At 76.4% G+C, this 57,281-nt stretch carries 49 protein-coding genes (2 of these 49 only partly in view); 28 read left to right on the top strand and 21 right to left on the bottom strand.

Annotated elements, in window-relative coordinates:
- A protein-coding gene (locus LQU92_RS11270) for a DNA glycosylase AlkZ-like family protein (RefSeq protein WP_230780775.1) crosses the window boundary here: on the top strand, positions 1–1,291 show its 3' portion. 203 nt of this gene lie to the left of the window's left edge; only the last 1,291 of its 1,494 coding nucleotides appear in the window; its start codon lies beyond the left edge, outside the window; its stop codon occupies positions 1,289–1,291.
- Positions 1,292–1,295: 4 nt separating this feature from the next.
- On the top strand, positions 1,296–1,994 hold the full coding sequence (locus LQU92_RS11265) for a maleylpyruvate isomerase family mycothiol-dependent enzyme (RefSeq protein WP_230780773.1): 699 nt from the start codon (positions 1,296–1,298) through the stop codon (positions 1,992–1,994).
- A gap of 122 nt (positions 1,995–2,116) precedes the next feature.
- On the opposite strand, the gene LQU92_RS11255 is transcribed toward LQU92_RS11265, so the two are convergent.
- Positions 2,117–3,478, bottom strand: a complete 1,362-nt coding sequence (locus LQU92_RS11255) for a DUF222 domain-containing protein (RefSeq protein ID WP_308071626.1) — start codon at positions 3,476–3,478, stop codon at positions 2,117–2,119.
- A 1,252-nt stretch (positions 3,479–4,730) separates the two neighbouring features.
- On the opposite strand from LQU92_RS11255, the gene typA reads away from it, so the two are divergent.
- Positions 4,731–6,638, top strand: coding sequence for a translational GTPase TypA (typA, locus tag LQU92_RS11250; RefSeq protein WP_230780856.1), 1,908 nt, complete (start codon positions 4,731–4,733; stop codon positions 6,636–6,638).
- A gap of 22 nt (positions 6,639–6,660) precedes the next feature.
- Complete coding sequence (locus LQU92_RS11245) at positions 6,661–8,079, top strand: PIG-L family deacetylase (RefSeq protein WP_230780770.1); 1,419 nt, start codon at positions 6,661–6,663, stop codon at positions 8,077–8,079.
- Positions 8,080–8,267: 188 nt separating this feature from the next.
- On the opposite strand, the gene LQU92_RS11240 is transcribed toward LQU92_RS11245, so the two are convergent.
- On the bottom strand, positions 8,268–8,477 hold the full coding sequence (locus LQU92_RS11240) for a hypothetical protein (RefSeq protein ID WP_230780768.1): 210 nt from the start codon (positions 8,475–8,477) through the stop codon (positions 8,268–8,270).
- Between the two features lie 226 nt (positions 8,478–8,703).
- Between LQU92_RS11240 and fdxA the strand changes: the two genes are divergently transcribed.
- From fdxA to LQU92_RS11220, 4 genes are all read left to right on the top strand, one after another.
- Positions 8,704–9,033 (top strand): ferredoxin, encoded by a 330-nt coding sequence (gene fdxA / locus LQU92_RS11235; protein WP_058859262.1) that lies wholly within the window; start codon positions 8,704–8,706, stop codon positions 9,031–9,033.
- A complete protein-coding gene (dapC, locus tag LQU92_RS11230) occupies positions 9,030–10,175 on the top strand; it encodes a succinyldiaminopimelate transaminase (protein WP_308071625.1) in 1,146 nt (381 codons plus the stop codon). The genes fdxA and dapC overlap by 4 nt, the downstream gene beginning before the upstream one ends.
- A gap of 176 nt (positions 10,176–10,351) precedes the next feature.
- Positions 10,352–11,650, top strand: a complete 1,299-nt coding sequence (locus tag LQU92_RS11225) for a citrate synthase (protein ID WP_083529461.1) — start codon at positions 10,352–10,354, stop codon at positions 11,648–11,650.
- 207 nt (positions 11,651–11,857) lie between these two features.
- A complete protein-coding gene (locus tag LQU92_RS11220; protein WP_058859261.1) occupies positions 11,858–12,223 on the top strand; it encodes a hypothetical protein in 366 nt (121 codons plus the stop codon).
- A 157-nt stretch (positions 12,224–12,380) separates the two neighbouring features.
- Here the strand turns inward: LQU92_RS11220 and galE are convergent, their stop codons facing one another.
- The 3 genes from galE to dapD form a co-directional block, all read right to left on the bottom strand.
- Positions 12,381–13,397, bottom strand: a complete 1,017-nt coding sequence (gene galE, locus LQU92_RS11215) for a UDP-glucose 4-epimerase GalE (RefSeq protein ID WP_101851991.1) — start codon at positions 13,395–13,397, stop codon at positions 12,381–12,383.
- A 139-nt stretch (positions 13,398–13,536) separates the two neighbouring features.
- Positions 13,537–14,460: a hypothetical protein gene (locus LQU92_RS11210; protein ID WP_230780766.1), complete on the bottom strand. Its 924-nt coding sequence runs from the start codon at positions 14,458–14,460 to the stop codon at positions 13,537–13,539.
- A gap of 245 nt (positions 14,461–14,705) precedes the next feature.
- The gene (dapD, locus tag LQU92_RS11205) at positions 14,706–15,662 is read right to left on the bottom strand and encodes a 2,3,4,5-tetrahydropyridine-2,6-dicarboxylate N-succinyltransferase (RefSeq protein ID WP_101851993.1); all 957 of its coding nucleotides are present in this window, start codon (positions 15,660–15,662) and stop codon (positions 14,706–14,708) included.
- Between the two features lie 109 nt (positions 15,663–15,771).
- Between dapD and dapE the strand changes: the two genes are divergently transcribed.
- Positions 15,772–16,893, top strand: a complete 1,122-nt coding sequence (gene dapE, locus LQU92_RS11200) for a succinyl-diaminopimelate desuccinylase (RefSeq protein ID WP_230780764.1) — start codon at positions 15,772–15,774, stop codon at positions 16,891–16,893.
- Between the two features lie 212 nt (positions 16,894–17,105).
- Here dapE and LQU92_RS11195 read toward each other — a convergent pair whose 3' ends face one another.
- The 4 genes from LQU92_RS11195 to LQU92_RS11180 form a co-directional block, all read right to left on the bottom strand.
- Positions 17,106–17,984 carry an amino acid ABC transporter permease gene (locus tag LQU92_RS11195; protein WP_230780762.1) on the bottom strand — a complete coding sequence of 293 codons (879 nt, stop codon included), beginning with the start codon at positions 17,982–17,984 and terminating at the stop codon, positions 17,106–17,108.
- Positions 17,984–18,670, bottom strand: coding sequence for an amino acid ABC transporter permease (locus LQU92_RS11190; RefSeq protein WP_101851996.1), 687 nt, complete (start codon positions 18,668–18,670; stop codon positions 17,984–17,986). The genes LQU92_RS11195 and LQU92_RS11190 overlap by 1 nt, the downstream gene beginning before the upstream one ends.
- Before the next feature lie 172 nt (positions 18,671–18,842).
- The gene (locus tag LQU92_RS11185; RefSeq protein ID WP_230780761.1) at positions 18,843–19,697 is read right to left on the bottom strand and encodes a glutamate ABC transporter substrate-binding protein; all 855 of its coding nucleotides are present in this window, start codon (positions 19,695–19,697) and stop codon (positions 18,843–18,845) included.
- A 66-nt stretch (positions 19,698–19,763) separates the two neighbouring features.
- A complete protein-coding gene (locus tag LQU92_RS11180; protein ID WP_230780759.1) occupies positions 19,764–20,552 on the bottom strand; it encodes an amino acid ABC transporter ATP-binding protein in 789 nt (262 codons plus the stop codon).
- Positions 20,553–20,669: 117 nt separating this feature from the next.
- On the opposite strand from LQU92_RS11180, the gene LQU92_RS11175 reads away from it, so the two are divergent.
- From LQU92_RS11175 to LQU92_RS11165, 3 genes are all read left to right on the top strand, one after another.
- Positions 20,670–20,957, top strand: a complete 288-nt coding sequence (locus tag LQU92_RS11175; protein ID WP_101851998.1) for a DivIVA domain-containing protein — start codon at positions 20,670–20,672, stop codon at positions 20,955–20,957.
- Positions 20,954–22,276, top strand: coding sequence for a hypothetical protein (locus LQU92_RS11170; RefSeq protein ID WP_230780757.1), 1,323 nt, complete (start codon positions 20,954–20,956; stop codon positions 22,274–22,276). Before LQU92_RS11175 ends, LQU92_RS11170 begins: the two co-directional genes overlap by 4 nt.
- Positions 22,277–22,498: 222 nt before the next feature.
- Entirely contained in the window at positions 22,499–22,666 is a 168-nt protein-coding gene (locus LQU92_RS11165; RefSeq protein WP_083529460.1) for a DUF3117 domain-containing protein, read from the top strand.
- A 249-nt stretch (positions 22,667–22,915) separates the two neighbouring features.
- On the opposite strand, the gene LQU92_RS11160 is transcribed toward LQU92_RS11165, so the two are convergent.
- Positions 22,916–23,548 carry an O-methyltransferase gene (locus tag LQU92_RS11160; RefSeq protein ID WP_058859945.1) on the bottom strand — a complete coding sequence of 211 codons (633 nt, stop codon included), beginning with the start codon at positions 23,546–23,548 and terminating at the stop codon, positions 22,916–22,918.
- A gap of 269 nt (positions 23,549–23,817) precedes the next feature.
- On the opposite strand from LQU92_RS11160, the gene LQU92_RS11155 reads away from it, so the two are divergent.
- Together LQU92_RS11155 and LQU92_RS11150 are read left to right on the top strand one after the other, a co-directional pair.
- The gene (locus tag LQU92_RS11155; RefSeq protein WP_230780755.1) at positions 23,818–24,501 is read left to right on the top strand and encodes a hypothetical protein; all 684 of its coding nucleotides are present in this window, start codon (positions 23,818–23,820) and stop codon (positions 24,499–24,501) included.
- A gap of 34 nt (positions 24,502–24,535) precedes the next feature.
- Positions 24,536–24,886 carry a Sec-independent protein translocase TatB gene (locus tag LQU92_RS11150; RefSeq protein ID WP_230780754.1) on the top strand — a complete coding sequence of 117 codons (351 nt, stop codon included), beginning with the start codon at positions 24,536–24,538 and terminating at the stop codon, positions 24,884–24,886.
- Between the two features lie 42 nt (positions 24,887–24,928).
- Here the strand turns inward: LQU92_RS11150 and LQU92_RS11145 are convergent, their stop codons facing one another.
- Genes LQU92_RS11145 through LQU92_RS11135 form a run of 3 tightly spaced genes read right to left on the bottom strand, consistent with a single transcriptional unit; the run spans position 24,929 to position 27,993 of the window.
- On the bottom strand, positions 24,929–26,068 hold the full coding sequence (locus tag LQU92_RS11145; RefSeq protein WP_230780854.1) for an Mrp/NBP35 family ATP-binding protein: 1,140 nt from the start codon (positions 26,066–26,068) through the stop codon (positions 24,929–24,931).
- Between the two features lie 46 nt (positions 26,069–26,114).
- Positions 26,115–26,702, bottom strand: a complete 588-nt coding sequence (locus LQU92_RS11140; RefSeq protein ID WP_230780752.1) for a DUF1003 domain-containing protein — start codon at positions 26,700–26,702, stop codon at positions 26,115–26,117.
- Positions 26,695–27,993 (bottom strand): magnesium transporter MgtE N-terminal domain-containing protein, encoded by a 1,299-nt coding sequence (locus LQU92_RS11135; protein ID WP_230780750.1) that lies wholly within the window; start codon positions 27,991–27,993, stop codon positions 26,695–26,697. Before LQU92_RS11135 ends, LQU92_RS11140 begins: the two co-directional genes overlap by 8 nt.
- A 109-nt stretch (positions 27,994–28,102) precedes the next feature.
- Between LQU92_RS11135 and LQU92_RS11130 the strand changes: the two genes are divergently transcribed.
- Positions 28,103–29,125 carry a general stress protein gene (locus LQU92_RS11130; protein ID WP_230780748.1) on the top strand — a complete coding sequence of 341 codons (1,023 nt, stop codon included), beginning with the start codon at positions 28,103–28,105 and terminating at the stop codon, positions 29,123–29,125.
- 136 nt (positions 29,126–29,261) lie between these two features.
- Here the strand turns inward: LQU92_RS11130 and LQU92_RS11125 are convergent, their stop codons facing one another.
- Positions 29,262–30,836: an aminopeptidase P family protein gene (locus tag LQU92_RS11125; RefSeq protein ID WP_230780747.1), complete on the bottom strand. Its 1,575-nt coding sequence runs from the start codon at positions 30,834–30,836 to the stop codon at positions 29,262–29,264.
- Between the two features lie 99 nt (positions 30,837–30,935).
- Between LQU92_RS11125 and LQU92_RS11120 the strand changes: the two genes are divergently transcribed.
- The 3 genes from LQU92_RS11120 to LQU92_RS11110 all read left to right on the top strand — a co-directional run bounded on the left by LQU92_RS11120 (position 30,936) and on the right by LQU92_RS11110 (position 33,969).
- Positions 30,936–31,787, top strand: a complete 852-nt coding sequence (locus LQU92_RS11120; protein ID WP_230780745.1) for a PHP domain-containing protein — start codon at positions 30,936–30,938, stop codon at positions 31,785–31,787.
- 329 nt (positions 31,788–32,116) lie between these two features.
- Complete coding sequence (locus LQU92_RS11115) at positions 32,117–33,814, top strand: sodium:solute symporter family protein (RefSeq protein WP_230780743.1); 1,698 nt, start codon at positions 32,117–32,119, stop codon at positions 33,812–33,814.
- Between the two features lie 23 nt (positions 33,815–33,837).
- Positions 33,838–33,969: a putative transporter small subunit gene (locus LQU92_RS11110; protein ID WP_219588420.1), complete on the top strand. Its 132-nt coding sequence runs from the start codon at positions 33,838–33,840 to the stop codon at positions 33,967–33,969.
- 185 nt (positions 33,970–34,154) lie between these two features.
- On the opposite strand, the gene LQU92_RS11105 is transcribed toward LQU92_RS11110, so the two are convergent.
- The 5 genes from LQU92_RS11105 to LQU92_RS11085 all read right to left on the bottom strand — a co-directional run bounded on the left by LQU92_RS11105 (position 34,155) and on the right by LQU92_RS11085 (position 39,396).
- On the bottom strand, positions 34,155–35,012 hold the full coding sequence (locus LQU92_RS11105) for a site-specific DNA-methyltransferase (RefSeq protein ID WP_058859245.1): 858 nt from the start codon (positions 35,010–35,012) through the stop codon (positions 34,155–34,157).
- Positions 35,009–36,757: a DEAD/DEAH box helicase gene (locus LQU92_RS11100; RefSeq protein ID WP_374229694.1), complete on the bottom strand. Its 1,749-nt coding sequence runs from the start codon at positions 36,755–36,757 to the stop codon at positions 35,009–35,011. The genes LQU92_RS11105 and LQU92_RS11100 overlap by 4 nt, the downstream gene beginning before the upstream one ends.
- 350 nt (positions 36,758–37,107) lie before the next feature.
- Entirely contained in the window at positions 37,108–37,344 is a 237-nt protein-coding gene (locus LQU92_RS11095) for a DUF3107 domain-containing protein (protein ID WP_058859244.1), read from the bottom strand.
- A gap of 55 nt (positions 37,345–37,399) precedes the next feature.
- Entirely contained in the window at positions 37,400–38,020 is a 621-nt protein-coding gene (locus LQU92_RS11090; protein WP_101852006.1) for a TetR/AcrR family transcriptional regulator, read from the bottom strand.
- A 41-nt stretch (positions 38,021–38,061) separates the two neighbouring features.
- On the bottom strand, positions 38,062–39,396 hold the full coding sequence (locus LQU92_RS11085) for a glutamyl-tRNA reductase (RefSeq protein ID WP_230780741.1): 1,335 nt from the start codon (positions 39,394–39,396) through the stop codon (positions 38,062–38,064).
- A gap of 128 nt (positions 39,397–39,524) precedes the next feature.
- Here LQU92_RS11085 and hemE point away from each other — a divergent pair, with 128 nt between their 5' ends.
- Genes hemE through hemL form a run of 8 tightly spaced genes read left to right on the top strand, consistent with a single transcriptional unit; the run spans position 39,525 to position 48,431 of the window.
- Positions 39,525–40,706, top strand: coding sequence for a uroporphyrinogen decarboxylase (gene hemE, locus LQU92_RS11080; protein WP_230780739.1), 1,182 nt, complete (start codon positions 39,525–39,527; stop codon positions 40,704–40,706).
- Positions 40,703–42,214 carry a protoporphyrinogen oxidase gene (gene hemG / locus LQU92_RS11075; protein WP_230780737.1) on the top strand — a complete coding sequence of 504 codons (1,512 nt, stop codon included), beginning with the start codon at positions 40,703–40,705 and terminating at the stop codon, positions 42,212–42,214. The genes hemE and hemG overlap by 4 nt, the downstream gene beginning before the upstream one ends.
- Positions 42,215–42,217: 3 nt before the next feature.
- The gene (gene hemQ / locus LQU92_RS11070; RefSeq protein ID WP_374229693.1) at positions 42,218–42,958 is read left to right on the top strand and encodes a hydrogen peroxide-dependent heme synthase; all 741 of its coding nucleotides are present in this window, start codon (positions 42,218–42,220) and stop codon (positions 42,956–42,958) included.
- Positions 42,955–44,163, top strand: a complete 1,209-nt coding sequence (locus LQU92_RS11065; RefSeq protein WP_230780735.1) for a ferrochelatase — start codon at positions 42,955–42,957, stop codon at positions 44,161–44,163. Before hemQ ends, LQU92_RS11065 begins: the two co-directional genes overlap by 4 nt.
- Positions 44,160–45,101, top strand: a complete 942-nt coding sequence (hemC, locus tag LQU92_RS11060; RefSeq protein ID WP_230780733.1) for a hydroxymethylbilane synthase — start codon at positions 44,160–44,162, stop codon at positions 45,099–45,101. The genes LQU92_RS11065 and hemC overlap by 4 nt, the downstream gene beginning before the upstream one ends.
- 59 nt (positions 45,102–45,160) lie before the next feature.
- Positions 45,161–46,057, top strand: coding sequence for a uroporphyrinogen-III synthase (locus tag LQU92_RS11055; protein ID WP_230780731.1), 897 nt, complete (start codon positions 45,161–45,163; stop codon positions 46,055–46,057).
- Positions 46,054–47,064, top strand: a complete 1,011-nt coding sequence (hemB, locus tag LQU92_RS11050) for a porphobilinogen synthase (RefSeq protein WP_230780729.1) — start codon at positions 46,054–46,056, stop codon at positions 47,062–47,064. Before LQU92_RS11055 ends, hemB begins: the two co-directional genes overlap by 4 nt.
- Before the next feature lie 50 nt (positions 47,065–47,114).
- The gene (hemL, locus tag LQU92_RS11045; RefSeq protein ID WP_230780726.1) at positions 47,115–48,431 is read left to right on the top strand and encodes a glutamate-1-semialdehyde 2,1-aminomutase; all 1,317 of its coding nucleotides are present in this window, start codon (positions 47,115–47,117) and stop codon (positions 48,429–48,431) included.
- A 52-nt stretch (positions 48,432–48,483) separates the two neighbouring features.
- Here the strand turns inward: hemL and LQU92_RS11040 are convergent, their stop codons facing one another.
- Positions 48,484–49,323: a 3'-5' exonuclease gene (locus tag LQU92_RS11040; protein ID WP_230780725.1), complete on the bottom strand. Its 840-nt coding sequence runs from the start codon at positions 49,321–49,323 to the stop codon at positions 48,484–48,486.
- Between the two features lie 125 nt (positions 49,324–49,448).
- Between LQU92_RS11040 and LQU92_RS11035 the strand changes: the two genes are divergently transcribed.
- Both LQU92_RS11035 and LQU92_RS11030 read left to right on the top strand, forming a co-directional pair.
- The gene (locus tag LQU92_RS11035; RefSeq protein WP_230780723.1) at positions 49,449–53,042 is read left to right on the top strand and encodes an ATP-dependent DNA helicase; all 3,594 of its coding nucleotides are present in this window, start codon (positions 49,449–49,451) and stop codon (positions 53,040–53,042) included.
- On the top strand, positions 53,039–56,644 hold the full coding sequence (locus LQU92_RS11030; protein ID WP_230780722.1) for an ATP-dependent DNA helicase: 3,606 nt from the start codon (positions 53,039–53,041) through the stop codon (positions 56,642–56,644). Before LQU92_RS11035 ends, LQU92_RS11030 begins: the two co-directional genes overlap by 4 nt.
- Here LQU92_RS11030 and LQU92_RS11025 read toward each other — a convergent pair.
- Positions 56,620–57,281 carry the final stretch of a phosphotransferase gene (locus LQU92_RS11025; protein ID WP_230780721.1) on the bottom strand. 892 nt of this gene lie beyond the right edge of the window, so only the last 662 of its 1,554 coding nucleotides appear in the window; its start codon lies off the right edge, out of view; its stop codon occupies positions 56,620–56,622. The two genes, LQU92_RS11030 and LQU92_RS11025, sit on opposite strands and share 25 nt — an antisense overlap.

The raw sequence follows: 57,281 nt of genomic DNA, 5'->3' as shown, positions 1-57,281 counted from the left end.
CCGGTCCGACGGCTCCGCCGGGGTGCGGGAGGCCTTCGACGACGCCCGGATCGTCCGCACCTGGCCGATGCGCGGGACGCTGCACCTCGTCCCGGGCGAGGAGCTGCGCGCGTGGCTGGCCGTGCTCGGGCCGCGGACCGAGGCCTCCACGGCGGCGCGGCGCCGGGAGCTGGGCATCGCCGAGCGCCTGGAGCCGGCGCGCGAGGCCGCGCTCGGCGCCCTGCAGCACGGGCCGCAACCGCGGGAGCGGCTGCACGCCGCGTGGGAGGAGGCGGGGCTGCTGGGCGTCCCGGGCCTCACCTACCACCTCATGCTCGCGCTGCACCTGGACGCGACGCTGTGCTTCGGCCCGCTCACGGGCGACGGACGGGACCAGCTCGTCGTGCCCGTGGAGCAGTGGCTCCCGCCCGGAGGGAACACCCCGGTGCCGGAGGAGACTGCAGGCGCACCGGGGCCGGCCGGGACGATCCCCGCCCCGGACCAGGGCGCTGTCGGGACGGCCTCAGCGCGGGAGCCGGGCGCAACGGGGGCGCAATCGGCGGAGGAGCCGGGGGCCGGCGGGACGAGCTCCGCCGCAGGGCCGGACGCCGTCGGGACGGGGCCGGCGCGGGAACCGGGGGCCGGCGGGACGAGCTCCGCCGCAGGGCCGGACGCTGCGGGCCGATCCACGACGGGAGCGGTTCCCGCGGGGACGCCGGCCGCCGCGGAGGTGCCGCCCGTCGTCGTGCGCTGGGTCCGCCGGTACCTGCGCAGCCACGGTCCCGTCGCCGTGGAGGAGGCGGCCCGGTGGGCGGCCCTGCCCCGGGCCACCGTGCGCGCCGCGGCGGCCGTGATCGACGACGTCGTCGCCGTCCGGGACCGCCGGGGGCGGCTGCTGTGGTGCGCCCCCGAGGTCCTCGCGGCGCTGCCCGGAAGCACGCGCCGCGCCTCGCGGGTGCTCCTGCTGCCGCCCTTCGACGAGTTCGTCCTCGGCTACGGGGACCGTGCCCACGTGCTGGCCCCGGCCCACGCGCGCCGGATCGTGCCCGGGGGCAACGGCGTGTTCCGCCCGACGGTCGTGGCCGGCGGGCGGATCGCGGGGACGTGGTCGCGGCGGCGCCGGGCGACGGGCGACGAGCTGCTCCTCGAGCCGTTCGGGACCCTCTCCGAGACCCGCCGACGTGCTGCGCAGCGGGCGTTCGACCGCCTGCCCGTGCCACCGCCCCTGCGGCACGACGGGCATTCGGACGGAGCCGGTATCGATCAGGGGTCCACGGTCCGTGGCTCGTCCCACGGCCCGCCGCTAGGGTGAACGCATGATCAATCCCGCACGACTGCACTCGGACCTGCAACGCCTCGACCGCGAGACGGAGACCTACCTCGCCACCGTGGAGTCGCTCTCCGAGGACGAGCTGACCTCTCCCTCTATGTGCGAGGGCTGGACCCGTGCCGACGTCGTCGCCCACCTCGCGTCCAACGGCCGCCGGCTCGTGAACCTGATCGACTGGGTCACGACGGGGGAGCAGAAGAGCGTCTACCCCTCGCCCGAGGCACGGGCGCAGGAGATCGCCGAGCTCGCCGCTCTGCCCCGCGCGGAGCTCGTCCGCGAGGCCCGGGAGTCCGCGGCGTACTTCGCCGAGCAGGCCCAGCGCCTCAGCGGCGAGATCATGGTCGAGGAGGTGGACCTGCACGGCAAGCCCGTCCCGGCGACCTCGCTCGTCGCCCTGCGCATCGCCGAGGTCGTCGTCCACCACCACGACCTCGACACCGCCTGGACGATCGAGGAGGCCGACCCGGACTCCCTGCTCAACGCCCTCGAGGCCGCGGTGCGGACGATGCGCGCCAAGGGCGCCCCGGGCATGACCCTGGTGACCGAGGAGCGCGACGAGTGGGTCGTCGGAGACGGCGCCCTGCGCGTCGAGTCCGACCGTGAGGGGCTGCTCGAGTGGCTGGCCCGCGGCGAGACGGAGAACGTGGAGGCCGACGGGCCGCTGCCCGCGCTGCCCTCCTGGTGACCGTCCGGGCCCGGCGGTGACCCGGGGGCTCCTGCCACGGGCGTGGTGAGGGGTGCGCCGTCGGGCCGGCGACGGACCCGGCACCGACCGGCTGTGCCGTGTCCTCCGGACGGCCCCGGTGCTCAGAACGGCGGGGGATCGTCCGCGCCGGTACGGTGAGGTGCACCCGCCGACGCCCCGGGGAGAGCGGGACCGGTGCCGTGCCCTGCTCGTCCTCCGCCGGGACGGCCTCCCGGCGGTCCGCCGGGATCCAGGACGCGGCTCGCCTCCGGTCCGGCCGTCTCCGGGACGGTGCGGCGCACGATCCCCGACGGCGACCGCCACTCCAGCACCCCCGGGTCCCTCGCACCGCCCGGGCCGGGGACGTGGCGCACCGACCACTGCCCGAGGGTGCCGCCTTGGTGCTTGACCAGGTGGTGGTGCCGGCACAGGTGCGCCAGGTTCGCCGCGCCGGTGGTCCCGCCGTCCTCCCACGCGACGGTGTGGTCCACGTCCGCGCCGCCGGCCGGCCGGCGGCAGCCGGGGAAGCGGCAGGTGTCGTCCCGCACCCGCAGATGACGGCGCAGGTCGGCCGGCACGGCGTACACGCTCCGGTCGTGCTCCAGGACGACCCCGCTGACCGGGTGCGTCAGCAGCCGGTGCCAGGAGCCGGCGCCGGCGGCCAGCCGGCGCGCCACCTCCGCGCCGATAGGCCCGTAGCCCTCCAGCTCCGCAGCGGCCCCGCTCGCCGGTGAGCTCGTCCACCCTGCGGCGGCGTCCGGAGCGAGGAGGATCCCGACCGGCACCGTCACGCACACCCGGCCACGGATCCCTCGGGGCACCGCGGAGCGCTCCGGCAGCTCGCCGTCGAGGAGCAGATCGGCCAGCACGTCCGCGCGCACCTCACCGGCAGACCTGTGCTCCCGCTCCTCCGGCCCGGTGCCCGGCCTCGCCTGCAGGCCGTCCGGGACCCGCTGCCGCTCCGCGGCCAGCACCGTCCCGGCCAGTCGTTCGACACGGTCCTCGACGGCACGGGCCACGGGGGCGTCGAGCAGGGCGTGCACCCAGGCCAGACCGTCCTCGGCCGGTTCGACCCACACGGTCCGGTGCTTGCGCGCCGCCCTGCGGCGGCGCTCCTCGACGTCCGTGAGCAGCCTCGCCCGGCGCCGGTGCGCGAAGGCGCGCAGCTGGGCGACCGTCACGTGCGGGGCCCGCTCGAGCATCTCCTGCACCAGCACGACGGCACGGTCCACGGGCAGGGCGTCCGGTGGTGCCTCGTCCACGAGCTCCTGCCACTGCTGGACCGCGACCCGGGCGTGCGGCCACGTGATCGTCCCCGCCTCCAGGGCCGTGAGCACGTCGGGCAGGTCCTCGACCAGCACGAGGGCCTCCGCCACGACGGTCGCGGCGGTGCCGGCCGGCAGTCGCAGGGCGACGCCGACCTCGGCGGCGGTCTCCAGGACGAGCCGGTGCCGGGTCAGGCCCGCCAGCAGCTCGTCGCGCACGCGGCGAGCGGCCCGAGCCGCACCCGGCGCGGCGCAGCGGTGCCGGTGCGGCGCGCTCGCGGACGGCAGTCCGTGCCTCCCGCGCTGCCGGGGTCCCGCGGAGGTCGTGCCCGCCGCTGCCGGAAGGTCCCCGGCCGGGGAGGAGAGGCGCGTCGCCGCCCTCGGGGACGACTCCTCGCCGTTGCCGGGGAGCCCGCAGCCGTCCACGCGGCGTGCACCACCGGCCCCGGAGGCCTCGCCGCACGCGGCCAGTGCCTCGCGCGCCTCCGCCACCCTCGCCTCCCGCACGGCGCCGAAGAGCCGGGCGACGCACCGCAGGCGCACGGCCACGGCCCGGGACTCCGCCGCCTGCGCGGCCAGCATCCCCGTCACGGCGGCCCGCGCGTGCGCCCCGGGCCCGGCGTCCACGTCCCCTGCGCCGGCGAGCCCGCCGCCCGCGGACCCGGCGGCATCAGGCCCGGCGTGGGCGGCCCCGGCCGGACACGGCGCGGCGCCGGGGGCCCCGGCGTTCGGACCCGTGCTCCCGACAGGCCCGGCGCCCGCGGACCCCGGGGCGGCCGGTTCGCCGGCACCGGGTCCGGGACGTCCCGCGGCAGCCGTGCGCCCCGAGGCGGTCGCCCTCGGGGAGGGAGCGGCCGGTGCGGGCAGCGGCGCCGTCGTCGTCGACATGGGCTCATCCTCCCGCGGGCCTCCGACACCACAAGGGGGGAAGGGGCGCGCGGACGGCCGGGTCGAGGAGTGCGGCACCTCGCCGCCGACCCGTGCACGACCCGCCCGTGCACCACACCACCGGCGCACCGCCCGGCGGCACGGGCGGTCCGCGGCCCAGGACTGCTCCGCAGCAGCGGTGGGCCGGATCCCGGTCCCGTCGCGGCGGTGGGCCCGGCCGCGGCCCCGCAGCGGCGGCGGGCCAGGTACCGGTCCCGTCGCGACGGCGGCCCCGCAGCGGCGGCGGACCGGTTCTCCGCCCCGATGTCGGCGCCCGGCGCCCCGGGGCCGCGGTGACCCGAGCCCCGGCTGCGGACCGAGCCCCGGCTGCGGACCGCGCGCACGGCCCGCCCCGGCCCGCAGCCCGTCCGTCGGGTGCATCACAGCGGGACGGCGGCCCGGCGGGGTAGAATGGTCGGCGGCCCGTTCCCAGGGCGCCCCGCCCGGACGCGACCGGGCCGCCGCGGCGCCGCACGGGCGCATCCACGGGAGGTCGTTCCTCCTGACGCCTCCCCACCCGAAGAGAGAACCCACGCGCATGCCGATGACCACCTCCACCGCCCGCCGGGCCGACCTCCGCAACGTCGCCATCGTGGCCCACGTCGACCACGGCAAGACGACCATCGTGGACGCGATGCTCCAGCAGACGAACGCGTTCTCCGCGCACGGGGAGGTCGAGGAGCGCGTCATGGACTCCGGCGACCTCGAACGCGAGAAGGGCATCACCATCCTCGCCAAGAACACCACGGTGTTCTACGACGGCCCCTCGGCCCACGGCGAGACCATCACCATCAACGTCATCGACACCCCGGGCCACGCCGACTTCGGCGGCGAGGTCGAGCGCGGGCTGTCCATGGTCGACGGCGTCGTGCTGCTCGTCGACGCCTCCGAGGGACCGCTGCCGCAGACCCGCTTCGTGCTGCGCAAGGCCCTCGAGGCCAAGCTGCCCGTGATCCTCGTGGTCAACAAGGTCGACCGCCCCGACGCCCGCATCGAGGAGGTCGTGGGCGAGTCCATGGACCTGCTCCTCGGCCTGGCCTCCGACATCGCCGAGGACGAGCCGGACCTGGACCTCGACGCCGTCCTCGACGTCCCCGTCGTCTACGCCTCCGGCCGCGCCGGCCGGGCCTCCCTCGAGCAGCCCGAGAACGGCGCCCTCCCGGAGGGCGAGGACCTCGAGCCGCTGTTCCGCACGATCATCGAGCGCATCCCCGCGCCCTCCTACGACCCCGAGGGCGTGCTGCAGGCGCACGTGACCAACCTGGACGCCTCCCCGTTCCTGGGCCGCCTCGCCCTGCTGCGGATCTTCAACGGCACCCTGAAGAAGGGCCAGACCGTCGCCTGGGCCCGCGCCGACGGGCAGCTGAAGAACGTGCGCATCTCCGAGCTGCTGGCCACCAAGGGCCTCGAGCGCGTGCCCGCCGAGTCCGCCGGCCCCGGCGAGATCGTCGCCGTCGCCGGGATCGAGGACATCACCATCGGCGAGACCCTCACCGACCCGGAGGACCCGCGGCCGCTGCCGCGCATCACCGTGGACGACCCGGCGATCTCCATGACCATCGGCATCAACACCTCCCCGCTCGCGGGCCGGGTCAAGGGCGCCAAGGTCACGGCCCGCCAGGTCAAGGACCGCCTCGACAAGGAGCTGATCGGCAACGTCTCGATCAAGGTGCTCCCCACGGAGCGCCCCGACGCGTGGGAGGTCCAGGGCCGCGGCGAGCTCGCCCTGGCGATCCTCGTGGAGCAGATGCGCCGCGAGGGCTTCGAGCTCACCGCGGGCAAGCCCCAGGTCGTGACCCGGACGGTCGACGGCAAGGTGCACGAGCCCTACGAGCACATGACCATCGACGTCCCCGAGGAGTACCTCGGCGCCGTCACCCAGCTCATGGCCGCCCGCAAGGGCCGCATGGAGGGGATGTCCAACCACGGCACCGGCTGGGTGCGCATGGAGTTCCGCGTCCCGTCCCGCGGGCTGATCGGCTTCCGCACCCGGTTCCTCACCGAGACCCGCGGCGCCGGCATCGCCTCCTCCTACGCCGACGGCTACGAGCCGTGGGCCGGGGAGATCGAGTACCGCACCAACGGCTCGCTGGTCGCCGACCGCGCCGGTGCGGTGACACCGTTCGCGATGATCAACCTGCAGGAGCGGGGCACCTTCTTCGTGGAGCCCACCTCCGAGGTGTACGAGGGCATGATCGTCGGCGAGAACTCCCGCGCCGACGACATGGACGTCAACATCACCAAGGAGAAGAAGCTCACCAACATGCGCTCCTCCACGGCGGACTCCTTCGAGAACCTCACCCCGCCGAAGAAGCTCACCCTCGAGGAGTCCCTCGAGTTCGCCCGCGAGGACGAGTGCGTGGAGGTGACCCCGGAGGCGATCCGCATCCGCAAGGTCATCCTCGACGCCAACGACCGCCTCAAGGCGAACCGGGCCCGGGCCCGCGCCTGAGCCCCGGGCGCCTGGAGCGGCCGTGACGCAGCCCGTCCCGCAGTACCCCGAGCAGGGCGCCCTCGTGCGCGAGGACGCCCTGCCGGGGCTGCTGCCCTCCGGGGTGCGCCCCGAGGACGCCCGGCTCCTGTTCGTCCACGCGCACCCCGACGACGAGTCGATCGCCACCGGCGCCACCATGGGCCACTACGCCCGGCTCGGCGCGCAGGTCGTGCTGCTGACCATGACCCGCGGCGAGCGCGGCGAGGTCGTCCCCGAGCCGCTGCGCCACCTCGAGGCCGAGCGCGCCGGCGACGGCGGCACCGCCCTCGGGCTCTACCGGGTGGGGGAGCTCGACGACGCCGCGGCCGCCCTGGGCGTGACCGACCGCTTCTTCGCCGGGGAGCCCCCGGCCCGCGACGGGTCGGCGGAGCTGCCCGCGACCGGCGGCTACACCGACTCGGGCATGACCTGGGGCGCCGACGGCCGCGCCGGCCCGGCGGAGGACTCCTCGCCGCACAGCCTCACCGCCGCCGACCCGGGGACGGCGGCCGCCCACGTGGCGGCGGCCGTGCGCGCCCTGCGCCCCCACGTCCTCGTGACCTACGACGACGACGGCGGCTACGGCCATCCCGACCACGTGCGCACGCACGAGGTCGCCGTGCGTGCCGTCGCGCTCGCCGCCCGGCCCGGCGCGGGAGGGGACGCCTGGTCCGTCCCGCTCGTGTGGGCGGCCGAGGGCGAGCCCCGGCCCGGCGATCCCCGGCCCCAGGCCGCCGTGCACGGCTCCGCGGAGCGCAAGCGGGCCGCGATGGCCGCCCACGCCACGCAGCTCGTGCTCGACGCCGACGGCACCCGCTTCGCCCTCTCCAACGGCGTGTGGCAGCCCTTCAGCGCCCTCGAGACCTACCGGCTGCTCGGCGGGGACCGCCGGCGGGCCGAGCGGCCCGCCGGCGACGCCGCGGCGGGGGCCCCGACCGGCGCGGGTGCCGGGAACCCCGAGCCGAGGACCCCGCGCGCCGGCTCCGCCGCGGTCCCGCGGCGGGACGCGGACCCGCCCTCGACCGTGGCCTCGGCCGTGGCCACCTCCGTCCTCGCGGGGCTGCTCGGCGGGTCGGTGGCCACCGTCCTGCACGGGTCCATCTGGTACTCGGGCACCGGCTGGTGGCTGCCCTGGGGCCTCGCCTTCGGCGCGGCCCTGCTGCTGTGCCTGTCCGTCTGGGCCGGGACCGCGACGCGCCGCGTGTGGGCCGCCGCCGTGCCGGGGCTCGTCGCCTACGTCCTGGCGTGGCTGCTCGCCCGGGGCCGGGACGGGTCCGCGCTGGTCGTCACCGTCCCGGACGCGCCGATCGGCGTGGTGGGCGTGGCCTGGTTCGTCGTGGTCCTCGCCACGACGCTGCTCTCCGTGCTCGTCACGGCCCGCTGGGTGCGCACCCGCCGGCGGGAGCTGCGCACCGCCTGACCGGGCGCTTTCCGCGGAGACCGCCGCACGGGGCCGGCCCGCCCGGTCGATCCGGTCCTGCCGCGCGCCGGCGGAGCCGTTCCCGCGGGCCCGGGTTCCCCGCTGCCCGCCGCGGGGACGCCGCGCCGGTGGGACCTCGTCCGAACCCGGCCCGCGGGAGCTGCTCCCTCCGGCCCGGGGCCGTCCGGTCAGTCCACGGGCCGCCCGCGGGGTGCCCGGCGCGGCGGGGGCGGCGGAACGGCCCGCGCCGCCCGCAGGTCCTGCGCGGCGATCACGACGTCCCCGCGGCGCGTGCGCACGGTGACCCCTTCCTCGTCCGCCCGGACCAGCTCGCCGAGGGCGTCGGTCAGCCCGAGCCCGGAGACGTCGTCGTCGGGCAGGGCGCGGCGCACGCTCACCCGGGTGCCCGCCGTCAGGCCGGTGAGCAGGCGCAGGGCCGCGCGCCCCGCCGCGGACGGCGGGCCGGGGGGCGCCGCAGGACCGTCCGCCGGCGCGGACGCCTCTCCGGCAGCGACGCGGGACGACGATGTTGACGCTGATGACGGCCGCTCCATGCCCGACATCGTAGTGCGGGGCCGGTCGTTAGACTGGGCGGAGCACCCCAGCAGAAAGGTACGAACCCCCGTGACCTACGTCATCGCCCAGCCCTGTGTCGACGTGAAGGACAAGGCCTGCGTCGAGGAGTGCCCCGTGGACTGCATCTACGAGGGCGAGCGCTCGCTCTACATCCACCCCGACGAGTGCGTGGACTGCGGGGCCTGCGAGCCGGTCTGCCCCGTCGAGGCCATCTACTACGAGGACGACACCCCGGAGGAGTGGGCCGAGTACTACAAGGCCAACGTCGAGTTCTTCGACGACCTCGGCTCCCCGGGCGGGGCCGCCAAGCTCGGCAACACCCACAAGGACCACCCGATCATCGCCGGCCTGCCCCCGCAGAACCAGGGCGCCCAGTGACGTCGGGGGCCCGGCCCTTCGGGCTGGACCTGCCCGACTACCCCTGGGACACGATGGCCCCGTACCGGGAGTTCGCCGCGCGGCACCCCGGCGGGGTCGTGGACCTGTCGATCGGCACGCCCGTCGACCCCACCCCCGAGGTCGTGCAGCGCGCCCTGGCCGCCGCGGCCGACGCACCCGGGTACCCCACCACGCACGGGACCGCCGCCCTGCGCGAGGCGATCGCCGCGTGGTACGCCCGTCGGCGCGGCGTGCCCGGGCTCGACCCGGCCGCCGTGATGCCCACCGTGGGCTCCAAGGAGCTCGTCGCGTGGCTGCCCCTGCTGCTGGGCCTGCGCCCCGGCGACGTGCTCGTGCGCCCCACGGTCGCCTACCCGACCTACGACATCGGCGCCCGCCTGACCGGGGCCGAGGCGGTCGCCGCCGACGACCTCGACGAGCTCGCCGCCGACGTCCGGGCGCGGGTGCGGCTGGTGTGGATCAACTCGCCGGGCAACCCCACCGGCATCGTGCGGGACCTCGACTCCGTGCGCCGGATCGTGGACCAGGCCCGCGCCCAGGGCGCCGTCGTGGCCTCCGACGAGTGCTACGCCGAGCTGGGCTGGGGCGCCTGGGACGTCCAGCAGGGAGGGACGCCCGTCCCCTCCGTGCTCGACCCCCGGGTCACCGGGGGCGACGACGCCCTGCTGCTGTCGGCGTACTCGATGTCCAAGCAGTCCAACGTGGCCGGCTACCGTGCGGCGTTCCTGGCCGGCGACGCCACCCTGATGCGCAACCTCGTCAACTCCCGCAAGCACGCCGGGATGATCGTGCCCGCCCCCGTGCAGGAGGCGATGCGCGCCGGCCTGGGCGACGACGAGCACGTGCTCGCGCAGAAGGCGCGCTACCGCTCCCGCCGGGAGCGGCTCGTGCCGGCCGCCGAGGCGTTCGGGCTGCGCGTCGTCCACTCCGAGGCCGGGCTGTACCTGTGGTGCACCGCCGGCGAGGACACCTGGGAGACCGTCCGGCGCTTCGCCGAGCGGGGCGTCGTCGTCGGCCCCGGCGTGTTCTACGGCACGGCGGGGGAGGGCTTCGTGCGGCTCGCCCTGACCGCCTCCGACGAGCGGATCGACGCCGCCGTCGAGCGCCTGACCGCCGCCTGAGACCCGCCCGCGGGGCCCCTCGCGCCGCGCCGGGATTGGTCCGTGCGCGGCGCGAGGAGGTAGGTTGTAGACCGACTGACGCCGTGTCCCGTGACACGTTCCCGTCGCGCCCGAGGAGGTGCCCGGCGGGCCCGCTCCGGGTCAGGGCCCCTGAATCCCATCCGTGGAGGACCACCATGACTGAGTCTGCACAGGCGACCAAGACGGCCCAGCTCGCGTACGAGGACGGCAGAGCGCTCGAGCTGCCCGTCCTGGACGCCACCGAGGGCAACAAGGGCTACGCCATCTCGAACCTGCTCAAGGAGACCGGCAACGTCTCCTACGACCCGGGCTTCGTGAACACCGCCAACGCGCGCTCCGCGATCACCTACATCGACGGCGCCAACGGGATCCTGCGCTACCGCGGCTATCCCATCGAGGAGCTCGCCAAGCACTCCAGCTTCATCGAGACGGCCTACCTGCTGATCTACGGCGAGCTGCCCACCCCCGAGCAGCTGAGCGACTTCGACACCCGCGTCCGCCGCCACACCATGGTCCACGAGGACCTGAAGAGTTTCTTCAACGGCTTCCCGCGCAACGCCCACCCGATGCCGGTGCTCTCCTCGGCCGTGTCGGCCCTGTCCACTTTCTACGCGGACTCCCTCGACCCGTTCGACCAGGAGCAGGTCGAGATCTCCACGATCCGCCTGCTCGCCAAGGTGCCCACCCTGGCGGCCTACGCCTTCAAGAAGTCCAAGGGCGAGCCGCTGCTCTACCCGCAGAACGACCTCGACTACACGCAGAACTTCCTGCGCATGTGCTTCGGGGTCCCCGCGGAGGACTACGAGATCGACCCGGCCATGGCGAAGGCCCTCGACGTGCTGCTGATGCTGCACGCCGACCACGAGCAGAACTGCTCGACCTCGACCGTGCGCCTCGTCGGCTCCTCCCACGCGAACATGTTCGCCTCCGTCTCCGCGGGCATCAACGCCCTCTACGGCCCCCTGCACGGCGGCGCCAACGAGGCCGTGCTCGCCATGCTCAACCGGATCCAGCAGGAGGGCATCGAGCCCGAGGCGTTCATGGAGAAGGTCAAGAACAAGGAGACCGGCGTCCGCCTCATGGGCTTCGGCCACCGGGTGTACAAGAACTACGACCCGCGCGCCCGGATCGTGAAGGACTACGCCCACGAGATCCTCCAGAAGCTCGGCGGCAACGACGAGCAGCTCGAGATCGCCATGCGCCTCGAGGAGAAGGCCCTGGCCGACGACTACTTCGTCGAGCGCAAGCTGTACCCGAACGTCGACTTCTACACCGGCCTGATCTACAAGGCCATGGGCTTCCCGGAGAAGATGTTCACCGTCCTGTTCGCGATCGGCCGCCTGCCCGGCTGGATCGCCCAGTGGCGCGAGATGATCGAGGACCCCGAGACCAAGATCGGCCGTCCCCGGCAGCTCTACGTCGGCGAGGCCGAGCGCCACTACCCCCGGGGCTGAGTGCCGGCGGCCCTGAGGGCTGCGCGCAGGATCCCCCGGGGCTGCGCGCCAGGGCTTCCGGGGCGGAGCGCCGCTGATCCCGGGGCGGAGCGCCGCTGATCCCGGGGCGGAGCGCCCCACCGGACCGGAGCCGCACCGGACGGCCGGGTCCGCCCCCGCGGGGGAGGGCCCGGCCGTCGGCGTGCCCGGGGCGCTAGGGTGGGCCGCATGGACGAGCAGCGGCACACCCCCGACCGGATCGACGAGCTGGGCCCCGGTGAGGTCTTCGTCTTCGGCTCCAACGCCCGCGGCGCCCACCTGGCCGGCGCCGCCCGCACGGCCGTGGAGCGCTTCGGCGCCGTGCCCGGGCAGGGCCACGGCCTGCAGGGGCGCTCCTACGCGATCGACACCATGAGCGGTCCCGCCGTCCTCGAGCGGGAGGCCGCGGAGTTCCTCCGCTTCGCCCGCGAGCACCCCGAGCTGACGTTCCTGCTGACCCGCGTGGGCACCGGCATCGCCGGGCACGACGAGGCGGACGTCGCCCGCCTGTTCGCCGGCGCCCCGCCCAACGTGGTGCGCCCGCGCGGCTGGTGAGCAGGGGCGCACGGTCGCGGAGCCCGCGGCGGGCGAGGCGTCCCGGGCGCGGCACCCGCCGTGGAGAGCTCCCCGGCCGGGCCGGACCCCCGGCGGGACGCCCGTGCCGCCGCGCGCCCGCGGAGCGCGGTGGCCCCGTGCCGCCGCGCGCGGGGGCTCAGCCGTCGTAGCCCTGCGGGTTGCTGCGCTGCCAGTTCCAGTGGTCCCGGCACATCGTGTCGAGGTCGCGCTCGGCCGACCACCCCAGGTCGGCCAGCGCCGCCGACGGGTCCGCGTAGGAGACCGCCGCGTCGCCGGGACGCCGGTCCACGACCTCGTAGGGCACGGTGCGCCCGCTGGCGCGCTCGAAGGCGGCGTGCACCTCGAGCACCGAGTGCCCGCGGCCGGTGCCCAGGTTCCAGGTGTGCACCCCGGGGCGGCCGGTGATCCGGTCCAGGGCCCGCAGGTGGCCCTCGGCGAGGTCCACCACGTGGATGTAGTCGCGCACCCCGGTCCCGTCCGGCGTGGGGTAGTCGTCGCCGAAGACCCGCAGCGTCGGGCGCCGGCCGACCGCGACCTGCGCGATGAACGGCAGCAGGTTGTTCGGGACGCCGGTGGGGTCCTCCCCGATCCGCCCGGAGGGGTGGGCGCCCACGGGGTTGAAGTAGCGCAGCAGGGCCACGCTCCACGCGGGGTCCGAGGCGGCGAGGTCCACGAGCATGTCCTCGATGTGCTCCTTGGTGCGCCCGTAGGGGTTCTGCGCGTCCATGGGCTGCTTCTCCGTCAGCGGCATCTCCTCCGGGGCGCCGTAGACCGTCGCCGAGGAGGAGAAGACGATCGAGCGGCACCCGTGGGCGGCCATCGCGTCGAGCAGGTTCAGCGTGCCCGCCACGTTGGTCCGGTAGTACCACAGCGGCTTCTCCGCCGACTCGCCCACGGCCTTCAGCCCCGCGAAGTGGATCACGGCCTCCGGCCGGTGGGCGGCGAAGAGCGCGTCGAGCCCGGCGGCGTCCAGCAGGTCCGTCCGCTCGAACGCGGCGACCCGGCGCCCCGCGAGCTCCTCGACCCGGTCCAGGGAGGTGCGCGACGAGTTGCTGAGGTTGTCCGCGACCACCACGTCGTGGCCGGCCTCGAGCAGGGCCAGGACGGTGTGCGAGCCGATGTAGCCGGTTCCTCCGGTGACGAGAATCTTCATGGGCCCAGCGTATCGACCGCTCCCGGCGGGCGGGCCCAGCGGCGCGCACCGGCCGCGCCCGGGTCGGCTCCGTGACGTCGGCGGCGGGCGGCGCCCGCGCCGGACCCGTGGCAGCGCCGGTGGTGCCGGGCCGACCGGTTCACGGGGCCGCCAGCACCACGACGACGTCGTCCGCCGGCGGCGCCCCCTCCGGGTGCACCTCGGCCGTGGCCTGCCACCCGGGGGCCGGCGCGAAGCGCGTCGTGCGCTGGTCGGCGCGCACCCACGTGCGGCCGTCGAAGGAGACCTCCTCGACGCCGAGGTCCTGGGCGTGGGCGAGCGCCCAGTGCGCCACGGCCCACCCCGTGCGCCCCCCGGGGGAGGGGACGACCACGCGATTGTCCTGCGCGCGCGGGGCGGGGGCGGCGGCGCCGAAGGCCGCGGCCAGCTGATCCGCCGCCCGCCGCGGATCCGCCGTGCCCTCGGCGGGGGCGAGCACGCAGTTCAGCGACGCCGGGGAGGCCCCGGTCAGCGCGTCCGCCCACGCCCGCGCCAGCGGCTCGTGCCGGGCGTAGGCGTCCGGGTGCGCCGAGCGCTGGACCGCCTGGGCGGCCTCCGTGACCGACATCCCCGTCGTGTTCACCTCGGCCAGCCGGTCGTAGAAGACCCGGGTCGCGTAGCGCGGGTCCATGATCTGCTCGACCGTGCCCCAGCCCTGCGAGGGCCGCTGCTGGAACAGGCCCACCGAGTCGCGGTCGCCGTAGTCGATGTTGACCAGCCGCGACTCCTGCATGGCGGTGGCCAGGGCGATCACCGCGCTCTCCCGCTCCAGCCCGCGCGCCACGGCCTCGGCCGTGACCAGCGCGGCGTTGGCCCCCTGCTCCGCCGAGAGCACGTGGCGGCGCGTCCCGCCGTCGTCCTCCGCCGCCGTCACCACGCACCGCGGCTCCCCGGCGGAGGGTCGCCCGGCGCGCAGCTCCACGACGACGAGCGCGGCCGCGGCGAGCAGCGCGCAGCACAGCAGCACGGCGAACAGGCCCAGCCCGGCCGTCCGGGTGCGGCGGGCGACGGCGGTGGAGGGCACGGCAGCTCCTGGGCGGGGGACCGGGACGGGTGGGTCAGGGGCGGATCGGGGACGGGGACCCCGGGACGGGCGGGGCGGACGGATCACGGACGGGCGGCCCGGGGGCGCTGGAGGGACGGGGTGGAGGCGAACGGGTCGGGGGCGGGTTCAGGGACGGAGGACCCGGGACGGGCGGCCCGGGGACGCGCGCGGCGGGCGGCGGGACCGGGCGCGCCGCCCCGTCCCGCCGCCCGCCGGGGCAGGGGTCAGTTCGCGTGCAGGGCCGCGTTGAGCTCCACGGTCCGCCCGGCGCGCGGCAGGACCTCCACCGCGCCGGTGAGGGAGTTGCGGCGGAACAGCAGGTTCGGGACCCCGGAGAGCTCGGAGGCCTTGACGGTCGAGCGGGCGCCGTCGTCGTGGACCTGCACGAGGGTTCCCGCGGTGACGTAGAGGCCGGCCTCGACGACGCAGTCGTCGCCCAGCGAGATCCCCACCCCGGAGTTCGCGCCGAGCAGCACGCGCTCGCCGACCGTGATCCGCTCCTTGCCGCCGCCGGAGAGCGTGCCCATGATGGACGCCCCGCCGCCGATGTCCGTGGCGTCGCCCACGACCACCCCGGCGCTGATCCGGCCCTCGACCATCGACTGGCCCAGCGTCCCCGCGTTGAAGTTCACGAAGCCCTCGTGCATCACCGTGGTGCCCTCCGCCAGGTGGGCGCCGAGCCGGATCCGGTTGGCGTCGCCGATGCGCACCCCCGAGGGCACGACGTAGTCGACCATGCGCGGGAACTTGTCCACGCTGTGCACGGTGACGTGCCCGGCGGAGGCCTTCATCCGCAGCAGGGCCACGGTCAGCTCCTCGGCCAGGACCGGGCCGCGGTCGGTCCAGGCGACGTTGGCGAGCAGGCCGAAGACGCCGTCGAGGTTCACGGTGTTGGGGCGCACGAGACGGTGGGAGAGCAGGTGCAGGCGCAGGTAGGCGTCGGCGGCGTCGGCGGGCGCGGCGGCCAGGTCGACGACGGTCTCCACGATCTCGGCGCGCACGTTGCGGTCGGGGTCGGCGGTGGCCGCCCGGCGCAGGTCGGCGTCGAGGGAGGTGTCCACCGCGTCCGACAGGGACGGGGCGGGGTACCAGACGTCGAGGACGGTGCCCTCCTTGGGGCCGGAGGCCACCACGGTGGCCAGGCCGAGACCGGAGGCGGGACGGGAGTCGGAAGCAGTCATGCCCCCATCCTAGGATGCCCGCCGGCCCCGTCCGGACGCCCGCGGGAGCGGTGCAGGGCGGACGGAGGAGCCCGGCCGCGCGGGCGCGGGCGCCGGTAGGCTGGGCGCCATGACCGCCCCCGACGCAGCCCCCGCCGCCGTGCCCGTGCTCGACCTCACCGCCGACCCGGCCGAGCTCACCGCCGCCCTCGTGGACATCCCCTCCGTCTCCGGCGACGAGGCCCGCATCGCCGACGCCGTCGAGGCCGCCCTGCGCCGGCTGCCGCACCTGCGCGTGCACCGGGACGGCGACGCCGTGGTCGCCCGCACCGAGCTCGGCCGCCCGGAGCGCGTCGTGCTCGCCGGGCACCTCGACACCGTCCCGCTGCCCACCGTGCCCGGGGCCCGCGGGACCGTGCCCTCCGCCCGGGCCGTGGTGGACGGCCGGGACGTCCTGTACGGGCGCGGCACCGTGGACATGAAGGGCGGCGTCGCCGTCCAGCTCGCCCTCGCCGCTGCCCTGACCGAGCCCGTCCGGGACGTCACCTACGTGTTCTACGACCACGAGGAGGTCGAGGCCGCCGCCAGCGGCCTGGGCCGGCTCGAGCGCGCCGTCCCGGAGCTGCTCGCCGCCGACTTCGCCGTGCTCCTCGAGCCCACCGACGGCACCGTCGAGGGCGGCTGCAACGGCACGCTGCGCGTGCGGATCACGACGACGGGCCGCGCCGCGCACTCGGGCCGGTCCTGGATCGGCGAGAACGCCGTCCACAAGCAGGCCGACGTCCTGACCCGCCTCGCCGCCTACACCCCGCGCACCGTCGAGGTGGAGGGCCTGGCCTACCGGGAGGGCCTCAACGCCATCCGGATCGCCGGCGGGGTGGCCGGCAACGTCATCCCGGACACGGCCTCCGTGGAGATCAACTACCGCTTCGCCCCGGACAGGACCCCCGAGCAGGCCCTCGAGCACGTGCGCGAGGTCCTGCCGGGCCACGAGCTCGAGGTGCTCGACCTCTCCCCGGCGGCACGCCCCGGCCTGGACCGGCCGGCCGCCGCTGCCTTCGTCGCGGCCGTCGGCCAGGAGCCGCGGCCGAAGTACGGGTGGACCGACGTCGCCCGGTTCTCCGCCATGGGCGTGCCCGCCGTGAACTTCGGCCCCGGGGACGCGCTGCTCGCCCACACCGACGACGAGCACGTCCCCGCCGACGCCGTGCGCGCGTGCCACCGGGCGCTCGCCGACTGGCTCGCCGGCTGAGGCGCCGGCCCGCGCCGACGGCGAGCGGGCTCCCGCCGACGCCGTGCGCGCGTGCGCCCGCGCGCTCGCCGGTGGCCGGTGGCCGATCCGCCGCCCGCTCCGCCGGTCCGCCCCGACGGCGAGCGGGCTCCCGCCGACGCCGTGGGCGCGTGCCGCCGGGCGCACCGGTCCGGTCCCCGGGAGCAGGCAACGCCCCGGCCGGGTCCGCGGGATCAGTCCTGGGCGGCCGCGGCCGCCACGGGGCCCTCGGCGGGCTTCGTCCGGCCCGCGGTGCGGTAGCTGAGGAAGCGGGAGAGCCGGTCCGCGAGCAGGGTCAGCAGGTAGTTGATGAGCACGAAGACGAGCGCCACCACGAACAGCGTCTGCAGGATGTTGCCGTCGCCCGAGCCCAGCCGGCGCCCGCTGGCCAGCAGCTCCGGGTAGGTGATGATGTAGCCGAGCGCGGTGTCCTTGAGGATCACCACGAACTGGCTGACCAGGGAGGGCAGCATCGCCGTCAGGGCCTGCGGCAGCTCGATCAGCCGCAGCGACCGGGCCGGGGTGAGCCCGATCGCGAGCCCGGCCTCGCGCTGGCCGCGGGGCAGCTGGTGGACCCCGGAGCGGATGAGCTCGGCGATGACCGAGCCGTTGTAGAACATCAGGCCCAGCACCACCGCCCAGAAGGGCACGTTCGCGGGCTCGACCAGGTCCGCCCGGCCCAGGCCCAGGTAGAAGAAGATCATCATCACCAGCACGGGCACCGCCCGGAAGAACTCGACGACGACCGTCGAGACCAGGCGCACGAGCGCCAGCTGCGAGAGCCGGCCCAGCCCGAAGACCAGACCGAACGCGATCGACAGGACCACGGCCAGCAGCGCCGCCCGCAGGGTCTGCCACAGCCCGGGCAGCAGGAAGTTCTCCCACGTCCGGGCCGTGACCAGGGGCGCCCACTTCTCGGCCGTGAGCTGGCCCTGGTCGGCCAGCCGCCCGAGGACCACCCACGCGAGGGCGGCCACGAGCAGCACGCCCACGAGGTTGAGGACCAGGGTGGTCCGCCGGGCCCGCGGCCCCTGGACGTCGAAGAGGACGTTGCGTGCCGTCGAGGAGGCCATCAGCGCTTCACCGCCAGTTTCCGGGAGGCCCAGGTGGTGAGCAGGCCCACCGGGACGACGAGCAGGACGAAGCCGAGCGCCACGGTGAGGAAGACCGCGATGATGACGTCCGGGCGGAACTCGATCATGGTCTTCATGAGCGCGGAGATCTCCGTGACGGAGGCGGCGGCCGCGACCGTGGTGTTCTTGGTGAGCGCGATCAGGGTGTTGCCCAGCGGTGTGATCGCCCCGCGCAGCGCCTGCGGGAAGACGATCAGCCGGGCGGCGGGCAGGAAGCTGAGCCCGATCGCCCGGGCCGCCTCCGCCTGGCCCACCGGCACGGTGTTGACCCCGGAGCGGATGGCCTCGCACACGAAGGCGGCGTGGTAGAGGCTCAGCCCGACCACGGCGTAGAGGAAGAAGTTGCGGGCGAAGTCCTCGGAGAGGTTGATGCCCAGCTGGCTCCACACGCCCAGGACCAGGAACACCAGGATGATCGTCAGCGGCGTGTTGCGGAACAGGTTGACGTAGCCGGTGCCGACCAGCCGCAGCGAGGCGATGGGGGAGATGCGCATCAGCGCGACCAGGGAGCCCAGCAGCATCGACCCGATCGCGGCGAAGAAGGTGAGCCGGATGTTGACCCAGAAGGCGCCGAGTACGTCGTACTGGTCGAACAGGCTCGCGAAGTCGTTCAGGTACTCGCTCACGGGCGCTCCCGGAGCTCGTGCGGGTCCTGGGTCACGGCGGGCTGCCCTTCGTCGGTCGGCGGGACGGGTCGGTGCCGCGGGACGTCGCTCCCGCGGGCCGGGCGGTGGCACCGCGGGCCGGCGGCCGGCCGGGAGGGCCGGCCGCCGGGGGCGCGGTGCGCACCGTCCGGGATCAGGCGCAGGGCTCCGGGGTGGGCGGGTTGAGCTCCCGGTTGTACTCGTAGTCGGCGCCCTCGGTGTTCTCGGTGACCGCCTCCTCCCAGGCGCCCTCCCCGATCATCTTGGTGATGGCGTCGTTGACCGCCTGGCACCGGTCGGAGCCCTTGGGCAGGCCCACGCCGTAGCGCTCCTCGGAGAAGGTGTTGCCCACGACCTTGAACTTGCCCTGGTTGGCGTCGGTGGAGGCCAGGCCCGCGAGGATGATGTCGTCCGTGGTCACGGCGTCCACCTGCCCGGACTCCAGCGCCGTCAGGCAGTCCGCGTAGCCGGGCTGCTCGACGAGGTTCGCGCCCGGGTGGTCGTCCTTGACCTTCTGGGCGGAGGTCGAGCCCGTGACCGAGCACAGGTTCTTGCCCTCGAGGTCCTCCGGTCCCTGGATCGAGGAGTCGTCCTCGCGCACCAGCAGGTCCTGGCCGGCCACGAAGTAGGGGCCCGCGAAGTCCACGGTCTCCTTGCGGGCGTCGGTGATCGAGTACGTCGCGAAGATCATGTCCACCTGGTCGTTGGCGAGCATGTTCTCGCGGTTGGCGGAGGGCGACTCCACCCACTCGATCTGGTCCTCCGAGTAGCCGAGCTCCCCGGCGACGTACTCCGCGACGTCGACGTCGAAGCCGGTGTACTCGTCGCCGTCCCGGTAGCCCAGGCCGGGCTGGTCGTACTTGATGCCGATCCGGACGCTCTCCCCGGAGCCGCCGGCGGTGCTCTCCCCGCCGCCCTCCCCGCCGCTGTCGCCGCCGCCGCAGGCGGTGAGGGTCAGGGCCGCGGCCGCGGCCATCGCGGCCAGTCCGAGGGGCTTGCTGCTGCGCATAGTGTGCTCCTTGCGGTTGGCGCCGGTTGCCCGGCGGTCGGTCGGGTCGTGCGGGTCGGTCGGTGGTCAGTGGCCCAGGATCTTGCCCAGGAAGTCCTTCGCCCGCTCGGAGCGGGGGTTCGAGAAGAACTCCTCCGGGGCGGCCTGCTCGACGATCTGGCCGTCCGCCATGAACACCACGCGGTCGGCGGCCTTGCGGGCGAAGCCCATCTCGTGGGTGACGACGATCATGGTCATGCCCTGCTTGGCGAGGGAGACCATGGTGTCGAGGACCTCGTTGATCATCTCGGGGTCGAGCGCGGAGGTCGGCTCGTCGAAGAGCATGACCTTCGGCTCCATGGCCAGCGCCCGGGCGATGGCCACCCGCTGCTGCTGCCCGCCGGAGAGCTGCGCCGGGAGCTTCTGCGCCTGGTCGGCGACCCCCACGCGCGTGAGCAGTCGCATGGCCTGCTCCCGGGCCTGCGCGGCGGAGCGCCCGCGCACCTTGACGGGCCCGAGGGTCACGTTCTGCAGCACCGACTTGTGCGCGAAGAGGTTGAAGGACTGGAAGACCATCCCGACGTCGGCGCGCAGCCGGGCCAGGGCGCGGCCCTCCGCGGGCAGGGGGACGCCGTCCACCAGGATCTCGCCGCTGTCGATGGGCTCGAGGCGGTTGATCGCCCGGCACAGGGTCGACTTGCCCGACCCGGAGGGGCCGATCACCACGACCACCTCCCCGCGGGCGACCTCCAGGTCGATGTCCCGGAGCACGTGCAGGTCGCCGAAGTGCTTGTTCACGCGCGAGAGGCGGACGAGGGGCGCACCGGTGCCGCCGGACGGTCGATCGGTGGCGGCGGGCGGTGTGACGTGCGGCATGTGCACGAACATAATCGAAAATTTGCCGGTGTGATGCCCCCCACGTTGCGGACGCGTTAAATGTTTACTCATCCGTAGTGGAGGAGGGCCGCCGGTCCCGGCGCATAGCCTGGGGCCATGAGCGGACTCCTCCTCGCCCTGACCGGCGTCGTGCTGGTGCTCACCGTCGCCGCCGTGGTGCTGCTCGGCCGCGACCGCCCGCCCGCCTGGACCTCGCCCCGGGGCGTCCGGCCGGAGCCCGCGCCCACGGCGCCCCTCCTGCTGCCCGAGCACCCCGCTCCCGAGGACCTGCGGCGCCTCGCCTTCTCCGTCCGCCGCCGCGGCTACGACCCGGCGGAGGTCCACGCCGTGCTCGAGCACCTCGCCCGGCTGCTGCCGCCGGCGGAACCGGGCGCCGGCCGGTGAGCGGCGGTCCGGGCGCGCCGCAGGATCCCGGGGCCGCCCACGGGGCAGGGGCCGCGGTCTCCCGCGGCGAGGCGCGGCGCCCGGATCCGCCGTGGCGGACGGGCGCGTCCCCGGTCGCGCGGGCGGTCCGGGCGCTCGCCGCCCGCGGGCGGGCGCTGCCGTGGTGGGCGCACGCCCTGCTGGTGTGGGCCGCCTCCCGCGCGTGGGGCTGGGCGGTGTACACCACCGTCGGGCGCCGCCAGGGACCCGGGCCGTGGGGCGACGGCGCCCTGGGCTACCTCGCCTTCGCGGGGACCTGGGACTCGGACTGGTACGAGCGGATCGCCGGGGAGGGCTATCCCGCGGCCGTGCCGCGGGACGCGAGCGGGCGGGCGGAGGAGAACGCCTGGGCCTTCTACCCCGTCTTCCCGCTGCTCGTGCGCGCCGTCATGGCCCTCACCGGTGGCGGCTGGGACGCCACCGCGGCCACCGTCTCGCTGCTCGCGGGCTTCGGCGCGGCCGTGCTGGTGCTCCGGCTCTTCCGGTGCCTCGCGGCGCCCGGCACCGCCCTGTGGGGGCTGGCCTTCGTGGCCTTCGCCCCTGTCGCCCCCGTGCTCCAGGTGCCCTACGCCGAGTCACTGCACCTGCTGCTGCTCGCGGCGGCCCTCCTGCTCGTCCTCCGGGGCCGCCACCTCGCGGCCGCCCCCGTCGTGCTGCTGATGTGCCTGACCCGGCCCGCGGGCGTGCCGTTCGCGGCCGCGCTCGGGCTGACCTGGCTCGTGCGCACCGTCCGGCGCGCGCGGGCCGGGCGGCTGCGCAGGATGCGCGACGCGGTGGACGGGCTGTTCGGCCTGACCGTGCTCGCGTGCGCGGCGGCGCTGGCGTGGCCGGCGATCGCCTGGTGGGCCACCGGGGAGCCGACCGCCTACACCGACACGGAGACCGCCTGGCGCGGCGAGGACCTGCACCCGGTGCGCCCGTGGTTCGAGACCGGTGCGGAGCTCTTCGGCCCGCTGCTCGGCGCCCTGGCGCCCGTCCTGCTCGTCGCGGCCGGGGCCGTCGTGCTGCGGGCGCGCGTCGTCGTCGCCCGTCTCGACCTCCTCCTGCGGGTCTGGATCGCGTGCTACGCGGTCTACCTGCTGCTCTTCCTGCACCCGCAGACCAGCACGTTCCGGCTGCTGCTGCCGCTGTTCCCGCTCGCCCTGCCGCTCGCCGCGCTCTCGTCCTCCCGGGCCTACCGGGTGGCGTGCGTGCTGGCGGGGGCCGTCCTGCAGCTCGTGTGGGTCGGCTGGCTGTGGCACTGGCGGCAGCTGCCCGGCGGCGGCGACTACCCGCCCTGAGCGGACGGCCCGGACAGGAGCGGTTCCCCGGGCGGCGCGCACGAGCGGCTGCCCGGGCGGCGCGCACGAGCGGCTGCCCGGGCGGCGCCTACGCCGGCCCGCCCTCCGCCGTGCCGGGGCCGGTGCGCCGCGGCGCGGCGGGGCGGGAGCCGCCGTGCCGGGGCGCCCGGCGCGGAACGGATAGGATGGGAGCCACACCACTCGAGAAAGAGGAGTTCCCACATGGCGGCCATGAAGCCGAGAACCGGTGACGGACCGATGGAGGTCACCAAGGAGGGGCGCAGCCTCATCATGCGCGTTCCGCTCGAGGGCGGCGGACGGCTCGTGGTCGAGCTGAAGCCGGACGAGGCCGCCGAGCTCCGGGAGTGCCTGGCCGGCGTCACCGCCTGAGCCCGCACCCGGCGCCGACCGGGTGCCGCGAGGGGCCCCGCACCGCGAGCACGGTGCGGGGCCCCTCGCCGTGCCGGCGGAGGCGTGCGCACGGCGCCGCGGGCCCCGGAGCGGGGCCGAGGCGGGGTCCGCGGCCGGTGGCGCGCCGGGAGCGCCCGCGGCCGCCGGGGTCCGGGGCCGGCAGGGCCCCGGCCCCGGGCTCGGTCCGCGGGAGGGCGGCAGCCGGGGTGCGCCGGGACGGCCGGCGCGTCAGCGCCGCACGGCCAGCAGCAGCCCGGAGCCGGTCGGCAGCAGCGCGGAGCTGAAGCGCTCGTCCTCGCGGAACAGCCGGTGCACGGCGCGCATCGTGCGCGTGTTCTCCTCGCGGTTGGCGGGCTGGGCGACCTTGTCCTGGTGCAGGGCGTCGTTGACGACGAGCAGCCCGCCCGGGCGCAGCAGCCGCACGGCCTCCTCGGCGTAGTGCAGGGTGCCCTCGGGGTCGGCGTCGAGCACGACCATGTCGTAGGCCCCGGCGGTCAGCCGCGGCAGGACCAGCGACGCCCGCCCGGGGATGGTGCGCGTGCGGTTGGTCGGGACCCCCGCCTCCCGGAACGTCTCGCGGGCCGCGCGCAGGGCCCGGATGTCCGCGTCGATGGTCGTCAGCACGGCGGTGGGCGGCAGTCCGCGCAGCAGGGCCAGCCCGGAGACCCCGGCCCCCGTGCCGACCTCCACGACGGTCGACGGACGGGCCGTGGCGGCCAGCACCGTGAGCGCCGCGGCCGTTCCCGGGGTGACCGGCGGGATCCGCAGGGCGAGGGAGCGCTCGCGGGCGCGGTAGGCGAGCTCGTCCTCGGCGGCGAACGCCTCGGCGTACGACCAGCTCGTCGTCTTGTCCGCGCCCATGGTCCGCCCTTCGTCGCCGTCGTTGCTGCTCGTGCCGCCCTGCACCTCCGGGTGCCGCCGCGGCGGAGGGGACGCGCGTCATCCTACCGCTCGCGCCCTGCGCCCGCCCGGACCGGCGGCGCCCGGCCCGGGCGGGACGCCGGACGCGACCGTGCGAGCGGGCACCCGCACGGGACCCCCGGCGGCCGTCCAGTGCGCACCCAGCTTGGCCGCCGATCATGGGAAGGCCGCCCGCACCGCCCGCGAGACCGCCCGGAAGGAGACCCGCCGTGCCCCGACCGCACCGGTCCCGCCGCCGCGGTCTCGCCGTCCCCCTGGCGGCCGCCGCCGCGAGCATGGTGCTCGTGCTGCTCCTCGGCTCCGGGTGGGTCGTCGGGCGCAGCGCGGCCCTCCGGGAGCCGGCGGCCGAGCGCACCCCCGTGGCGGCCTGGACGGGCACCGGCGGGGTCCTGCACGCGGACGAGTCCTCCGCCGAGCGGCTGCGCGCCGAGGGCTGGACGCTGCCCACGCTCGCCTCGGACGGCTACCGGGTGCGGTCCATGACGCAGGGCAGCCTCGCCGGCCGCCCCGCGGTCACCATCGAGCTGCAGCGCGGTGCGTCCGACGTCGTGGTGGTCGAGCAGCGCGGAGACGTCGACGCCGCCAACCCCGTCGACGGTCTCACCGGCCTGCCGGTGAGCGCCGGGGACCTGCAGCCCTCCGCCGTGGCCGGCGTGGCCCTGTGGGCCGACCCGGGACCGCCCTGGCGGGTCGTGCTGGCGGGGGACGACGTGGTCTACACCGTCAGCGCGGACACCGGCCCGGCGAGCATGTCCCACGTCGTCGCCCTCGTGGTCGCGGACGAGCGCGGCCGCGTCGCGGGCCCCGTCCGGGACGAGCCGGGGGTGCTGCGCACGATCGGCACGGGGCTGCGCGAGATCTTCGGCGGGCCCGGCCCCGAGCCGGCCGGCTGACCGGGCGCCCCGCCCCGACTGGTAATCTTCCCCTGTGCTCGGCATCAACGGCGGCGAAGCGATCATCCTGGTGCTCCTGGCCCTGTTCCTCATCGGGCCGGAGCGGCTGCCGGAGTACGCGGAGAAGCTGCGTCAGCTGGTCCGCAGCGCCAAGCGCTACGCCACGGGCGCCACCGAGGAGCTGCGGGAGACGCTCGGCCCCGAGCTCGCCGACGTCGACTGGCGCAAGCTCGACCCCCGCCAGTACGACCCCCGCACCATCGTGCGCCAGGCGCTGCTCGAGGACGACGACGAACCCCCCGCCCGGTCCGCGCCCCCGCCCCGGGCCCCGGTCGTCCGGCTGGCCCCCGGCGAGCGCGCCCCCTTCGACACCGAGGCAACCTGAGCCCCGCCCGTCCCGGCCGCGGCGCAGGGACCCGTCGCCCGGTCAGCGCGGGCTGAGACCCAGCGGGCGTCCCGCGAGGCCGCGGGGCGCGCCCAGCCGGTCGGCGACCGCGCGCAGGGCCCGGCCCGCAGGGGAGTCCGGCGCCGACCACACCACGGGCCGCCCCGTGTCCCCGCCCTCGCGCAGGGCCAGGTCCAGCGGCACGCTGCCGAGCAGGGGCACGTCGTGGCCCAGGCGCGCGGTGAGCGAGTCCGCGATCCGCTGCCCGCCGCCGGATCCGAAGAGCTCGAGCACCCCGCCGTCGGGCAGGGGCATCCCCGCCATGTTCTCGACCACCCCGGCGACGGTCTGCTCCGTCTGCAGGGCCAGCGCGCCGGAGCGCTCGGCGATCTCCACGGCGGCCTGCTGCGGGGTGGAGACCACCAGGACCTCCGCGGAGGGCAGCAGCTGGGCCACCGAGATGGCGACGTCGCCCGTGCCCGGCGGCAGGTCCAGGAACAGGTGGTCCAGGTCCCCGAAGTGGACGTCGGTGAGGAACTGCTCCACGGCGCGGTGCAGCATGGGCCCGCGCCAGGCCACCGGCTGCTGCGGGTCCACGAACATCCCGATCGAGATGACCTTGAGCACACCGGCCCGCGGGCCCGTGCGCGCCTCCGCCGGGACCTCGACGACCGGCGGCAGGATCATGTCCTCCACCTGCGTGGGGCCGCGGCCCACCCCCAGCAGGCCGGGGACGGAGAAGCCGTGCACGTCGGCGTCGACGATCCCGACCGACCGGCCCTGCGCGGCGAGCGCCGCGGCCAGGTTGACGGTCACGGTCGACTTGCCGACGCCGCCCTTGCCGCTGGTCACCGCGTGCACCCGCGTCAGCGAGCCGGGCTCCGCGAACGGCACCGTGCGGGTGTGCCCGACGCGCTGCTTGAGGGCCGCGCGCTGCTCCGGGGTCATGACGCCGAGCTCGACGTCCACGGAGCGCACGCCCGCCACCGCGCCGATGGCCTCCCGGACGTCGTGCTCGATGGTGCCGCGCAGCGGGCAGCCGCTGATCGTCAGCAGCACGTGCACGCGGGCGCGGCCGGCGGCGTCGAGCTCCGCCGCGCGGATCATCCCGAGCTCCGTGACGGGCCGGCGCAGCTCCGGGTCGAGCACCCGGTCCAGCGCCGCGCGCAGCTCCGGGTGCAGGTCGCCGGGGGAGAGCGGGTCGTCGGGGCGGGGGGCGGGGGCGTGCTCAGACACGTGGGATCTCCCGGGTCTCGGGGGCGGAGGAGCGGCGCCGGGCCGGGCGGCGGCCGGAGCGGTCCTCGGGGACGGGTGCCTCGTCCTGGGCGTCGAGGATCTCCTCGAGCACGGAGCGCAGCTCCGAGCGGACGAAGTCGCGGGTCGCGACCTCCCGCAGCGCGATCCGCAGGGCGGCGATCTCGCGGGTCAGGTACTCGGTGTCCGCGAGGTTCTGCTGGGCGCGCCGGCGGTCCTCCTCCTGGGTCACCCGGTCGCGGTCGTCCTGCCGGTTCTGGGCCAGCAGCAGCAGGGGGGCGGCGTAGGAGGCCTGGAGGGAGAGCATGAGGGTCAGCAGGGTGAAGTTCAGCGCCCGCGGGTCGAACTGCGCGGACTCGGGGGCCAGCGTGTTCCAGCCCAGCCACACGGCCACGAACACCGTCATCCACAGCAGGAACTGCGGGGTGCCCATGAACCGGGCGAAGCCCTCCGTCATCCGCCCGAAGGAGTCCGGGTTGGGCCGGAACCGGTCCAGCAGCCCCGGGCGGTGCTCGCGGGGCTGGTCGAGGGCGTTGCCGTGGCGGCGCCGGGGCTCACTCATACCGCTTGCCCACCTTCCGGATCGGGGTCCCGTCGTCGGCGGTGCGCCAGTCCTCGGGCAGCAGCGCGTCGAGGACGTCGTCGATGGTGATCGCCCCGACCACGCGGTCGTGGTCGTTGACGACGGGGATGATGGTCAGGTCGTAGGTCGCCAGCTCGCGGGCGACGTCCTGGAGCGTCGCGAGGTCGGCCACGGGCTCCAGCGAGCGGTCGATCAGGTTGCCGATGGGCTCGTAGGGCGGGAAGCGCAGCAGCTTCTGCGTGTGCACCATCCCCAGGTACTTGCCGGTGGGGGTCTCCAGGGGCGGGCGGGCGACCATGACGGCGGCGGCGACGGCGGGGCTGAGCTCCTCCTGACGGATGTGCGCGAGCGCCTCGGCGACGGTCGCCTCGGGCGGCAGGATGATCGGCACCGGGGTCATCAGCGAACCGGCGGTGCCCTCCTCGTACTCGAGCAGCCGGCGCACGTCCTCGGCGTCCTCCGGCTGCATGCGCTCGAGCAGCTCCTCCGCCTCGGTGTCGGGCAGCTCGTTGAGCAGGTCCGCGGCGTCGTCGGGCTCCATCTCCTCGAGCACCGCCGCCGCCCGCTCCGGGGCCATGCTCGTGAGGATGAAGACCTGGTCCTCCTCGGGCAGCTCCTGGAGCACGTCCGCGAGCCGGTCGTCCTGCAGCTCGTGGGCGATCTCGAGCTTGCGCTTGTCGGACATGTCGTGGATCTCGTCGGCGAGGTCCGCCGCCTGCTCCTCCTCGTGGGAGACGATCCACTGCGTGGCCGGCTGGTGGCCCGCGGCCGAGGGGTCCCCGGTGTCCTCCCAGTCGACGATGAGCGTCTCGTTGCGGCGGCGCATCAGGCCCCCGCTCGCGGCGGAGCGGCGCACGAACAGCTGCGTCACCAGCCAGTCGCCGGTGTTGCGCCGGCGCTCCATGGCCATGTCCTCGATCGTGGCGGTCCCCGAGCCGTCGCGCAGCACCACCGTGCGGTCGAAGAGCTCGGCGACGACCAGGGTCTCGGCCCCGCGCTGCTCGAAGCGGCGCAGGTTCACGAGGCCCGTGCAGATGATCTGGTCGGCGTCGATGCTCGTCACCCGGGTCATCGGGACGAACACCCGCTTCTTCCCGAGGACCTCCACCACGAGGCCCACGACCAGCGGCCGGCGGCCCGAGGTGCCGTGGCGGCCGTGGCGCATGAGCACGACGACGTCGCGCAGCCGGCCCAGCCGGTCGCCCAGGGGGTCGAACACGTCGAGGCCGATCAGGCGCGCGATGAAGATCCTGCTCACGGAGCTGCTCACCGTACAAGACTACTCAACGGCCCGCCGGCACCCGGCCGGGGTGCCCCGGGGCGGCACGGCAGCGCGCCGGTCCCGGCGGGCGCCCAGGGCCGTGGGGGACAATGGGCCCATGAGCTCCCCTCGGTCTGCACCCACCGCCGGTCCCGCCTCCCGCGGCCTGCCCCGCGGGGAGGTGATCGGCCGCTACGGCACCTACGCCGACGCCCAGAAGGCCGTCGACCACCTCGCCGACGAGCAGTTCGAGGTGGCCAAGGTCGCGATCGTCGGCAACGACCTGAAGTCGGTGGAGCAGGTCACCGGCCGGCTCAGCTATCCGCGGGTCGCCGGGCAGGGCGCGCTCAACGGCATGGTCTTCGGCGCCTTCCTCGGCATGATCCTCTCGCTGCTGGGCGGGGAGCAGTGGCTGCCGACCCTGGCCGTGTCGGTGCTCATGGGCGGGGCCTTCTGGATGCTCCTGGCGACCGTGACCTACGCGATGCAGCGCGGCCGGCGGGACTTCACCTCGACGAACCAGATCGTCGCGACCTCCTACGACGTCGTCGCCGCGCCCGAGGTCGCCCACCGTGCCCGCCAGGTGCTCCAGGGCCTGCGGGGGCTGAGCGGCCTGCCCGTGCCGGGCGCCCCCGCCGGGGCGCAGGACCGGCCCCGGCCGGGGCAGCCGGGCGCGCCGTGGCAGCAGGGGACGCAGGCCGTCCCGCCCCCGGGGCCTCGGGCCCAGGGCTCCCCGCACCCGGCGCCCCGGTACGGGGAGGCCGGGGCGCCGGGCGCCCCGGGCGGCGGGACGGGCGAGGCCTGGCCCCGACCGGCCTACGGCGCCGGTCCGGCCGGCGGGACGCCGCCGAACGGGCAGGCGCCGGGCGGGGCGAGCCCCGGCGGGACGTCGTCGGGAGGGGCCGCGCCGGTCGCACCGCCGGAGCGCTCGGCACTGTTCGAGGACCTGCCCGACGGCCGCCCCCAGTACGGGATCCGGCTGCCGCAGCGGGGCGTGCCCCGGACACAGGACGGCGCCGGTGGACAGGGCACGGTGGGGTCCCGCGGCGCCGGCGCCCAGGACGCGCCCGCCGCCGAGAAGCCCTCCGGGGAGGACGGGCCGCCGGCCGGCGGCAGCACCGCGGCGGGCCCGCCCCGCTGACCCGGCCCACCGGGCCCGGGCGGGCGCCCGTCCCGCGGGCCGGCGGCCCGGGCCTCCCGCTCCGTTCGGCCCGGCCCTCCGGCCGGGCACCGATCCGCCGGTCCGGCCCCTCGGCCGGCCCGGGCCGACCGGCCGGTCAGCTGGGGTCGGCGCCCTCGCGGGCGTGCCACAGCCCCGTCATCCAGGCCTCGACCTCGTCCGGGGTGCGCGGCAGCGCCGAGGAGAGGTTGACGTTGCCGTCCCGGGTGATCAGCACGTCGTCCTCGATGCGCACGCCGATGCCCCGGTACTCCTCGGGCACGGCGAGGTCCTCGGCCTTGAAGTACAGGCCCGGCTCGATGGTGAAGACCATCCCGGCCTCGATGACCCCGTCCAGGTACAGCTCCCGCTTGGCCTGCGCGCAGTCGTGCACGTCCAGGCCCAGGTGGTGGCTGGTGCCGTGCGGCATCCACCGCCGGTGGTGCTGGCCCTCGGGCGAGAGGGAGACCTTCGCCGGCACCGGCAGCAGACCCCACGACTCCAGCCGCCGGGCGAGGACCTCCATCGCGGCGGCGTGCACGTCGCGGAACCGGTTGCCGGGGACCGCGACCTCGAACGCCGCGTCCGCCGCGTCGAGCACCGCCTGGTAGATCCGGCGCTGGACCTCCGTGTAGCGCCCGTTGACGGGCAGGGTCCGGGTGATGTCGGCGGTGTACAGGGAGTCGGCCTCCACCCCGGCGTCGACGAGGATCAGCTCGCCCGGGAGCACGGCGCCCGTGTTGCGGATCCAGTGCAGGACCGTGGCGTTGTTGCCGCACGCGGCGATCGTGTCGTAGCCCAGGTCGTTGCCCTCGGTGCGGGCCCGGGCGAAGAACGCGCCCTCCACCATGCGCTCGCCGCGGTGCCGGTGGCCGGCGGCCGCGGGCAGCACGTGCACGATGTCCGTGAAGCCGGCGACCGTCGCGTCCACGGCCTCCTGCAGCTGGGCGACCTCGTGCTCGTCCTTGACCAGGCGCAGCTCGGAGAGCGCCTCGGCGAGCTCGCCGTCGAGGGCGTCGGCCGACTCCAGGTCCACCCCGGTGTTGATCCGCGAGGTGTCCACCAGGGCGTCGACGTTCAGGTCGACCTCCCGCACGAGCCGCACGCGCACCCCGCCGAGCTCGGTGGGGCCCGCGTTCTTCGTGACCGCGACCTCGAGCGCGGAGAGGTCCTGCGCGCGCAGCCCGTGGGAGGCCCGCAGCTCCTCGAGGGTCGGGCGCGGCCCCACCCAGAACTCCCCGTGCCGGGCGTCGGCGTAGAACTCCTTCGAGTCCCGCCCGGCCAGCGGCCGGAAGTACAGGGTCGCCTCGTGGTGGCCGCCGTCGTCGCCCGCGCCCTCCTCGACCGGCTCGAGGACCAGCACGGCGTCGGGCTCGTGGTCCACGCCGAGGCCGGTCAGGTGCGCGAAGGCGGAGTGGGGGCGGAACCGGTAGTCGGTGTCGTTGGAGCGGACCTTCAGCGGCCCCGCGGGCAGCACGAGCCGCTCGCCGGGGAAGCGCTCCGAGATCCGCCGGCGCCGGGCGGCGGCGAAGTCCGCGACGGGCAGGCGCTCGGTGCGGGCCGGGGCGGCCTCGGCCCACTGCGAGGCCATGAACTGCTGGAAGGCGGGGGAGTCGGGGCGCTGCGAACGGTTCTCGACGCGCTCCCCGAGCGGCTGCGGGGTCCCGGCGGGGCCGGTGCTGTGCTCTGTCATGGTTCCTTTCCCTGTCGGCTCCGTCTCATGGTGCCACGGCGGCCGGGGGCCGGGCCCGCCCCGGCCCCCGGGGCCACCCGGGACCGGTATCGTGGAGGGGTGAAGATCGACCTCCACACCCACTCGGCGGAGTCCGACGGCACCGAGGCCCCGGCGGACGTGGCCCGCGCCGCCGCCGCGGCCGGCCTCGACGTGTTCGCCCTCACCGACCACGACACCACCGCCGGCTGGACGGAGGCCGGGGACGCCGCCGTCGCCCTGGGGCTGAGCTTCGTGCCGGGCATGGAGATCTCCTGCACCACCGACGACGGCATCTCCGTGCACCTGCTCAGCTACCTGCACGACCCCGCGGAGCCCTCCCTGCTGGCCGAGCTCGAGTCCTGCCGCTCCTCGCGGCTGACCCGCGCCGAGCGGATGGTCGAGCTGCTCGCCGAGGACTACCCGATCGACTGGGACACCGTGCGCGAGCACGTGCACGAGGGCGCGACGGTCGGGCGCCCCCACATCGCCGACGCCCTGGTCAGCGTCGGCGTCGTCGAGTCCCGCTCCGCGGCCTTCGCCTCCGTGCTCCACAGCCGCTCCCGCTACTACGTCCCGCACCGCGCCCCCGACCCCGTACGGGCCGTGCGGCTCGTGCGGGCCGCGGGGGGCGTGCCCGTCTTCGCCCACCCGCTGGCCGCCGCCCGGGGGCGCGTGGTCGGGCCGGAGGTCTTCGAGGCGATGATCGACGCCGGCCTCGGCGGCCTCGAGGTCGCCCACCGGGACAACCCCGACGACGCCCGGGCCCGGCTCGTGCGCATGGCCTCCGAGCAAGACCTCGTGGTCACCGGCTCCAGCGACTACCACGGCACCGGCAAGCCCAACCGGCTCGGCGAGAACCTCACCTCGGTGCAGTCGCTGGTGCGCATCGAGGAGCAGGCCGTCTCGGGCACCCGCATCCGCCACCCCTGAGCAGGCCCCGGGAGGGCTCCGCGGCGACCCCACTACCACGGCCGGAAACCCGCCCGGAACGCCCGGACGGGTCCCTCCGGCGTGAACTTCCTCACATCCTGCGGGCGCTGCCGAACCGCCTCCTTCCCTGCCACGACGGGCCGGGAGCGAGCTGGGAGCGCCGTGCACGGGCCCTGGGCCCGGCACGGCCCGGTGCTACGGTCGGCTCGACTGCCCCCTCGACCCCGGGCCCCGGCGCGCGCCACCGCCGCCGGCGCGGCCCCGGAGGGCTCCCAGCACCGCGCCGCGCCCCCTCGCGGGGACGCGCTCCGCCCGACGAAAGGACCTGCATGCCGCCCGCACAGCTCGAACCGCCCTTCGGCCTGATCGTCACCACCGGTCTCCTCGTGCTCTTCTTCGGGGGGACCTTTCTCATGTCCACGCGCATCGGCCGCCGCAAGGAGAACGCCGACAGCTACATGACCGCCGGCCACGGCATCGGCTTCGGCGTCTCCGCCGCCTCGATGACCGCCACCTGGATCTGGGCGTCCTCCATGTACGCCTCGGTCACCTCCGGCTACACCTACGGCGTCTCCGGCCCGATCCACTACGGCCTGTGGGGCGCGCTGATGATCCTGTTCATCTACCCCTTCGGCCGGCGGATCCGCGCCGTCGCCCCGCACGCCCACACCCTGGCCGAGGTCATGCACGCCCGCCACGGCCGCTCGAGCCAGCTGATGCTCGCCGGCTCCAACGTGGTCGGCAGTGTGATCAGCCTGATGTCCAACTTCATCGCCGGCGGGGCGCTCATCTCGATGCTCTCCCCGTTCGGGTTCGTGCAGGGCGTCGTGATCATCGCCGCCGGCGTGCTGCTCTACACGCTGTGGTCCGGGTTCCGGGCCTCCGTGCTGACGGACTTCGCCCAGGTCGTCGCGATGCTCGGCGCCGTCGTCGTCCTCGTGCCCGCGCTGTTCCTCGTCCTCGGCGGACCCGCCCTGTTCACCGAGGGCGCGGTCAACGTCACGCCCCAGCAGGCCGACTTCTTCTCCTCCGAGGCGTTCCTCGAGCAGGGTGCCCCCTACATCGCCGCGGTGCTGGCCTACGCGATCGGCAACCAGACCATCGCCCAGCGCCTCTTCGCCGTGCGCGAGGACCTGATCCGCCCGACGTTCGTCACCGCGACGATCGGCTACGGCGCCACCGTCATCGGCATGGGCATGATCGGGGTGCTCGCCCTGTACGCGGGCATCGACCCCTCCGGCGGCGAGACCAACAACCTGCTCCCGCAGGTCGCCGCGAGCTACCTGCCCGGTGTCCTGCTGGCCGTGTTCTTCGTGATGATCATCGGCTCGCTGTCCTCCACCGCCGACTCCGACCTCTCCGCCCTGTCCTCGATCGTGATGACCGACGTCTACGGGCAGAGCCTGCGCGGCCGCGGCCGGCGCGTCGACCCGAGGACGATGCTGCTCGTCGGCCGGCTGACCATGGTCGTGGCGACCGCCGTCGCCGTCGTGTTCGCCAGCCTGCGGCTGGACATCCTCGACCTGCTCGTGTTCGTGGGCGCGCTGTGGGGCGCCCTCGTCTTCCCCGTGATCGCCAGCTTCTACTGGGGCCGGGTCACGAACCGCGCGTTCACCGTCTCGGTGCTCGCCGCGCTCGCCGTCTTCCTGCCCGTGCGCTTCGGCGCGGTCCCCGACGCGGGCCTGCTGCCGCTGCTCGTCGAGGTCCTCGCCGTGGTCGGCGTGGGCGTGGTGCTGGGACTGATGGTCTTCGGCTTCACGGGCCTGCGCCCCGCCCTGGTGATCGGCACCGTGGCCGCCCTCGCCGCCGCCCCGTTCGTGCTCGGTTTCCTGCGCGACTACGAGGCGCTCACCGGCTCGCTCGTCGCCTACGCGGTGAGCACGCTCGTGTGCTGGGCGATGTCCGTGCGCAGCGGGCAGGACTTCGACTTCGCCGAGATCCGCCGCCGCACCGGCGACTTCACCGACCCGGGTGCGGGCGACGACGACGACGCCTCCCTGGCCGCCGCCGCCCGCGCCGAGCGCTGACCCCCGTCCCGAGAGGAGATCCCATGACCCCGTTCCTGCTGACCGTCTACGTCCTGGTCTGGCCGCTGGTCGTCGCCGGCGTCCTGGCCGTGCTGTGCACCGCCTTCGGCAAGGAGGCCGCCGAGGCCCGGCGCCAGGGCCGCGACCTCGTCTGAGCCGGGGCCCGGCGCCCGGGCCGCGACCTCGTCCGAGCCGGGGCCCGGCGCCCGGGCCGCGACCCCGTCCGGGCCGGGGCCCGGCACCCGGGCCGCGACCTCGTCCGGGCCGAGGCCCGGAGCACCGATGCGGGCCCCGATCGCTGCGGCGGTCGGGGCCCGCGTCCGTGCGCCGTCGGCGGCGCTCAGCCGTGCACGACCGCGCCCGGCAGCCGGGCGCGCATCACCTCCACGGCCTCCGGGTTGCGGTCCACGCACACGAACCGCCGGCCCAGCTGCTGCGCCGCGGCGCCCAGGGTCCCGGACCCGGCGAAGAAGTCCAGGACCCAGTCGCCCGGGGCCGAGCTGGCCGCGACCATCCGCCGCACCAGCCCCACGGGCTTCTGCGTCGGGTAGCCGGTCTTCTCCCGGCCCGTGGGGGAGACGATGGTGTGCCACCACACGTCCGTGGGCAGCTTGCCCAGCGCCGCCTTCTCCGGGGTGACCAGCCCGGGGGCCATGTACGGCTCCCGGTCGACCTCCGCGCTGTCGAAGTAGTAGCACCGCGGGTCCTTGACGTAGACGAGCACGTTGTCGTGCTTGGCGGGCCAGCGCCGTCGGGAGCGCCCGCCGTAGTCGTAGGCCCAGATGATCTCGTTGAGGAAGCACTCCCGCCCGAAGATCGCGTCCAGCATCACCTTGGCGTAGTGCACCTCGCGGTAGTCCAGGTGCACGTAGAGCGTGCCGTCCGCGGCGAGCACCCGCCAGGCCTCCCGCAGCCGCGGCTCGAGGAAGCCCCAGTAGTCGGCGAACGCGTCGTCGTAGCTGCGCACGGCCCCGAGGGCGGTCGCGTAGGACCGGCCCGCGAAGCCCGTGCGGTCGCCCTCGCCCGGGGCCACCGGTGTCATGGTCGCCTCGCGGCGGCGCCGCGTGCGCCCGGTGTTGAAGGGCGGGTCGACGTAGATCATGCGGAAGGCCCCGCCGGGCAGCCGCCGCAGGAGCTCCAGGTTCTCCGCGGCGACCACCGAGTCGGGGCCCTCGGCGTCGAAGACGAAGGACGTCACTCGGCGGCGGCACCGCCCTGCGGCGCGGCGTCCCCGCCGCCCTGCGGCGCACCCGACCCGCTGCGCCCGCCGCGGCGGCGGCGCCGGCGGCGGGTCGAGCCCTCGCCGGTGCGCTCCACGGTGGTCTCCCGGGCGGGGCCGTCCCCGGTCCGCTCCGGCGCGCCCTCCCGGCCGGACGGCGCGCCGGCACCGCGCCGGTCCTCCCGGCGCCGCTCACCGCCGGACCGGTCGCGCCCGCCGCCGCGGGATCCGTCCCGGGCGCCGCGCCCGCCGCCGCGGGGCTCGTCCCGGCCGCCGCGGGAGCCGCCGCGCCCGCCCGCGGGACCGCCCCGGCCCCCGGGCTCCCCGAGGTCCTCGAGCACCTCGGCGTCGAGGCCGGCGTGCGTGCGCTTGGACCGCGGCAGCCGGCCCTTGGTGCCGCGGGGGATGTCCAGGTCCGTGTACAGGTGCTCGGAGGAGGAGTAGGTCTCCACGGGCTCGGGCACGCCCAGCTCGAGCGCCTTGTCGATCAGCCGCCAGCGCGGGACGTCGTCCCAGTCCACGAACGTGATCGCGGTGCCCTTGTTGCCGGCGCGGCCCGTGCGCCCGGTGCGGTGCAGGTAGGTCTTCTCGTCCTCGGGGCACTGGAAGTTGATGACGTGGGTGACGTCCTCGACGTCGATGCCGCGCGCGGCGACGTCCGTGGCCACCAGCACGTCGACCTTGTTGTTGCGGAAGGCCCGCAGCGCCTGCTCCCGGGCGCCCTGGCCGAGGTCGCCGTGCAGCGGGGCCGCGGCGAAGCCGCGGCCGATCAGCTCGTCCGCCAGCTTGGCGGCGGCCCGCTTCGTCTTGGTGAACACGATGGTCCGCCCGCGGCCCTCGGCCTGCAGGATGCGGGCGACGACCTCGTCCTTGTCGAGGTGGTGGGCGCGGTAGACGACCTGGCGGATGTCCTTCTTCGTGGCGCCCTCGTCGGGGGAGGAGGCCCGGATGTGCATCGGCTTGGTCATGTACCGGCGGGCCATCGCGACGACCGGCCCGGGCATGGTCGCCGAGAACAGCATGGTCTGGCGGACCTCGGGCACGGCGGCCAGCAGCTTCTCGACGTCGGGCAGGAAGCCCAGGTCGAGCATCTCGTCGGCCTCGTCGAGGACGACGGCGCGCACCGCGGAGAGGTCCAGGTGGCGCTGGCGGTTCAGGTCGATGAGCCGGCCCGGGGTGCCGACGACGACCTCGACGCCGCGCTGGAGCTCCTCGATCTGCGGCTCGTAGGCGCGCCCGCCGTAGATCGTGGCCACGCGGGCGTCGCGGATCCGGGCCGCGGCGGCGAGGTCCTGGCCCACCTGGACGGCCAGCTCGCGGGTCGGCACCACGATCAGGGCCTGCGGGGCGCCGGGCTTCTTCAGCCCCGCCCAGCCGGCGTCCCCGCGGCCGGTGACGCGCTGGACCACGGGGATGCCGAAGCCCAGGGTCTTGCCGGTGCCGGTCTTGGCCTGGCCGATGATGTCCTGGCCGGACAGGGCGACGGGCAGCGTCATCGCCTGGATCGGGAAGGGGTGGACGATGCCCTCGGCGGCGAGGGCGTCGACGATCTCCTGGCGCACCCCGAAGTCCCCGAAGGTCTCGGGCAGCGGCTCGGGGCCGGTGCCGGCGTCGGCCACGGTGCCCGCGGTGTCGAGGTCCTCGACGGTGGCGGCGGGCTCCGCCGCCACGGCGTCGTCGGGGCCGGCCGCGTCGGCGGCGGTGTCGGTGAGGTGGTCGGTCACGGTCTCGGTTCCTTACGGTTCGGGCACGCCCGCCCCGCGGCGCGCCGCCGTGGCGGGGCCGCCGGGCCGCCGGGCGGCGGCAGGGGCGTGCGGTGGGGGAAGCCGATCGTGAACGGGCGCCGCCTCGGCCGGACGCCGCCGTGGGGCGGGGCCCGGCCCCGGTCCCGTGCGGCGGCCGTGGGGCCTGCCGCGGGTCGCGGGGCGGGAGAGAAGCAGGTCGGGAGTTCAGTTGTGCGGGTACGACCGGTCATCCAGTGCGCTCACCAGTGTAGCCCGGTGCACCGTGCGGCGGGCGCGGTGCACCGGGCGGGGCGCCCCGGCGGGACGACGGCCACCGGCCCCGGCCGGTCTCAGTCGTCCTTGGTGAAGGGCATGAAGCCCACCGGGCGCTTCTGCTCGGCGCCCACGGAGGCGTAGCCGATCACGGCGGCCGGGACCACCGTGGTGTTGCCCTTGGTGTCGGTCAGGACCAGCGGCGAGCCGGAGGAGATGGCGGCGTTGACGAGCTCCACGGCCTCCTGCGCCTGGAGGTCGGACTCGACGACGATCTCCCGGGCGACGTGCTGGACACCGATCTTGATTTCCATGGTTCCTCCTGGGGCGGGGACTGGGGCGTGCGGTCGCCGCCAGTCTAGGGAGCGGCTACTCCCAGTCCTCGTCGATGACGGAGATTCCGCCCCAAGCTAAACGGAAGATCTGGCGCTGGGCCTCGGCCCGGCCGCCGGTGTCCGGGTTGCGGTTCCAGTGCACCGCCGCGGTCTGCGCCATCCCGGTCAGGGAGCGGGCGACGAGCACGGCGTGGGGGCGGCTGAGCCCCGCGTTCGGCCCCAGCACCGCGGCGATGGCCTCCGCGACGGCCCCGTGGAAGCGCTCGAAGCGCTCCGCCACCTCGGGGTCCGCCAGCAGGTCCGACTCGAAGATCAGCCGGTGCGCCTCCGGGTTGGCCTCCACGTAGCCGAAGTAGACGTCCAGCATCGACTCCACGCGCTCACGGTTGACCTCGCTGCCGCGCAGCGCGGCCACGAGGGCGGCGGAGAGCTCCCCGAGGTGGTGGTCGACGAGCGCGAGGTAGAGCTCCCGCTTGCCCGGGAAGTGCTGGTAGAGCACCGGCTTGCTCACCTGCGCGGCGTCGGCGATGTCGTCCATCGACGACCCGTGGTAGCCGTTGGCGGAGAACACGGTCAGGGCGGTCTCCAGCAGCTGGCGCCGCCGGGCCTCCCGCGGCAGGCGCGCCGGGCGGCCTCTCCTGGTCTCGTTGGTCAACCGTTCCTCCTCAGCCGGCCGGGGCCGTGCGACGTGGGTGCCTACCCGGCGGCCTGCGGCCGGCGGTCGATCTGCGCGGCCGCCGGCGGGGCGGGCGCGGGCGCCGGTGCGGCGTCCCCGGCGGGGGAGGCCGGCACCTCGATGCCGTAGAGGGCCTCGAGGCCGGTGATGTACTCGTCCTGGCGGCCCTGGGCGGCGAGCTCCCGGGCGCGCACGGTCGGGGTGTGCAGCAGGGAGCGGACCATGCGGCGCATCGCCAGCTCGATCTGCTCCTTGGCCGCGGTGCAGCCGTGGTGGGCGGTGACCTTCTCGAGCTCGGCGTCCAGGACGGCCATGGTGTGCCGGCGCAGGGCCACGATCGCGGCGTCCATGTCCCGGCCGCTCTGGTCGGCGGCGAACTCCTGGGCGGCGCGCTCCACGATGCCGGTGGCGGCCTCGACCGACTCGCGGGTCTCCTCCGGGGCGGCCACGCGCACGGACTCGAGGGAGATCAGCTCCACACCGGGCAGGTCCGCCACGGCCGGGTCGAAGTCGCGGGTCAGGGCCAGGTCCACGACCGTGCGCGGTCCCGGCGGGAACGCGGAGGCGCCCATCGGCGCCGCACCGCCGCTGCAGCCGATCACGACGTCGGCCCGCTCGAGGGCCTCCGCCAGCCCGTCCTCCGGCACGGGGGTCCCGCCGCGGTTCTCCGTGAAGGGCACGGCGCGCCCGGAACCGGACCAGACCTCGATGTCGGCGCACCCGCGGTCGCGCAGCGCCGCCATGGTGGCCCCGGCGTAGGCGCCGGTGCCGAAGACCAGGGCCCGCCGGCCCGCCCACGTGCCGGCCGTGACGTCGTCGGCGAGGTCCAGGGCCACGGAGACGATCGAGCGGCCGCGCTCGCCGAGGGTGGTCTGGGCGCCGACCTTCCGGGCCGTGCGGGCCGCGCCCTCGAACAGCCGCACGAGGTTGCCCGAGACGGTGCCCGCGGTGCGCGCCTCGTTGAGCGCCCGCCGCACCTGGCCGGTGATCTCGCGCTCGCCGACCACGGCCGACTCCAGCCCGGAGACGACCGTGAACAGGTGGCGGGCGGCCTCCGCGTCCGTGCGGGGCACGAGGACGTCGGCGACGAACTCGGGGTCGAGCCCCGAGCGGGCGCCGATCTGCTCGGCCAGCGCGGCGCGCACGTCCGCCACGGCGTCGGGGGCCGACGCGCCGGGGGAGGGCTCGAGCTCGCCGTAGAGCTCGAGGCGGTTGCACGTGGACAGGGTCACGGCGCCGCGCAGCCGGCCGTTCCGGACCATGTCCTCGGACAGCCCCAGCGCACCGGTGCTGAGACGCGCAACGGTGTTCAGATCGACGTTCTGGTGGGAGGCGACGAGAGCGAAGAGGACCACAGTCCATTCATACTAGACGGTCACCGCTCCGGGGGAGTGCCCGGTGACGCGCGGCGCCCGTCCGGGCCCGCCCGCTGACGCTGCGTCAGCAAACCCTGTCGGGGTTCCTTGGCACAATGGGGGGCACTATGGCTACCACTCCGCAGACGGCGAGCACGCCGGACACCCCGACCGCCGCCGCTCCCGCCTCCCCGGAGGAGCTGCCGGCGCTGCGCCGGCTGGGCGAGGGGCTCGGCGCCCTGCCGGCCGGGCACCCCCTGCGGGCGGGCGGCACCGCCGACGCGCCGCTGCTGCAGGCCCTCACCGGGCGGGTCCCCGACCGGCGGCCGGTGTGGTTCATGCGCCAGGCGGGCCGGTCGCTGCCCGAGTACCGGGCCCTGCGCACCGGCACCGCGATGCTCGACGCCTGCCTGGACCCGGCGATGGCCGCGGAGATCACCCTCCAGCCCGTCCGCCGCCACGACGTCGACGCCGCCATCTTCTTCTCCGACATCGTCGTGCCGATGCGCGTGGCCGGGGTCGACGTCGACATCGTCCCCGGGCGCGGCCCCGTCCTCGAGCGGCCCGTGCGCACGGCCGCCGAGATCGCCGCGCTGCCCGAGCTGGAGGACGCCGCCCTGGACCCGATCCGCGAGGCCGTGGCGGCCACCGTCGCCGAGCTCGGGGCCACCCCGCTGATCGGCTTCGCCGGTGCCCCCTTCACGGTGGCCGCCTACATGGTCGAGGGCGGGCCCTCGCGGGACCACCTGCTGCCGCGCACGATGATGCACGCCGACCCGGCCGCCTGGGCCGCCCTGGCCCAGTGGGCCGCCCGCACCTCGGGGGCGTTCCTGCGCGCCCAGGTCGAGGCCGGTGCCTCGGCGGTGCAGCTGTTCGACTCCTGGGCCGGGTCCCTGTCCCTGGCCGACTACCGCGCCCACGTCCTCGAGCACTCGGCCGCCGCGCTGGGGGCGGTGGCCGACCTGCCGGTCCCGCGCATCCACTTCGGCACGGGCACCGGGGAGCTGCTGGCCGCGATGCGCGACGCCGGGGCCGACGCCGTGGGCGTGGACCACCGGATCCCGCTGGCCGAGGCAAGCCGCCGCCTGGGCGGGCGCACGGTGGTGCAGGGCAACATCGACCCGGCCCTGCTCGACGCCCCCTGGGCGGTCCTCGCAGCCCACGTCGACGACGTCCTGGCCGGCGGCGCCGCGGCCCCGGGCCACGTGGTCAACCTCGGCCACGGCGTGCCCCCGGGCGCCGACCCGGACGTGCTCACCGCCGTCGTCGCCCACGTCCACGGCCGCCCGCCCTCCGGGGCCCGCCCGTGAGCCCGGCCCCCGCGGAGCCCGCTCCCGCGCGCCGCCGGCCGCCCCGGTCCGCCCTCGTGGTGGGCGGCGGCGTCGCCGGCCTCGTCGCCGCCCGGGACCTCGCCGCCCGCGGGCTGCGGGTGACGCTCGTCGAGGCCGAGGACCACCTCGGCGGGGCCGTCGGCGCCCACCAGGTCGCCGGTCTCGTGCTCGACTCCGGCGCCGAGGCCTTCGCGACCCGCTCCCCGGCCGTCCCCGAGCTGCTCGGGGAGCTCGGCCTCGCCGAGCGCGTGGTGCACCCCCGCCGGGCCGGGTCCTGGCTCTACCTGCCGGAGGGCGCCGTCCCCGCCCCCGACTCCGGGGTCCTCGGCATCCCCGCGGACCCCACCGCGCCGCGGCTGCGCGCGGCACTGGGCCGGGCCGGGCTGCTGCGGGCCTCGCTGGACCGGCGGCTGCCCGCCGCCGTCGGCGCCTCCGAGCGCTCCCTGGGCGGGCTCGTGCGGGCCCGGATGGGGCAGCGGGTCGTGGAGCGGCTCGTGGCCCCGGTGACCACCGGGGTGCACTCCGCCCACCCCGACGAGCTCGACGTCGACGCCGTGGCCCCCGGCCTGCGCCGGGCGCTGCGCGAGCACGGGTCCCTGGGGGCCGCCGCCGGTGCCCTGCGCCGGGCCGCCCCGGCGGGCTCGGCCGTGGCCGGGCTGCGCGGCGGGATGAACACGCTCTCCGAGGCCCTCGTGCGCGACCTCGAGCGGGCCGGGGCCAAGCTGGTCACCGACCACGACGTCATCGCCCTCGACCGCGACCCCCGCCGCGACGGCTGGATGGTCATCCAGCGCCAGCCCCGCCACGGCGCCAAGACCGCGGTGGCCCGGGGCGAGCTGCTCGTGCTCGCCACCGACGGCGCCACCGCCGTGCGCCTGCTCGGCGGCCACCGCGACGGCCTGCAGCGATTCGGCCCCGAGCCCGGCCCGCAGGTCGCGCTCGCCACGCTCGTCGTGGACGACCCCCGGCTCGACGGCGCGCCCCGCGGCACCGGGCTGCTCGTGAGCGCCGACGCCCGCGCCGTGCGCGCCAAGGCCCTCACGCACGCGACCGCCAAGTGGGACTGGGTGCGGGAGGCCGCCGGGCCCGGCCGGCACGTGCTGCGCCTGTCCTACGGCCGCGCCCAGCCCGACCCCTCGGTGGTCCCGCCCGAGGTGGCCCTGCCGGACCAGCAGCTGATCCGCCTGGCCCTCTCCGACGCCTCCACGCTCATGGGCGTCCCGCTGCGCCCGGAGCAGCTGGCCGGCGCCGACATCGTCCGCTGGCGCGCCGCGCTGCCCCGCGCGGGCGTCGGCCACGCCCAGCGCGTCGCCGCGTTCCGGGCCGAGCTCGCCCACCTGCCCGGCACCGCCGCGGTCGGCGCGTGGCTCGCCGGCACGGGCCTCGCCTCCGTCGTCGCCGACACCCGGGAGCAGGTCCGGACGCTGCTGACCGCGGCGGGCGTGCCCGCCGCGACCCCGACGCCATCCACCCCGAGAAAGGACTGAGCAGTGTCCCACGACACCAGCCCGCACGCACACCACGGCGCTCCCGCCGAGCAGCAGGGGCAGCAGGAGGCCCCCGCCGGCCGGGAGCGCCTGCACTGGGCCGTCTGGTCCGTCTTCGCCCGCCCGGACGGCGCGGCCGGCGCCACCGGCGAGGGCGCCGGCGAGTTCGACGCCGCCGTCGAGCAGCTGGCCGGCGAGGGCGTGACCCTGCGCGGCGTCTACGACGTCTCCGGGATGCGCGAGGACGCCGACGTCCTGACCTGGCTCCACGGCGAGGACCCGCAGGTCCTGCAGGCCGCCGTCCGCCGGCTGCGCCGCACCGGGGCCCTCGCCGGCACCCGCCAGGTGTGGAACGCCATGGGCGTGCACCGCGAGGCGGAGTTCACCGCCAACCACTCCCCGTCCTTCGCCCGCGGCGTCCCGCCCGAGCAGTGGGTGTGCGTCTACCCGTTCGTGCGCTCCTACGAGTGGTACTACATGAACGCCCAGCGCCGCGCCGAGATGCTGCGCAACCACGGCATGGCCGCGCGCGACTACCCGCAGGTGCTCGCCAACACCATCGCGTGCTTCGGGCTCAACGACTTCGAGTGGCTGCTCGCCCTCGAGGCGCCCGAGCTCGTGGACCTCGTGGACCTCATGCGCGCGTTCCGCGCCACGGAGGCCCGCCTGCACGTGCGCGAGGAGACCCCCTTCTACACCGGGCGCCGGATCGGCTCCGAGGAGATCGCGGAGGTGCTGCGGTGACCGCCGAGAACGCGCTGTCCCGGGCCCGGGCGCACGCGCCCGAGGACTACGACGCCGTGATCCTCTCCTCCTTCGGCGGGCCCGAGGGCCAGGAGGACGTCATCCCGTTCCTGCGCAACGTCACCAGGGGCCGGGGCATCCCCGACGAGCGCCTCGAGGAGGTCGCCGGCCACTACCGGGCCAACGGCGGGGTCAGCCCCATCAACGAGCAGAACCGCGCCCTGCGCGCCGCCCTCGAGGCCGAGCTGCTCGGCCGCGGCCTGCACGTGCCGGTGCTGTGGGCCAACCGCAACTGGGCGCCCTACGTCGCCGACGTCGTGCGCGAGTGCCACGCCCGCGGGATGCGCCGGCTGCTGGTGGTGGCCACCAGCGCCTACTCGAGCTACTCCGGCTGCCGGCAGTACCGGGAGGACTACGGGGTCGCCCTCGAGGAGCTCGGCCTGACCGGGCAGGTGCAGGTCGACAAGGTCCGCCAGTACTTCGACGCCGAGGGCTTCGTCCAGCCCTTCGTCGAGGGCCTGCGCCAGGGCCTGGCCGAGGTACGCGGACGCCTCGGCGCGGGCGACGGGCGGATCGCGATCCTGTTCTCGACCCACTCCATCCCGCTCACCGACGCCGGGGCCTCCGGGCCCGCCCGGATGGACTTCGAGGAGGACTCCGCCTACGTCGCCCAGCACCTGGCCGTGGCCCGGACCGTCCTCGAGCGGATCGGCCCCGAGGAGCTCGGCGAGCACACCTGGGACCTCGTCTACCAGTCCCGCTCCGGGCCCCCCGAGGTGCCGTGGCTCGAGCCCGACGTCAACGACGCCCTCGAGGAGGTCGCCGCCCGCGGCGTGGCGGGGGCCGTGATCGTGCCCCTGGGCTTCGTCTCCGACCACATGGAGGTGAAGTGGGACCTCGACACCGAGGCCCTGGAGACCTGCGAGCGGCTCGGCCTGCCCGCGGTGCGCACCCCCACGGCCGGCACCCACCCGGCGTTCGTGTCCTCCCTGGCCGACCTCGTGGAGCAGCGCGTCGCCGGCCGGGACGCCCCGCCCCGGGTCTCCGCGTGCGCCTCGGGCACCTGGTTCGACGACTGCGCCCCCGACTGCTGCGTGAAGGTCCTCCGGGGCGCCTCCGGGCCCCGGCCGACGGTGGCCCAGCGTCCCGAGGGCGAGCCGATCCCGGCCGGCCTGGACGGGTCCGGGGAGCTCCGGTGGGTGTGAGCACGGCGCCGGCGGTGCGCGTGGGCACCCGCGGCTCGAAGCTCGCCCTGACGCAGACGACGACCGCGGCCGAGGCGGTGGCCGCCGCGGGCGGGTTCACCCCGGAGCTCGTGACCATCCGCACCGAGGGGGACGTCCTGACCGGCCCGCTGTCCCAGATGGGCGGCACGGGGGTCTTCGCGACCGCGCTGCGCGCCGCCCTGCTCGACGGCTCCGTGGACCTGGCCGTGCACTCCCTCAAGGACCTGCCCACGGCCCCCGTCCCGGGCCTGGAGGTGGCGGCGGTGCCCGAGCGGGAGGACCCGCGCGACGCCCTGTGCGCCCGCGACGGGCTGACCCTCGCGCAGCTGCCCGCCGGGGCGCGGGTCGGCACGGGCTCCCCGCGCCGGGCGGCCCAGGTGCGCGCCGCCCGTCCCGACCTCGAGATCGTCGACATCCGCGGCAACGTGGGCACGCGCCTGGCCCGGGTCGCCCCCGGCGACCTCGACGCCGTGGTGCTGGCCGCCTCCGGGCTGCGCCGGCTGGGGCTGCAGGAGGCGGTCACCGAGCTCATCGACCCCGCCGTGATGCTGCCCGCCCCCGGGCAGGGCGCGCTCGCACTCGAGGTCCGGGCCGAGGACGCGACCGGGTCCGGCCCCCTGGCCGCCGGCCTGGCCGCCGTCGACCACCTGCCGACCCGGCTGGCCGTGACCGCCGAGCGCGAGCTGCTGAGCCGGCTCGAGGCCGGCTGCGCGGCCCCCGTGGGCACCTTCGCCCGCACGGCCGGCGACGAGCTCGTCCTCGACGTCGTGGTCGCCGACCCCGACGGCTCGGAGGTGATGCGCCGGCACGGGAGCACGAGCGAGTGCACCGTGGCCGGGGCCCGCGCCCTCGGCGCCCGCCTCGCGGACGAGCTGCTCGCCGACGGCGCCGGCCGGCTGGCACGGCTGACCCTCTGAGCGGCGTGGCGGGCACGGGGGGCCGCGCGGGAGACGCGGCGCTGCTGGACGGGGCCCGGGTGGTCGTCACCCGGACCCCGGAGCGCGCCCTCGCCCTGGCCCGGCTGCTGCGGCGCGAGGGCGCCGAGGTGACGGCCGCCCCGCTGCTCGAGGCGACCCTGCCCGCCCGCACCGCGCCGCTGGCGCAGCTGCTCGACCGCGCCGCCCGGGCCGGGCACGGGGACTGGCTCGCCGTGACCTCCGTCAACACCGTCCGCGCCCTGCAGGCCCTGGCCGGGGAGGACCTGGGCGGGCGGCTCGCCGGGGCCCGGCGGGCCGGGCTGCGCGTCGCCGCCGTCGGGGACGCCACCGCCTCCGCCCTGGCCGCGGCCGGCCTCGGGCCCGACCTCGTCCCGGCCGGGGCCCACTCCGCCGACGGGCTGCTCGCGGAGTGGCCGGAGGAGCCCGCCCCCGGGCTGGCCCTGCTGCCCCAGTCCGCCCGCGCGCGCCCCGTGCTGGCCGACGGGCTGGCGGCCCGGGGGTACCGTGTCCGGGCGGTGACGGCCTACGAGACCGTGCCGTGGCCGGCGGTCGCGCCCCTCGCCCCCGGGGCGGCGCAGGACGGACCGGACGCCCCCGGGGTGCTGGACCGCGGGCAGCTGCTCGCGCGCCTGTCCGGTCCCGGCGTGGACGCGGTGGTGCTCACCGCGCCCTCGCACCTGGACGAGCTCGTGGGGGAGGACCCCTCCGTGCTCGCCGGACCGGCCCTGGTGGCCATCGGCGAGCCCACCCGGCGGGCCGCCGCCGCGCACGGGCTGCACGCCGTGGCCGCCGGCAGGCCCACCCCCGAGGGCGTGCGCGACGCGCTCGTGCGCGCCCTCGCCGCCCGTCGCGGGGCGCCGCCGGGACGGTCCGCCCCGCCCGGCTCGCCGCCCGGCACCGACCCGATCCGACCGACCCAGGAGACGACCCCGTGACCGACCGCATCCCGCGCTACGACCTCGTGGCCCGGCCCCGCCGCCTGCGCAGCACCCCGGCGGTGCGCCGGCTGGCCGCGCAGACGAGGGTCCACCCCTCCGACCTGATCCTGCCCGTCTTCGTGCGGGAGGGCCTCACCGAGCCCGCCCCGCTGGGCTCGATGCCCGGCGTGGTCCAGCACAGCACCGACTCCCTGCGCCGCGCGGCCGCCGAGGCCGCGGCGAAGGGCCTCGGCGGGATCATGCTCTTCGGCGTTCCCGCCGAGCGCGACGCGTGCGGCAGCGCCGGCACGGACCCGGACGGGATCCTCAACCGCGCGCTGCGGGAGGTCCGCGCCGAGGTGGGCGACGACGTCGTCGTCATGGCGGACCTGTGCCTCGACGAGTTCACCGACCACGGCCACTGCGGCGTGCTCGCCCCCGACGGCACCGTGGACAACGACGCGACCCTGGAGATCTACGCGCGGATGGCCGTGGCGCAGGCCGAGGCCGGCGCCCACGTGCTCGGGCCCTCCGGCATGATGGACGGCCAGGTCGGCGTGGTCCGCGAGGCCCTCGACGGCGCCGGGCGCACCGACGTCGCCGTCCTGGCCTACTCGGTCAAGTACGCCTCCGCGTTCTACGGCCCCTTCCGGGAGGCCGTGGACTCGCAGCTGCAGGGTGACCGGCGCACCTACCAGATGGACGCCGCCAACCGGCGCGAGGCCATGCACGAGCTGCAGCTCGACCTCGACGAGGGCGCCGACATGGTCATGGTCAAGCCCGCCATGAGCTACCTCGACGTGCTGCGCGACGTCGCCGAGGCCTCCCCGGTGCCGGTGGCGGCCTACCAGATCTCCGGCGAGTACGCGATGATCGAGGCCGCCGCCGCCAACGGCTGGATCGACCGCCGGGCCGCGGTCCAGGAGTCCGTCCTGTCCATCCGCCGGGCCGGGGCCGACTCGGTGCTCACCTACTTCGCCGTCGAGCTCGCGGACTGGTTCCGCGAGGAGAACGGCCTCTCCTGACCACCCCCGCACCCCCCGAGCCGGGTCCTCCCGGCGGAAGGAAAGCACTCATGAGCGTCTCCCAGGAACTGTTCGACCGCGCCCGCAAGGTCATGCCCGGCGGGGTGAACTCGCCCGTGCGCGCGTTCGCCTCGGTGGGCGGCACCCCGCCGTTCATCTCGGCCGCCAAGGGCCCGTACCTCACCGACGCCGACGGGCGCGAGTACGTCGACCTCGTCGGCTCGTGGGGCCCGGCCCTGCTGGGCCACTCCCACCCGGCCGTGATCGACGCCGTCCACGAGGCGGTCGAGCGCGGGCTGTCCTTCGGCGCGACCACGCGCGGGGAGACGGAGCTCGCGGAGCTCGTCGTCGAGCGGGTCGGGGCGATCGACGAGGTGCGGCTGGTCTCGACCGGCACGGAGGCCGCCATGACCGCGCTGCGGCTCGCCCGCGGGGTCACCGGCCGGGACCTCGTGGTGAAGTTCGCCGGCTGCTACCACGGCCACGTCGACGCGCTGCTGTCCGAGGCGGGCTCCGGGGTGGCGACCCTCGCCCTGCCCGGCTCGGCGGGGGTCACGGCCGCGACCGCCGCCGAGACCCTCGTGCTGCCCTACAACGACCTCGGCGCCGTGGAGGCGGCCTTCGCGGCCCACCCGGACCGGATCGCCGCGGTGATCACCGAGGCCGCCCCGGCGAACATGGGCGTGGTCACCCCGGGCGAGGGCTTCAACGCCGGGCTGCGGCGGATCACCCGCGAGCACGGGGCGCTGCTGATCTGCGACGAGGTGCTCACCGGGTTCCGCGTGCACGAGGCCGGCTACTGGGGCCTGACCCACGAGGCGGAGGGCGGCTGGGAGCCGGACCTGTTCATGTTCGGCAAGGTCATCGGCGGCGGCCTGCCGGTCGCCGGCATCGGCGGCCGCGCCGCGGTGATGGACCACCTGGCGCCGCTGGGCCCCGTCTACCAGGCGGGCACCCTCTCGGGGAACCCGGTCGCGATGGCGGCCGGCGCGGCGACCCTGCGCACCGCCGACCGCGTCGCCTACCGCACGATCGACCGGCGCTCCGCCCAGCTGCAGGACGCCGTGCGCGCCGCGCTCGGGGAGGCCGGGGTCGACCACTCGATCCAGACCGCGGGGAACCTGTTCTCGGTGGCCTTCGGCACCTCCGCCACCGGCGTGCACGACTACGCCCAGGCCCGCGCCCAGGAGGCCTGGCGGTACCCGGCGTTCTTCCACGCGATGCTCGACCAGGGCGTGTACATGCCGCCGTCCGTCTACGAGGCGTGGTTCCTCTCCGCCGCCCACGACGACGCGGCGATGGACCGGATCGTCTCCGCGCTGCCCGCCGCGGCCCGCGCCGCCGCCCAGGCCCGGCCCACGGCCTGAGCCCGGCCCCCCCGGGGCGCGCAGGCGTCCGGCCCACCCGCCCCGGGGGCGCTCAGGCGTCCGGCCCGCCGGTCCCGGGGGCGCGCAGCGGCCACGCGCCGTCGACGACGGCGTCCGGGCGCGTGCGGCGGAAGTACTCCTGCAGGCTCGCGGCCTGCGCGGCGGCCCAGCCCACCTGGTCCGCGTGCAGCTCCGCGGCCGGCCGCACCAGCTCCGGGAAGCGGCGCGCCATCAGCACCGCCAGCCGCTCGGTGGCCAGCGAGTCCGCCGCCGAGGTGTGGGCGGCGGTCAGCTCCACCCCGTACTCCTCGCACAGGGCCCCGAGCGTGCGCTTGCCGCGGCGGTAGCGGTGCACCTGCTTGTTGAGCACGTAGGGGTCGAGCACGGGGAACGGCTCGGGCACGGCCACGCCGTGGCGGGCGCCCTCCCGGGCCAGGACCGTGAAGTCGTAGGAGGCGTTGAACACCAGCACGGGGGTGCCCGCGGCGAACAGCCCGCCGAGCACCGCGGCGATCTCCGCCACGACCCGCCCGGCCGGGAGCCCCTCCGCGCGGGCGCGCTCGGTCGTCACCCCGTGGACGGCGGCCGCCTCGGCGGGGATCTCGACGCCGGGGTCCGCCAGCCACTCCCACTCGTCCAGCACCTCGCCCGCGGCGCCGGTGCGCACGATCGAGGCCGTGACGATGCGGGCCTCCAGCGGGTCCCGGCCCGTCGTCTCGAGGTCGAAGGCCGCCCGGGGCCCCTCCGTCCAGGCCACCGCCGCCGCGGGCTCCCCGAGGTCGAAGAGGGCGTCCTGGGCCCCGGTGCCCCCGCTCCTCTCCGGGGGCGGGGACGGCGGCGCCGGGTCGAAGAGGGCGGGCTGGTCGGGCGCGGGTCGCGAGGACGTGGACATGGGCCCACGGTACCGGCCGCCTCCGACCCGCTGACGCACCGGGGACCGGGAGCGCGAGCACGCAGGGCCGGCGGACGCGCAGGACCCGCGCTTAGCGCGTCCGCCGGCCGTGATGGGATGGGACCATGCACCGGACCGAGCGCACCGCACCCCGCACCGGCCCCGCCGCCCCGCACGCCCCCGGGGACGGCGGCTCCGTGCGCTGGACGCTGGTGCCGCCGCCGGGCACGGAGCAGGCCCGGCCCCCCTGGCGGCCCACGGCGGACCAGGCCGCCGTCACCGCACTGGGGCCCGGCTGCGGCCCCCGCCTCGTCGTGGGCGGGCCGGGCACGGGCCGCTCCCGCGTGCTCGTCGAGCTGGCCGCCCGCAGGATCCGCGACGGCCTCGACCCGGACCGCCTCCTCGTGCTCACCCCCTCGCGGCTCTCGGCGGCGCGGGTCCGCGACGACCTCACGGCCGCGGTCGCCGCGACCATGAGCTCCCCGCCCGTGCGGGCGTGGCAGTCCTACGCCTTCGACCTGCTGCGGCGGGCGCGCAACGAAGGACTGCTGCCCGGCGTCGACCGGGCCCCGAAGCTGCTCTCCGGCCCCGAGCAGGACGTGCTCGTCGCGGAGCTCATGGCCGGGCACGCCCTGGGCGAGGGGGCCGCGGTGGTGTGGCCGCGCGACCTGCAGGAGGCCGTGGGCACCCGCGGCTTCCGCCAGGAGGTGCGGGAGGTCTTCGACCGCATGTCCGAGCACGACCTCGCCCCGGAGCAGCTGCGCCGCCTCGGCCGGGCCATGGACCGCCCGGACTGGGCGGCGGCCGCCGCGCTGCGGGCCGAGTACCAGGCCGTGCGCCGGCTGCGGATGCCGGAGGCCTACGACCCCGCCGCGCTGGTCTCCGAGGCGGCCCGCCTGCTCGAGGCGCAGCCGGAGTTCCTGCGCGCCGAGCAGGAGCGCCTCGAGCTCCTGCTCGTCGACGACCTCCAGGAGGCCACGCCCTCCATCCACCGGCTGCTGGCCGTGCTGGGCCGCGGGCGCGACGTGGTCGCGACCGCCTGCCCCGACACGGTCGTGCAGGGCTTCCGCGGGGCCCGCCCCGATCTGCTGCGCTCCCTGGAGGACCGCCTCGCCGAACCGGGCCGGCCCCTGCGGCGCCACGACCTCGGCACGTCCCTGCGGATGCCGCCGGCGGTGACGGAGGTCTGGCGGCGGATCGCCGAGCGGGTGCCCGCGCTGGTGCGCGCCCCGCGGGCGCTCGAGTCGGCCCGGGCGGAGCACGGTCCGGGGGCGGACGGCGCAGCGGCGTCCGCACCCGGCGGGGACCGGCCCGGCGGGGGCGGCCCCGCGGCCCGGGCCGCCGCGCCGGGACCGGCCGCCGCGCCCGGGGCCCTCGGCGGGCAGCACCCGGTGGGCGCGGTCGGGCCGGCCGGACCGCAGGAGGCGGGCGCCGGGGCGCACGACCCGGAGGCCGCCGACGACGGCCCGGGCGACCGGGACGCACCGGACGCCGCGGACCGCGGGGAGGTCCTGACCGCCGTGCTGTCCTCGCCGCTGCACGAGGCGCGCTGGATCGCCCACCAGGTCCTGGAGCGCCACCTCGTGCGCGGGGTGCCCCTCGGGGACATGGCCGTGATCGTGCGCAACGGGCGGCAGCTCGAGGGCCTGGAGCGGCAGCTGACGGTCCTCGGCGTCCCCGTGAGCACCTCGGCCGCCGAGACACCGGTGCGGGACGAGCCCGCCGTCCGGCCGCTGCTGGCCGCCCTGCGGATCGTCACCGAGGCCGACGCCGCCAGGTCCCGCGGCGACGGGTCCCCGGGTGACCACCACGGGGCCCTGACCGTCCAGGCCGCCGTGGAGCTGCTCACCTCCCGGATCGGCGGCGCCTCGCCCATGGACCTCCGGCGCCTGCGCCAGCGGCTGCGGGCGGAGGAGCTCGCCGACGGCGGGGGCCGCGGCAGCGACGACCTGCTCGTCGAGGCGCTCGCCGCCCCGGCTGCGCTCGACGCGGCCGGGGTCCGCTCCGCCCCCGCCCGGCGCGTCGCCCGCATGATCGCCGCCGGGACCCGGGCCCTGCACGAGGAGGGCGCGACCGCGGAGACCGTCCTGTGGGCGCTGTGGGAGGCTGCCGGGGTCGCCGAGGGCTGGCGCCGCCGCGCCCTCGAGGGCGGGCCGGCGGGGGAGCGGGCCGACCGCGACCTCGACGCCGTCGTCGCGCTCTTCGAGTCCGCGGAGCGCTACGTCGACCACCTCCCCGGGGCCAGCGCCGCCCAGTTCCTCGACTACGTCGAGAGCCAGGAGCTGCCCATGGACACGCTCGCCGCCCGCGCGCCCACGGACGAGACCGTGGAGATCATGACCCCCGCGACCGCGGCCGGGCGGCAGTGGCCGGTCGTGTTCGTCGCCGGGGTGCAGGATTCGGTGTGGCCCAACACGCGCCTGCGCGGACGGCTGCTCGGCGCCGACCTGCTCACCGACGCCCTCGACCTCGGCGTCGAGCAGGCCGTGCGCACCACGCCGCTGAGCCGGCTGCGCCAGGTCCGCCACGACGAGCTCCGCTCCTTCTCCGCGGCCGTCTCCCGCAGCAGCGGCACCCTCGTGGTCACCGCGGCCGCGAACGAGGACGAGCAGCCCTCCGAGTTCCTCGACCTCGTGGACCCGCCGGGCCCGGGTGCCCCCGCGCGGACGCCGGTCGACGCCCCGCGGCCCATGACCCTGCGCGCCCTCGTCGCCGAGCTGCGCCAGTGGGTGCAGCGCCACGAGGAGGACCCGGTGCGCGCCGAGGCGGCGGCGCGCCTGCTCCACCGCATCGCCGCCTCCCCGCGCCCCGTCCCCGGCGCCGACCCGGGCACCTGGTGGGGCACCGCCGCGCTGTCCAGCACCGACCCGGTCTTCGACGACGGGGTGCCGGTGCCCGTCTCGCCGTCGCGGATCGAGGCGATCCACCGCTCACCCCTGGACTGGTTCGTGGCGGCCTCGCGCGCCGAGCCCGCCACCGACCTCAGCCGCAGCCTGGGCTCGCTCGTGCACGCCATCGCCGAGGAGCTGCCGGAGTCCTCCGGCGGCGAGCTCGTCGAGGAGCTGGACCGCCGGTGGCACACCCTCGGGCTGCCCGGGACGTGGGAGACGGAGGTGCAGCTGCGCCGCGCCCGGCAGATGCTGCGGAAGTTCGCCCAGTACGTCGTCGACGCCCGCCAGGAGCACGGCCGCCGGCTCGCCGCCGTCGAGGGCTCCTTCGACGTCCTGGTCCGCGGCCCCGCCCGCGACGCCCTGCTCCGCGGCCGGGTGGACCGGCTGGAGGTGGACGCGCAGGGCCGCTACGTCGTCGTGGACCTCAAGACCGGGCGGACCAAGCCTGCCGGGGCGAAGATCCCCGAGCACCCGCAGCTGGCGGCCTACCAGGTGGCCCTCGCCGCCGGCGCCGGCGCCGCCATGGCGGGCGGCACCGACGAGGAGCGCCTCGAGCTGCCGGAGGGATCGGTGGCCGAGCTGCCCGGCGGGGCGCTGCTCGTCCAGCTCGGCACCGACGAGAAGACCCCGCGCGTCCAGCAGCAGGACCCCCTGGACCCCCAGGCCGACTGGGCCCGGCTGCTCATCACCCGCGCCGCCGACCTCGTGGCCGGGGAGACCTTCACCGCCCGCCACGACCAGTCGGAGGGCACGTTCAACGGCCACGGCTGCAAGCTGCCGCAGATCTGCCCCCTGTGCGCCGAGGGCCGGCAGGTGAGCGAGCCGTGAGCCCCGACCCCGACCGGCAGGAGAGCACCCACCGCATGACCGACACCGACCGCTCCGCAGGCACCGCAGGCACCGCAGGTCCCGTCGGCGCCGCCGGCGCCCCGCCCCCCTCCGGCGCGGGGGAGGAACGTCCCGGCCCCGCCCACCCGTGGGGCGGGGCGGAGCCGCGGTGGAGCCCGGAGGAGCTCGCCGAGCTGCTCGGGGGCCTGCCCGGGCGCGAGGCGCGGCGGCCCACCGAGGAGCAGGCCGAGGTGATCGCGGCCCCGCTCGCGCCCCGCCTGGTCGTGGCCGGGGCGGGCTCCGGGAAGACGGCCACCATGGTCGACCGGGTCGGCTGGCTGGTCGCCAACGGCGTCGTGGCCCCGGACCAGGTGCTCGGCGTGACCTTCACGCGCAAGGCCGCCGGTGAGCTCGGGCACCGCATGCGCGAGCGCCTCGCCGACCTGCGGGCCCTCGAGCTCGTGCCCCCGGCGGACGGCGGGGACGACGGGACCGCCGCGACCCAGGATCCCGTCGTGAGCACCTACCACTCCTACGCGAACACGCTGGTGCGCGACTACGGCCTGCGGATCGGCGTGGAGCCGGACACCACCCTCCTCGGGCCCGCCCAGGCGTGGCAGCTCGCCGCGCAGACCGTCGAGGCCTGGACGGGGGAGCTGCTGGAGTCGATGCCCGCCAAGTCCACGATGGTCAAGGCCGTCCTCGACCTCGCCGGGGCCTGCGCCGAGCACCTCCTGGACCCGGAAACGGTCGGGCGCTTCGCGCAGCAGCTGCTGGGCGAGCTCGCCACCACCCCGCCGGGCCGGCGCAAGCGCACCCCGGGCGCGACGCTCACGAAGGTCGCCGCCACCCAGCGGGCCGCGTGGGTGCTCGCCGAGCTCGTGGGGGAGTTCGCCCGCCGCAAGGAGCAGGCGCAGGCCATGGACTTCGGCGACCTCCTCTCGGCCGCCGCCCGGATCGCCGAGGAGGACACGGCCGCCCGGCGCACCGAGCGCGAGCGCTACCGCGTCGTGCTCCTCGACGAGTTCCAGGACACCTCCCACGCCCAGCTGCGCCTGTTCTCGGCCCTGTTCGGCGCGGGCCACTCCGTGATGGCCGTCGGTGACCCCCAGCAGTCGATCTACGGCTTCCGCGGGGCCTCGGCCGGGCAGCTGTTCGGCTTCCACGACGCGTTCCCGGTCGCCCCCGGGCAGGAGCCGCGGCCCAGCTTCCTCACCACGGCCTGGCGCAACGACGAGAGCGTCCTCGACGTCGCCAACGTCCTGGCCGAGCCGCTGCGCACCCTCCCGCCCTGGGCCCGCGGCAGCTCGCCGCTGACCGTCCCGCCGCTGCGGACCCGCCCCGGGGCCGGGCCGGGGACGGTGCGCCTGAGCCGGTACGCGACCGACGTCGAGGAGGCCGAGGCGCTCGCCGAGCGGATCGGCGCCCGGCGTGCGGCCCACCGCGGCGAGCCGCAGGAGGCCGTGCCGACCATGGCCGTGCTGTGCCGCAAGCGCTCGCAGATCGAGCCGGTGCGCCGCGAGCTCGCCGCCCGCGGGATCCCCTACGAGGTCGTGGGTCTGGGGGGGCTGCTGAGCATCCCCGAGGTCGCCGACGTCGTGGCGACGCTGCGGGTGCTCGACGACCCCGGCCGCTCCGACGCCCTCGTGCGGCTGCTCGCCGGCGCCCGGTGGCGGATCGGCTCCCGGGACCTCATGGCGCTGTCGGACTGGGCCGCCCACCTCGAACGGCGCCGCACCGAGGCCGCACGGGAGCACCGGGCCGAGGACCTCGACGCCCCCGTGACCGAGGAGGAGGCGCGGGCGGAGACGCTCGTGGAGCCCGACGTCTCCGACCACGCCTCCCTGGTCGAGGCCCTCGAGACGCTACCGCGGCCCGGCTGGACCTCCGCCCACGGCCGCTCGCTGTCCGAGGCGGCCCGCGAGCGGATGACCCGGCTGCGCGACGAGCTGGAGCACCTGCGGTCGTTCCTCGCCGACGACCTCCTGGTGCTGCTGCACGAGATCGAGTCCGTCTCCGGCCTCGACGTCGAGCTCGCCGCCCACCCCGAGCGCACCGCCCACCTGGCCCGGCGCAACCTCGACGCCTTCCAGGAGGCCGCCCGCACGTTCACGGCGTCCTCGGCCACGGGCGACCTCTCGGCGTTCCTGGCGTGGCTCGACGTCACCCTCGCCGAGGAGAACGGGCTCGAACCCGGACCGGACCGGACCCGGCACGACGCCGTCCAGCTCGTCACCGTCCACTCCTCCAAGGGACTGGAGTGGGACCACGTCTACGTCCCCGGGCTCAACACCAGGAACTTCCCGAGCGAGCGGGTCACCCGCTGGACGGTGGAGACCGGGACGCTGCCGTGGCCGCTGCGCGGGGACGCCCGCTTCCTGCCGCAGTGGTCGGTCGACACCACGGACCTGAAGGCGCTCGAGGACTCGCACACCGAGTTCGCGGAGCTCGCCGCCCAGCACGCCGAGGACGAGGAGCGCCGCCTGGCGTACGTGGCCGTGACCCGCGCCCGCAGCGTCCTCGAGCTCTCCTGCACCGCCTTCCGCGGCACCGCCCGCACCCTGCAGGAGCCCTCCGTGTTCGTCCGGGAGCTGCTGGGCCTCACGGAGGGCCCCGCCGCCGTCGTGCGCCTGGGCCCGTGGGCGGAGGTGCCTCCGGGCACGCAGAACCCGGCCGCCGCGACCGTGCTGACCGCGCCCTGGCCCTACGACCCGCTGGAGGGGCCCGAGATCACCGAGACCGTCACCGCGGGCGACGGCAGCACGAGCGTGCGCACGAGCCCGCCCCCGCACCGCGGCCGCCGGGAGCTCCTGGAGCGGGCGGCGCGGGCCGTGCGGGAGCGGGGCTTCCCCGGCACGGCGCACCTCGACGTCGAGGACCTGCTGGACGTCGCCGCGCGCGACGGCCGGGAGCCGGACCCCCGGCGCTGGTCGGAGGAGGCGCGGATCCTCCTGGCCCGCCACGAGGCCGCGCGCACCGAGCGCACGGTCCCCATGCCCTCCCACGTCTCGGCCTCGACGCTCGTGGCCCTGGCCCGCGACCCCCACGAGGTCGTCGCGGGGCTGCGCCGGCCCATGCCCCGCCGGCCGGGGACGGCCGCCCGGCGGGGCACGACCTTCCACGCGTGGGTCGAGCAGTTCTACGGCTCGTCGGCGATCTTCGACGTCGGGGAGCTGCCCGGCGGGGCCGACGAGCACGTCGACGAGGCCTACGACCTGCCCGAGCTCGCCCGCACCTTCCGCGGGGGCCCGTGGGCGGACCGCCAGCCGTGGGCGGTGGAGTTCCCCCTCGAGACCCCCGTCGCGGGGATCACGGTGCGCGGCCGGGTGGACGCGGTCTTCCGGGGCGCCGACGGCACGTGGGAGCTGGTGGACTGGAAGACGGGGCGCGCGCCCGCGGGGGAGGAACTGGCCCAGCGCTCGGCGCAGCTGGCCGTCTACCGGCTCGCCTGGTCGCGGCTGCGGGGGGTCCCGCTCGAGGAGGTCACCGCGGCGTTCTACTACGTCCCCGAGGACAGGGTGGTCCGGCCGCACGACCTCGCCGGGGAGGCGGAGCTGGAGGACGTCGTGCGCCGGGCCTACCGCGTCGTGCTGCGCCCCTGAGCCGGGTCCCCGGTGCCGGGCCCGCTGCGGCCGGGGGCGGCGTCCGGGGCCTCGCCGGCGGCACTCCCGCGGGTCCGTGCGGCCGCGCCGCGCACGGCCCCGGTGTCCAGGGCCTCGGTGTCGGCGCCTCCGGCGCGCGGGTCGCCGGAGGCGGTGACCCCGGCGGCGGCTGCCGGGGAGGACGGACGGGGGAGCGTCGACCTGCCGGGGGTGCGGGTCCGGCCGGGAGCGCCGCTGCTGCCGGGCGCGCCCGACCCTCCGGGCGTCCTTGCACCCGCGGGACCCGGGGTGCCGTCGGAGGCCGGGGTGCCGTCGGAGGCCGGCGTGCGGCCGAAGCCCGGTGCGCCGCCGGAGGCCGGGGTGCAGGCCTTGCCGGGCGTGCCGCCGGGGCCCGGGGCGGCGCCGCCGGACGCGTCGCCGGCGCTGTGGTGCCTCCCGGCCGCGCTGCCGGTGACCTCCTGCGCCCCCGCCGCGCCCCCGGCCCCGTGCGGCGCACCCGGCGCGGCGGTCCCGCCGGGGGCCGTGCCCGCGGCGCCGCGCGCGGCCCGGGAGACGTCTCGCTCGAGGGCGGCGAGCATCCGCTCGGCGTCGGCCACGGTCGCGGCGTCCCCGCGGTCCGTCCCGCGCACCAGCCAGC

It is taken from the genome of Kocuria sp. LUK, assembly GCF_021012935.1.
In the GTDB taxonomy this organism is placed as follows: Bacteria; Actinomycetota; Actinomycetes; order Actinomycetales; family Micrococcaceae; genus Kocuria; species Kocuria flava.
Note: the sequence above shows the minus strand (reverse complement) of the source record. Positions and strands in the feature narration are given on the sequence as shown.

Coding starts and splice junctions, on each gene's coding strand:
- LQU92_RS11265 (WP_230780773.1), top strand. CDS start 1,296: ATGATCAATCCCGCACGACTGCACTCGGACCTGCAACGCCTCGACCGC.
- typA (WP_230780856.1), top strand. CDS start 4,731: ATGACCACCTCCACCGCCCGCCGGGCCGACCTCCGCAACGTCGCCATC.
- LQU92_RS11225 (WP_083529461.1), top strand. CDS start 10,352: ATGACTGAGTCTGCACAGGCGACCAAGACGGCCCAGCTCGCGTACGAG.
- LQU92_RS11220 (WP_058859261.1), top strand. CDS start 11,858: ATGGACGAGCAGCGGCACACCCCCGACCGGATCGACGAGCTGGGCCCC.
- galE (WP_101851991.1), bottom strand. CDS start 13,397: ATGAAGATTCTCGTCACCGGAGGAACCGGCTACATCGGCTCGCACACC.
- dapD (WP_101851993.1), bottom strand. CDS start 15,662: ATGACTGCTTCCGACTCCCGTCCCGCCTCCGGTCTCGGCCTGGCCACC.
- dapE (WP_230780764.1), top strand. CDS start 15,772: ATGACCGCCCCCGACGCAGCCCCCGCCGCCGTGCCCGTGCTCGACCTC.
- LQU92_RS11195 (WP_230780762.1), bottom strand. CDS start 17,984: ATGGCCTCCTCGACGGCACGCAACGTCCTCTTCGACGTCCAGGGGCCG.
- LQU92_RS11185 (WP_230780761.1), bottom strand. CDS start 19,697: ATGCGCAGCAGCAAGCCCCTCGGACTGGCCGCGATGGCCGCGGCCGCG.
- LQU92_RS11180 (WP_230780759.1), bottom strand. CDS start 20,552: ATGCCGCACGTCACACCGCCCGCCGCCACCGATCGACCGTCCGGCGGC.
- LQU92_RS11175 (WP_101851998.1), top strand. CDS start 20,670: ATGAGCGGACTCCTCCTCGCCCTGACCGGCGTCGTGCTGGTGCTCACC.
- LQU92_RS11165 (WP_083529460.1), top strand. CDS start 22,499: ATGGCGGCCATGAAGCCGAGAACCGGTGACGGACCGATGGAGGTCACC.
- LQU92_RS11160 (WP_058859945.1), bottom strand. CDS start 23,548: ATGGGCGCGGACAAGACGACGAGCTGGTCGTACGCCGAGGCGTTCGCC.
- LQU92_RS11140 (WP_230780752.1), bottom strand. CDS start 26,702: ATGAGTGAGCCCCGGCGCCGCCACGGCAACGCCCTCGACCAGCCCCGC.
- LQU92_RS11130 (WP_230780748.1), top strand. CDS start 28,103: ATGAGCTCCCCTCGGTCTGCACCCACCGCCGGTCCCGCCTCCCGCGGC.
- LQU92_RS11125 (WP_230780747.1), bottom strand. CDS start 30,836: ATGACAGAGCACAGCACCGGCCCCGCCGGGACCCCGCAGCCGCTCGGG.
- LQU92_RS11115 (WP_230780743.1), top strand. CDS start 32,117: ATGCCGCCCGCACAGCTCGAACCGCCCTTCGGCCTGATCGTCACCACC.
- LQU92_RS11110 (WP_219588420.1), top strand. CDS start 33,838: ATGACCCCGTTCCTGCTGACCGTCTACGTCCTGGTCTGGCCGCTGGTC.
- LQU92_RS11095 (WP_058859244.1), bottom strand. CDS start 37,344: ATGGAAATCAAGATCGGTGTCCAGCACGTCGCCCGGGAGATCGTCGTC.
- hemE (WP_230780739.1), top strand. CDS start 39,525: ATGGCTACCACTCCGCAGACGGCGAGCACGCCGGACACCCCGACCGCC.
- hemL (WP_230780726.1), top strand. CDS start 47,115: ATGAGCGTCTCCCAGGAACTGTTCGACCGCGCCCGCAAGGTCATGCCC.
- LQU92_RS11040 (WP_230780725.1), bottom strand. CDS start 49,323: ATGTCCACGTCCTCGCGACCCGCGCCCGACCAGCCCGCCCTCTTCGAC.
- LQU92_RS11035 (WP_230780723.1), top strand. CDS start 49,449: ATGCACCGGACCGAGCGCACCGCACCCCGCACCGGCCCCGCCGCCCCG.